General features: G+C 69.1%; 55 protein-coding genes (2 of these 55 running past the window's edge). 33 read left to right on the forward strand and 22 right to left on the reverse strand.

Going from position 1 to position 56,039, the window contains the following annotated elements:
• Both rsgA and aroA read right to left on the reverse strand, forming a co-directional pair.
• Nucleotides 1–1,019 carry the 5' portion of a ribosome small subunit-dependent GTPase A gene (rsgA, locus tag AC1ROC_RS11705; RefSeq protein ID WP_085369961.1) on the reverse strand. 40 nt of this gene lie to the left of the window's left edge, so the window shows 1,019 of its 1,059 coding nt (coding positions 1–1,019); the start codon lies at nt 1,017–1,019; the stop codon falls past the left edge of the window.
• 13 nt (nt 1,020–1,032) lie between these two features.
• Nucleotides 1,033–2,400, reverse strand: a complete 1,368-nt coding sequence (aroA, locus tag AC1ROC_RS11710; protein WP_493000293.1) for a 3-phosphoshikimate 1-carboxyvinyltransferase — start codon at nt 2,398–2,400, stop codon at nt 1,033–1,035.
• 114 nt (nt 2,401–2,514) lie between these two features.
• On the opposite strand from aroA, the gene AC1ROC_RS11715 reads away from it, so the two are divergent.
• Both AC1ROC_RS11715 and AC1ROC_RS11720 read left to right on the forward strand, forming a co-directional pair.
• The gene (locus tag AC1ROC_RS11715) at nt 2,515–3,108 is read left to right on the forward strand and encodes a sigma-70 family RNA polymerase sigma factor (protein ID WP_247597317.1); all 594 of its coding nucleotides are present in this window, start codon (nt 2,515–2,517) and stop codon (nt 3,106–3,108) included.
• On the forward strand, nt 3,105–3,347 hold the full coding sequence (locus tag AC1ROC_RS11720; protein WP_085369963.1) for a zf-HC2 domain-containing protein: 243 nt from the start codon (nt 3,105–3,107) through the stop codon (nt 3,345–3,347). The genes AC1ROC_RS11715 and AC1ROC_RS11720 overlap by 4 nt, the downstream gene beginning before the upstream one ends.
• Nucleotides 3,348–3,383: 36 nt before the next feature.
• Here the strand turns inward: AC1ROC_RS11720 and AC1ROC_RS11725 are convergent, their stop codons facing one another.
• The gene (locus AC1ROC_RS11725; protein WP_493000296.1) at nt 3,384–4,151 is read right to left on the reverse strand and encodes a VOC family protein; all 768 of its coding nucleotides are present in this window, start codon (nt 4,149–4,151) and stop codon (nt 3,384–3,386) included.
• Nucleotides 4,152–4,235: 84 nt separating this feature from the next.
• Nucleotides 4,236–8,075 (reverse strand): multifunctional oxoglutarate decarboxylase/oxoglutarate dehydrogenase thiamine pyrophosphate-binding subunit/dihydrolipoyllysine-residue succinyltransferase subunit, encoded by a 3,840-nt coding sequence (locus AC1ROC_RS11730; protein ID WP_493000298.1) that lies wholly within the window; start codon nt 8,073–8,075, stop codon nt 4,236–4,238.
• A 136-nt stretch (nt 8,076–8,211) separates the two neighbouring features.
• Between AC1ROC_RS11730 and guaB1 the strand changes: the two genes are divergently transcribed.
• On the forward strand, nt 8,212–9,651 hold the full coding sequence (guaB1, locus tag AC1ROC_RS11735) for a GMP reductase (protein WP_085369965.1): 1,440 nt from the start codon (nt 8,212–8,214) through the stop codon (nt 9,649–9,651).
• A gap of 1 nt (nt 9,652) precedes the next feature.
• Here the strand turns inward: guaB1 and AC1ROC_RS11740 are convergent, their stop codons facing one another.
• Entirely contained in the window at nt 9,653–10,018 is a 366-nt protein-coding gene (locus AC1ROC_RS11740; RefSeq protein WP_493000300.1) for a hypothetical protein, read from the reverse strand.
• A 272-nt stretch (nt 10,019–10,290) separates the two neighbouring features.
• On the opposite strand from AC1ROC_RS11740, the gene AC1ROC_RS11745 reads away from it, so the two are divergent.
• From AC1ROC_RS11745 to AC1ROC_RS11765, 5 genes are all read left to right on the forward strand, one after another.
• Nucleotides 10,291–11,601, forward strand: a complete 1,311-nt coding sequence (locus tag AC1ROC_RS11745) for a hemolysin family protein (RefSeq protein ID WP_168690782.1) — start codon at nt 10,291–10,293, stop codon at nt 11,599–11,601.
• Nucleotides 11,594–12,631, forward strand: a complete 1,038-nt coding sequence (locus AC1ROC_RS11750; protein ID WP_085369968.1) for a hemolysin family protein — start codon at nt 11,594–11,596, stop codon at nt 12,629–12,631. The genes AC1ROC_RS11745 and AC1ROC_RS11750 overlap by 8 nt, the downstream gene beginning before the upstream one ends.
• Nucleotides 12,632–12,712: 81 nt before the next feature.
• Entirely contained in the window at nt 12,713–13,090 is a 378-nt protein-coding gene (locus AC1ROC_RS11755; RefSeq protein WP_085369969.1) for a VOC family protein, read from the forward strand.
• A gap of 30 nt (nt 13,091–13,120) precedes the next feature.
• Nucleotides 13,121–13,984, forward strand: a complete 864-nt coding sequence (locus AC1ROC_RS11760) for a hypothetical protein (protein ID WP_493000303.1) — start codon at nt 13,121–13,123, stop codon at nt 13,982–13,984.
• Nucleotides 13,985–14,132: 148 nt separating this feature from the next.
• Entirely contained in the window at nt 14,133–14,900 is a 768-nt protein-coding gene (locus tag AC1ROC_RS11765; protein WP_493000305.1) for a dienelactone hydrolase family protein, read from the forward strand.
• Between the two features lie 65 nt (nt 14,901–14,965).
• On the opposite strand, the gene AC1ROC_RS11770 is transcribed toward AC1ROC_RS11765, so the two are convergent.
• Nucleotides 14,966–16,051: an NADH:flavin oxidoreductase/NADH oxidase gene (locus AC1ROC_RS11770; RefSeq protein WP_493000307.1), complete on the reverse strand. Its 1,086-nt coding sequence runs from the start codon at nt 16,049–16,051 to the stop codon at nt 14,966–14,968.
• A 7-nt stretch (nt 16,052–16,058) separates the two neighbouring features.
• Entirely contained in the window at nt 16,059–16,676 is a 618-nt protein-coding gene (locus AC1ROC_RS11775) for an HAD family hydrolase (protein ID WP_085369973.1), read from the reverse strand.
• Nucleotides 16,677–16,748: 72 nt separating this feature from the next.
• On the opposite strand from AC1ROC_RS11775, the gene AC1ROC_RS11780 reads away from it, so the two are divergent.
• Nucleotides 16,749–17,624 (forward strand): ADP-dependent NAD(P)H-hydrate dehydratase, encoded by an 876-nt coding sequence (locus AC1ROC_RS11780; protein WP_168690784.1) that lies wholly within the window; start codon nt 16,749–16,751, stop codon nt 17,622–17,624.
• Here the strand turns inward: AC1ROC_RS11780 and AC1ROC_RS11785 are convergent.
• Nucleotides 17,605–18,312: a YceI family protein gene (locus tag AC1ROC_RS11785; RefSeq protein WP_085369974.1), complete on the reverse strand. Its 708-nt coding sequence runs from the start codon at nt 18,310–18,312 to the stop codon at nt 17,605–17,607. The two genes, AC1ROC_RS11780 and AC1ROC_RS11785, sit on opposite strands and share 20 nt — an antisense overlap.
• A gap of 101 nt (nt 18,313–18,413) precedes the next feature.
• On the opposite strand from AC1ROC_RS11785, the gene AC1ROC_RS11790 reads away from it, so the two are divergent.
• From AC1ROC_RS11790 to AC1ROC_RS11805, 4 genes are read left to right on the forward strand one after another with little or no spacing between them, the layout of a single operon-like run.
• Nucleotides 18,414–19,763, forward strand: coding sequence for a hypothetical protein (locus tag AC1ROC_RS11790; RefSeq protein ID WP_493000309.1), 1,350 nt, complete (start codon nt 18,414–18,416; stop codon nt 19,761–19,763).
• Nucleotides 19,764–19,800: 37 nt separating this feature from the next.
• A complete protein-coding gene (locus AC1ROC_RS11795) occupies nt 19,801–20,109 on the forward strand; it encodes a thiamine-binding protein (protein WP_493000311.1) in 309 nt (102 codons plus the stop codon).
• A gap of 4 nt (nt 20,110–20,113) precedes the next feature.
• The gene (locus AC1ROC_RS11800; protein ID WP_085369976.1) at nt 20,114–20,377 is read left to right on the forward strand and encodes a hypothetical protein; all 264 of its coding nucleotides are present in this window, start codon (nt 20,114–20,116) and stop codon (nt 20,375–20,377) included.
• Between the two features lie 38 nt (nt 20,378–20,415).
• Nucleotides 20,416–21,705, forward strand: coding sequence for an MFS transporter (locus AC1ROC_RS11805; protein WP_085369977.1), 1,290 nt, complete (start codon nt 20,416–20,418; stop codon nt 21,703–21,705).
• A gap of 37 nt (nt 21,706–21,742) precedes the next feature.
• On the opposite strand, the gene AC1ROC_RS11810 is transcribed toward AC1ROC_RS11805, so the two are convergent.
• The 7 genes from AC1ROC_RS11810 to AC1ROC_RS11840 are packed head-to-tail and all read right to left on the reverse strand — an operon-like array spanning nt 21,743 to nt 28,234.
• Entirely contained in the window at nt 21,743–22,423 is a 681-nt protein-coding gene (locus tag AC1ROC_RS11810; RefSeq protein ID WP_493000314.1) for a DNA alkylation repair protein, read from the reverse strand.
• Nucleotide 22,424: 1 nt separating this feature from the next.
• Complete coding sequence (locus tag AC1ROC_RS11815) at nt 22,425–23,078, reverse strand: response regulator (protein WP_085369978.1); 654 nt, start codon at nt 23,076–23,078, stop codon at nt 22,425–22,427.
• Nucleotides 23,079–23,121: 43 nt separating this feature from the next.
• A complete protein-coding gene (locus tag AC1ROC_RS11820) occupies nt 23,122–24,327 on the reverse strand; it encodes a hypothetical protein (RefSeq protein WP_085369979.1) in 1,206 nt (401 codons plus the stop codon).
• On the reverse strand, nt 24,324–25,490 hold the full coding sequence (locus AC1ROC_RS11825; protein WP_085369980.1) for a sensor histidine kinase: 1,167 nt from the start codon (nt 25,488–25,490) through the stop codon (nt 24,324–24,326). Before AC1ROC_RS11825 ends, AC1ROC_RS11820 begins: the two co-directional genes overlap by 4 nt.
• Before the next feature lie 15 nt (nt 25,491–25,505).
• Complete coding sequence (metX, locus tag AC1ROC_RS11830; protein ID WP_085369981.1) at nt 25,506–26,711, reverse strand: homoserine O-acetyltransferase MetX; 1,206 nt, start codon at nt 26,709–26,711, stop codon at nt 25,506–25,508.
• A gap of 40 nt (nt 26,712–26,751) precedes the next feature.
• Complete coding sequence (locus AC1ROC_RS11835) at nt 26,752–27,453, reverse strand: potassium channel family protein (protein ID WP_493000317.1); 702 nt, start codon at nt 27,451–27,453, stop codon at nt 26,752–26,754.
• Nucleotide 27,454: 1 nt separating this feature from the next.
• The gene (locus AC1ROC_RS11840; protein ID WP_493000319.1) at nt 27,455–28,234 is read right to left on the reverse strand and encodes an SDR family oxidoreductase; all 780 of its coding nucleotides are present in this window, start codon (nt 28,232–28,234) and stop codon (nt 27,455–27,457) included.
• A 123-nt stretch (nt 28,235–28,357) separates the two neighbouring features.
• Here AC1ROC_RS11840 and AC1ROC_RS11845 point away from each other — a divergent pair, with 123 nt between their 5' ends.
• Nucleotides 28,358–29,680 carry a bifunctional o-acetylhomoserine/o-acetylserine sulfhydrylase gene (locus AC1ROC_RS11845; protein ID WP_168688921.1) on the forward strand — a complete coding sequence of 441 codons (1,323 nt, stop codon included), beginning with the start codon at nt 28,358–28,360 and terminating at the stop codon, nt 29,678–29,680.
• A gap of 86 nt (nt 29,681–29,766) precedes the next feature.
• Here the strand turns inward: AC1ROC_RS11845 and AC1ROC_RS11850 are convergent, their stop codons facing one another.
• Nucleotides 29,767–31,254 carry an MFS transporter gene (locus AC1ROC_RS11850; RefSeq protein ID WP_493000321.1) on the reverse strand — a complete coding sequence of 496 codons (1,488 nt, stop codon included), beginning with the start codon at nt 31,252–31,254 and terminating at the stop codon, nt 29,767–29,769.
• A gap of 79 nt (nt 31,255–31,333) precedes the next feature.
• On the opposite strand from AC1ROC_RS11850, the gene AC1ROC_RS11855 reads away from it, so the two are divergent.
• The 5 genes from AC1ROC_RS11855 (at nt 31,334) to AC1ROC_RS11875 (ending at nt 34,973) form a co-directional block, all read left to right on the forward strand.
• Nucleotides 31,334–31,852: a phosphoribosyltransferase gene (locus AC1ROC_RS11855; protein ID WP_085369986.1), complete on the forward strand. Its 519-nt coding sequence runs from the start codon at nt 31,334–31,336 to the stop codon at nt 31,850–31,852.
• Between the two features lie 59 nt (nt 31,853–31,911).
• A complete protein-coding gene (locus AC1ROC_RS11860; protein WP_168690787.1) occupies nt 31,912–32,565 on the forward strand; it encodes a uracil-DNA glycosylase in 654 nt (217 codons plus the stop codon).
• Between the two features lie 59 nt (nt 32,566–32,624).
• Nucleotides 32,625–33,203: a GNAT family N-acetyltransferase gene (locus tag AC1ROC_RS11865; protein WP_085369987.1), complete on the forward strand. Its 579-nt coding sequence runs from the start codon at nt 32,625–32,627 to the stop codon at nt 33,201–33,203.
• 88 nt (nt 33,204–33,291) lie between these two features.
• Complete coding sequence (locus tag AC1ROC_RS11870) at nt 33,292–34,368, forward strand: hypothetical protein (RefSeq protein WP_493000324.1); 1,077 nt, start codon at nt 33,292–33,294, stop codon at nt 34,366–34,368.
• Nucleotides 34,369–34,424: 56 nt separating this feature from the next.
• Complete coding sequence (locus AC1ROC_RS11875; RefSeq protein WP_085369989.1) at nt 34,425–34,973, forward strand: DUF2781 domain-containing protein; 549 nt, start codon at nt 34,425–34,427, stop codon at nt 34,971–34,973.
• On the opposite strand, the gene AC1ROC_RS11880 is transcribed toward AC1ROC_RS11875, so the two are convergent.
• A complete protein-coding gene (locus tag AC1ROC_RS11880) occupies nt 34,957–35,295 on the reverse strand; it encodes a DMT family transporter (protein WP_493000326.1) in 339 nt (112 codons plus the stop codon). The genes AC1ROC_RS11875 and AC1ROC_RS11880 overlap by 17 nt on opposite strands.
• Before the next feature lie 65 nt (nt 35,296–35,360).
• On the opposite strand from AC1ROC_RS11880, the gene AC1ROC_RS11885 reads away from it, so the two are divergent.
• Nucleotides 35,361–35,783, forward strand: coding sequence for a VOC family protein (locus AC1ROC_RS11885; protein ID WP_493000328.1), 423 nt, complete (start codon nt 35,361–35,363; stop codon nt 35,781–35,783).
• Nucleotides 35,784–35,825: 42 nt separating this feature from the next.
• Here AC1ROC_RS11885 and AC1ROC_RS11890 read toward each other — a convergent pair whose 3' ends face one another.
• From AC1ROC_RS11890 to AC1ROC_RS11900, 3 genes are read right to left on the reverse strand one after another with little or no spacing between them, the layout of a single operon-like run.
• Entirely contained in the window at nt 35,826–36,602 is a 777-nt protein-coding gene (locus tag AC1ROC_RS11890; protein WP_493000330.1) for a hypothetical protein, read from the reverse strand.
• Nucleotides 36,599–37,516, reverse strand: coding sequence for an ABC transporter ATP-binding protein (locus AC1ROC_RS11895; protein WP_493000332.1), 918 nt, complete (start codon nt 37,514–37,516; stop codon nt 36,599–36,601). The genes AC1ROC_RS11890 and AC1ROC_RS11895 overlap by 4 nt, the downstream gene beginning before the upstream one ends.
• Complete coding sequence (locus AC1ROC_RS11900; RefSeq protein WP_085369994.1) at nt 37,513–37,875, reverse strand: GntR family transcriptional regulator; 363 nt, start codon at nt 37,873–37,875, stop codon at nt 37,513–37,515. The genes AC1ROC_RS11895 and AC1ROC_RS11900 overlap by 4 nt, the downstream gene beginning before the upstream one ends.
• A 113-nt stretch (nt 37,876–37,988) precedes the next feature.
• On the opposite strand from AC1ROC_RS11900, the gene AC1ROC_RS11905 reads away from it, so the two are divergent.
• From AC1ROC_RS11905 to AC1ROC_RS11915, 3 genes are all read left to right on the forward strand, one after another.
• Nucleotides 37,989–39,416, forward strand: a complete 1,428-nt coding sequence (locus AC1ROC_RS11905; protein ID WP_493000334.1) for an amidase — start codon at nt 37,989–37,991, stop codon at nt 39,414–39,416.
• Nucleotides 39,417–39,672: 256 nt separating this feature from the next.
• A complete protein-coding gene (locus AC1ROC_RS11910; RefSeq protein WP_493000336.1) occupies nt 39,673–42,594 on the forward strand; it encodes a S8 family serine peptidase in 2,922 nt (973 codons plus the stop codon).
• Between the two features lie 367 nt (nt 42,595–42,961).
• Nucleotides 42,962–44,365: a pyridoxal phosphate-dependent decarboxylase family protein gene (locus AC1ROC_RS11915; RefSeq protein ID WP_493000338.1), complete on the forward strand. Its 1,404-nt coding sequence runs from the start codon at nt 42,962–42,964 to the stop codon at nt 44,363–44,365.
• Between the two features lie 7 nt (nt 44,366–44,372).
• Here AC1ROC_RS11915 and AC1ROC_RS11920 read toward each other — a convergent pair whose 3' ends face one another.
• Nucleotides 44,373–44,735, reverse strand: a complete 363-nt coding sequence (locus AC1ROC_RS11920; protein WP_085369998.1) for a DUF1844 domain-containing protein — start codon at nt 44,733–44,735, stop codon at nt 44,373–44,375.
• 268 nt (nt 44,736–45,003) lie between these two features.
• On the opposite strand from AC1ROC_RS11920, the gene infC reads away from it, so the two are divergent.
• From infC to AC1ROC_RS11940, 4 genes are all read left to right on the forward strand, one after another.
• Nucleotides 45,004–45,660: a translation initiation factor IF-3 gene (gene infC, locus AC1ROC_RS11925; protein ID WP_085369999.1), complete on the forward strand. Its 657-nt coding sequence runs from the start codon at nt 45,004–45,006 to the stop codon at nt 45,658–45,660.
• The gene (gene rpmI, locus AC1ROC_RS11930) at nt 45,660–45,854 is read left to right on the forward strand and encodes a 50S ribosomal protein L35 (protein ID WP_055891076.1); all 195 of its coding nucleotides are present in this window, start codon (nt 45,660–45,662) and stop codon (nt 45,852–45,854) included. The genes infC and rpmI overlap by 1 nt, the downstream gene beginning before the upstream one ends.
• A gap of 33 nt (nt 45,855–45,887) precedes the next feature.
• On the forward strand, nt 45,888–46,274 hold the full coding sequence (gene rplT / locus AC1ROC_RS11935) for a 50S ribosomal protein L20 (RefSeq protein WP_055891081.1): 387 nt from the start codon (nt 45,888–45,890) through the stop codon (nt 46,272–46,274).
• An 86-nt stretch (nt 46,275–46,360) separates the two neighbouring features.
• Complete coding sequence (locus AC1ROC_RS11940) at nt 46,361–47,176, forward strand: TrmH family RNA methyltransferase (protein WP_168688930.1); 816 nt, start codon at nt 46,361–46,363, stop codon at nt 47,174–47,176.
• Nucleotides 47,177–47,263: 87 nt separating this feature from the next.
• Here AC1ROC_RS11940 and AC1ROC_RS11945 read toward each other — a convergent pair whose 3' ends face one another.
• Entirely contained in the window at nt 47,264–48,778 is a 1,515-nt protein-coding gene (locus AC1ROC_RS11945) for an MFS transporter (RefSeq protein ID WP_493000342.1), read from the reverse strand.
• Between the two features lie 72 nt (nt 48,779–48,850).
• On the opposite strand from AC1ROC_RS11945, the gene AC1ROC_RS11950 reads away from it, so the two are divergent.
• The 6 genes from AC1ROC_RS11950 to argB form a co-directional block, all read left to right on the forward strand.
• Entirely contained in the window at nt 48,851–49,528 is a 678-nt protein-coding gene (locus AC1ROC_RS11950) for a TetR/AcrR family transcriptional regulator (RefSeq protein ID WP_168688932.1), read from the forward strand.
• 24 nt (nt 49,529–49,552) lie between these two features.
• On the forward strand, nt 49,553–50,593 hold the full coding sequence (gene pheS, locus AC1ROC_RS11955) for a phenylalanine--tRNA ligase subunit alpha (protein ID WP_085370002.1): 1,041 nt from the start codon (nt 49,553–49,555) through the stop codon (nt 50,591–50,593).
• A complete protein-coding gene (gene pheT, locus AC1ROC_RS11960; protein ID WP_493000345.1) occupies nt 50,593–53,136 on the forward strand; it encodes a phenylalanine--tRNA ligase subunit beta in 2,544 nt (847 codons plus the stop codon). The genes pheS and pheT overlap by 1 nt, the downstream gene beginning before the upstream one ends.
• Before the next feature lie 230 nt (nt 53,137–53,366).
• Nucleotides 53,367–54,410: an N-acetyl-gamma-glutamyl-phosphate reductase gene (gene argC, locus AC1ROC_RS11965; RefSeq protein ID WP_493000347.1), complete on the forward strand. Its 1,044-nt coding sequence runs from the start codon at nt 53,367–53,369 to the stop codon at nt 54,408–54,410.
• Nucleotides 54,407–55,579, forward strand: coding sequence for a bifunctional glutamate N-acetyltransferase/amino-acid acetyltransferase ArgJ (gene argJ / locus AC1ROC_RS11970; RefSeq protein WP_493000349.1), 1,173 nt, complete (start codon nt 54,407–54,409; stop codon nt 55,577–55,579). Before argC ends, argJ begins: the two co-directional genes overlap by 4 nt.
• A 1-nt stretch (nt 55,580) precedes the next feature.
• A protein-coding gene (argB, locus tag AC1ROC_RS11975) for an acetylglutamate kinase (protein ID WP_168688937.1) crosses the window boundary here: on the forward strand, nt 55,581–56,039 show its start. 477 nt of this gene lie beyond the right edge of the window; 459 of the gene's 936 nt are visible here — the first part of the coding sequence; its start codon is at nt 55,581–55,583; its stop codon lies beyond the right edge, outside the window.

The following is a 56,039-nucleotide window of genomic DNA, read 5'->3' on the forward strand; positions in this document are numbered from 1 at the left end:
CGCGCGCGCCCCGTCTCGCCGAGCGCTCCGGCTTCGACGGCCTCCACGATCGCGCAGTCCGGCGCATCCGGCAGGTGCGTGCATCCCCGCGGGCAATCCTCGGCGAGTTCGGCGAGGTCGGTGAACGACTTCAGGATGCTGTCGGTGTTGATGTGCCCGAGCCCGAAGGACCGCACGCCAGGGGTGTCGATGACCCAGCCGTGTCCTTCGGCGTTCTCCACCCGCAGCGACACGGTCGACGACGACGTGTGCCTGCCGCGGCCGGTCACCACGTTCACATGGCCCGTCGCGCGCATCGCGCCCGGCACGATCTCGTTGACCAGCGTCGACTTGCCGACGCCCGAGTGCCCGACCACCACCGTGTCGTGCCCCACCAGGGCGGCCTTGATCGCCTCCACCGGGATGTGGTCCTCCCTGCTCGTGAACACGGGCAGGTCGAGCCCGGCGAAGTTCTCCAGGAACGGCGCAGGGTCGGCGAGGTCGATCTTCGTGACGCAGAGCATCGGGGTGATGCCGGCGTCGTACGCGGCGACCAGATAGCGGTCCACCAGTCGGGTTCTCGGCTCAGGATTCGCGGCGGCCACGACGATGAGCATCTGGTCGGCGTTGGCGACGATCACCCGCTCGACCTCGTCCGTGTCGTCCGCGCTCCTCCGCAGCAGGGTGGTGCGCGGCTCGATGCGGACGATCCGGCCGAGCGTGCCGTCCTCGCCGGTCGTGTCCCCGACCACGGCGACGCGGTCGCCGGTCACGATGGCCTGCTTGCGCAGCTCGCTAGCGCGGGCCGCCGTCATCTGCCGTTCGTCCGGGGTGTCCTCGTCGAGGAGCACCGTGTACCTGCCGCGGTCGACGCCGAGCACCCGCGCGATCTGCGCATCCCCGTGCTCCGGCCTCGTCTTGGTGCGCGGCCGGTTGCCCTTCGGGTTGGGGCGGCTCCGGATGCTCGACTCGTCGAACTCGGAGTACGCCTCGTCGTCGTCATCGTCGTCGTCCCACCACGACCCGGTGTTCTCCGTCACGCTGCGTTCTCCGTCACGCTGGGGCGGTGCCTTCCTCGACCAGGCGAGCCCAGAGCTGCGTGAACTGGGGGAGGGTCTTCGCGGTCGTGGCGACGTTCTCGATCTCGACGCCGGGAACCACCAGGCCGATGATCGCGCCTGCCGTGGCCATCCGGTGGTCCTCGTAGCTGCGCCACACGCCGCCGGTCAGCGGACGCGGCTCGATGCGCAGGCCGTCCTCGAGCTCGGTGACCGCACCTCCGAGGCCGTTGATCTCGGCGACCAGCGCCGCCAGCCTGTCCGTCTCGTGGTGCCGGATGTGCCCGATGCCGGTGATCTCGCTCGGTCCGTCCGCTAGTGCGGCGATGGCGACCAGTGCGGGAGCGAGCTCTCCGCCCGTCGTCAGGTCGAGGGTGACACCCGGGATGCGGTCTCCGCCGGTCACCGTGAGACGGTCGCCGTCGCGGGTGACCGTCGCGCCGAACAGCGGGAGGAGGTCGGCCAGGTCTGCGCCGACCTGCGTCGTGTGCTCCGGCCATCCGGTGAACGTCACGGAGCCTCCGGTGACGACCGCCGCGGCCAGGAAGGGCGCCGCGTTGGAGAGGTCCGGCTCGATGTCGACGTCGCGGGCGCCGATCGTGCCAGGCGCGACGACCCAGCGGCCCACCTCGGGCGACTCGACCGTCACGCCGCGCGCCGCGAGCGTCTGAATGGTCATCTCGATGTGCGGAAGGCTCGGGAGGCGCTCGCCGGAGTGGGTGAGGTCGATGCCGTTCTCGAACCGGCTGGCGGAGAGCAGCAGCGCGCTGACGAACTGGCTGGACGACGATGCGTCGATCGTGATGGCGCCACCGGCGACCGTCCCCGTGCCGTGCACGGTGAACGGCAGGGAACCGCGGCCGTCGTCGTTGACGTCGACGCCGAGGTCGCGCAGCGAGGTGATGATCGACGACATCGGCCGGCCACGGGCCGAGTCATCCGCGTCGAACATCGTCGGCCCGAGCGCCAGGCCGGCGATCGGGGGAACGAACCGCATGACGGTGCCCGCCTGGCCGCACTCGATGGTCGTGCTGCCGAGCAGCTCGTCGGCGGGCGTCACCAGGAGGTCGTCGCCGAACTCGCTCGCGCCCTTCTTCGCCTCGATGCCGACGCCGAGGGCGCGCAGCGCCTCGACCATGTTCTCGCTGTCGCGCGAGTGCAGAGGGGCGCGCAGCAGCGACGGCCCGGCCGCGAGAGCGGAGAGCACCAGCTCCCTCGCCGTCAGCGATTTGGAGCCTGGCAGCGACACGGATGCGGTGAGCGGACCGGTCGCGACGGGCGCCGGCCACAGCGTGTTCGGCTCGTCGGCACGGTTGTCGCCGTACGGATCGAACTCTGGCGCGGAATATTTCGAGATCAGCATCGTTGTCAAGGGTATCCGCGTTTTCGACCGAAGGAAGGAAAGTCTGTGACCCTCACGAGCGCCGTCCTGGACTCTCCGCGCGTGGATACACGCGCGGAACTAGACTTGCCCGTGATGACCACCGCAACTGACGACCTCGGTCCGCTCTTCGAAGAGCAGGCGCTGCAGTACATGGACCAGCTGTACGCAGCGGCACTCCGCATGACCAGAAACCCTGCCGACGCGCAAGATCTGGTCCAGGAGACCTTCGTCAAGGCATACGCGGCGTTCAACCAGTTCCAGCAGGGCACGAACCTGAAGGCCTGGCTGTACCGCATCCTCACGAACACCTTCATCAACACCTACCGCAAGAAGCAGCGCGAGCCGTACCAGGGCACGATCGACGAGCTCGAGGACTGGCAGCTCGGCGGCGCGGAGTCGACCACCGCATCCACCAGCCGTTCGGCTGAGGCTGAGGCGATCGACCACCTGCCAGACAGCGCCGTCAAAGACGCGCTGCAGGCCATTCCGGAAGACTTCAGGATGGCCGTGTACTTCGCTGATGTCGAAGGCTTCTCCTATCAGGAGATCGCCGACATCATGAAGACCCCGATCGGCACCGTGATGAGCCGCCTGCACCGCGGCCGCCGGATGCTGAGGGAGCTTCTCACCGACTACGCGCACGAGCGGGGACTTTCCGCCGTGCAAACACCCAGGAGCACGAAATGACCGACTGCGGCTGCGACAAGGCCAAACAGGACCTCGAGGAATACCTGCGCAACGAACTCTGCAGCGAAGATGCTGCCGACATCCGCGAGCACCTCGCCACCTGCAATGGATGCGCTGACGAAGCGCACCTGAGCGTCGTCCTCACCGAGGTGGTGCAGCGGGCGTGCAAGGAGACGGCGCCGGAAACGCTGCGCGAGGAAGTGCTGCTGCGCATCCGGGGCTTCCAGGCCACCCACTGAGCGAGCCGGCACTGACCGGGGCGACGGCAGCTCCCGCTACCGCACCTGGTGCAGGAGGAACAGCCCGCCCAGCGGGTCGGTGACCTGCGCGAACCGTCCGAACTCGCTGTCCCACGGGTCGCGGATGACGGTCCCGCCCAGCTCGACGACGCGGGCGCACGACTCCTCGGCGTTCTGCACGCCGAAGTACACCACCCAGTGCGACGGCACGCCCTCCGGAAGCATCTTGTCCGCATCGTAGACGCCACCCGCGGGCATCCCGTCCGGGCCGAACGTGCAGTAGCGGAAGTCGGCGGTGTCGCCGAGCACCTGCGTCTGCCAGTTGAACACCTTCGTGTAGAAGTCGACCTGCGTCGCGTAGCTGCGCGCGTACAGCTCGTGCCAGGCCGGCCCGCCGATCTCCGCGACCAGCTCGAACCCGCGGTGCGCTCCGGGCTCCCAGAGCCCGACCACGGCGCCGCCCGGGTCGGCGATGACGGCCATCCTGCCCTGGTCGCCGACCGTCATCGCGGGGGAGTAGACCTCCGCCCCGGCGTCGACGGCCGCTCGCTCGGACGCATCCACGTCCTCGACGAGCAGGTAGGTGAGCCAGGAGTTCGGCTGCGCGTCGCCCATCACGGCTCCGAGACCGGCGACGGCGTGCCCGTCGCGGCGGAACATGACGTATCCGCCGTACTCCCCGCCGCCCTCCTCGGCCGTCCAGCCGAACAGGGCGGTGTAGAACTCCGTGGCCCGGGGAACGTCTGAGCTCGCATAGTCGACCCAGCATGGCTCCCCGAGGCGGTGCTTCGTCACGACAGTCATGCCGTCACCATACGCGCGGCCGCCGCAAACGGCGAGGGGCGCCTCGCGCTGACGCGAGACGCCCCTGACAGGACCGGGATGCGGTTACAGCGTGAGCGCGCGCTGGATCAGCACGCTCTGCTCCTGCGCGTGACGCTTGGCCGAACCGGCGGCGGGCGAAGCCGACGCAGCCCGCGAGATGACACCGAGCGGGCGCGGGCCCAGCTTGGAGGTCTCGAGGATCATGTACGGCCAGGCGCCCTGGTTCTCCGGCTCGTCCTGCACCCACACCAGTTCGGCGTTCGGGTACGAGTCGACGACGGCCTTCAGCTCGGTGGCGGGGAGCGGGTAGTACTGCTCGACGCGCACGAGGGCGATCTCCGGGTTCGGGTTCTTCTGCAGCTCGTTGGCGAGGTCGTAGTAGAGCTTGCCCGCCATCAGCAGCACGCGCTTGACGGCGCCCTTGTCGCTGATCCTGGCGTCGTCGATGACCGGCTCGAACTTGCCCTGCGTGAAGTCGCCGACCTCACTGGATGCTCCGCGCAGTCGCAGCATCGCCTTCGGGGTGAAGACGACGAGCGGGCGGCGGGGGCGGGCGTACGCCTGACGGCGCAGCAGGTGGAAGTACGACGCGGGCGTCGACGGACGCGCGACGGTCATGTTGTTCTCCGCACACAGCTGCAGGTAGCGCTCGATGCGCGCACTGGAGTGGTCAGGTCCCTGACCCTCGTAGCCGTGCGGGAGCAGCAGGACGAGCGACGAGCGCTGGCCCCACTTCTGCTCGGCCGACGACACGAACTCGTCGATGATCGTCTGGGCGCCGTTGGCGAAGTCGCCGAACTGCGCCTCCCACAGGACGAGGGCATCCGGTCGCTCGACCGAGTATCCATACTCGAAGCCCATCGCCGCGTACTCGCTCAGCAGCGAGTCGTAGATCCAGAACTTGGCCTGGTTGTCGCTGAGGTTCGCCAGCGGCAGCCACTCCTGGCCGTTCGAGCGGTCGTGGAACACGGCGTGACGCTGCACGAAGGTGCCGCGCCGGGTGTCCTGGCCGGCCATGCGGACCGGGGTGCCCTCGAGCAGCAGCGAACCGAGGGCGAGCAGCTCGCCGAAGCCCCAGTCGATGCCTCCGTTGCGGCTCATCTCTCCGCGCTTGGCGAGGAGCTGCTGCAGCTTCGGGTGCACGGTGAAGCCGGCAGGCGGGTTGTTGAACGCGTCGCCGATGAGGTGGATGACCTGCTCGCTGACGGCCGTGGTCTCCGGCTCCCCGACGTTGTCCTCCTGCTGGGCGGCGGGCAGTTCGAGGTCGGCGACCGCTCCGTCGCCGGTGACCACCGGCGTCGAGTTGGTCTGCGCGGCGTGCGTCTCCATGAAGGCGCGCTCCAGGCGCTCCTGGAAGTCGCGGTGCGCCTGCTCGTACTCTTCCTCGGTGATGTCGCCGCGGCCGACGAGGGCCTCGGTGTACAGGCGGCGCACGGAGCGCTTGGCCTCGATGAGGTTGTACATGAGCGGCTGCGTCATCGAGGGGTCGTCTCCCTCGTTGTGGCCGCGGCGGCGGTAGCAGATGAGGTCGATGACCACGTCGCGCTTGAACTCCTGGCGGTACTCGAACGCCAGCTGGGCGACGCGGACGACGGCCTCCGGGTCGTCGCCGTTCACGTGGAAGATCGGCGCCTGGATGGTCTTGGCCACGTCGGTCGAGTACACCGATGAGCGGGACTCGGTGGGCGGCGTGGTGAAGCCGACCTGGTTGTTGATGTTGACGTGGATCGTGCCGCCGGTGCGGTATGCCCGCAGCTGCGACATCTGCAGCGTCTCGACGACGATGCCCTGGCCGGCCATCGCGGCGTCACCGTGGATGAGCACGGGCAGCGTGAGGAAGGTGTTCGGCGGGCGGCGGTCCTGCTTGGCGCGGACGATGCCTTCCAGCACGCCGTCGACGGCTTCGAGGTGCGACGGGTTCGCGGCCAGGTAGACCGGGATCTCCTCGCCGTCGGCCCCGCGGAAGGTGCCCTCGGTGCCGAGGTGGTACTTGACGTCGCCGGAGCCCTGCACCGTGCGGGGGTCCTGCGTGCCCTCGAACTCGCGGAAGATCTGACCGTACGTCTTGCCGGCGATGTTGGTGAGGACGTTGAGGCGGCCGCGGTGGGCCATCGCGATCGCGACCTCGTCGAGCTTCTCGGTCGCCGCACCCTCGAGGATCGCATCCAGGAGGGCGATGGTGGACTCTCCGCCTTCGAGGCTGAACCGCTTCTGGCCGACGTACTTGGTCTGCAGGAAGGTCTCGAACGCCTCGGCCTCGTTCAGCTTGCCGAGGATGCGGAGCTGCTCGTCGTGCGACGGCTTCTCGTAGCCGCGCTCGACCTTGTCCTGGATCCACTTGCGCTGGGCGGGGTCCTGGATGTGCATGTACTCGATGCCGACCGTGCGGCAGTACGAGTCGCGCAGCACGCCGAGGATGTCGCGGAGCAGCATCTTGCGCTTGTCCCCGCCGAACTGGCCGGTGACGAACTCGCGGTCGAGGTCCCAGAAGGTGAGGCCGTGGCTCGCGATGTCGAGGTCGGGGTGCGAACGCTGGACGTACTCGAGCGGGTCGATGTCGGCCATCAGGTGGCCGCGCACGCGGAACGCGTTGATCAGCTCCTGCACGCGGGCGGTCTTGTCGACGGCGCTCGCGAGGTCGACGCTGATGTCCGGCGCCCAGCGGATCGGCTCGTACGGGATGCGCAGCGCGGCGAAGATGTCCTCGTAGAAGCTGCGCTTGCCGATCAGCATCTCGTGCACGATCTTCAGGAACTCGCCGGAGCCTGCACCCTGGATGACGCGGTGGTCGTACGTGCTGGTGAGCGTGATGGTCTTGCCGATGGCGAGCCCGGCGAGCGTCTTCTCGCTCGACCCCTGGAACTCGGCAGGGTATTCGAGGGCGCCGGCGCCGATGATGGCGCCCTGGCCCTTCATCAGGCGGGGCACGGAGTGCACGGTGCCGATGCCGCCCGGGTTGGTGAGCGAGATGGTGGTTCCCGCGAAGTCGCCTGCGCCCAGCTTGTTGTTGCGGGCGCGGCTGACCAGGTCCTCGTATGCGGCGAGGTACTCGCCGAAGCCCATCGTGTCCGCACGCTTGATGCTCGGGACGAGGAGGGCGCGGGTGCCGTCCGGCTTGGGGAGGTCGATCGCGATGCCGAGGTTGACGTGCGCAGGCGCGACGAGCGACGGCTTGCCGTCGATCACGTCGTAGTACACGTTCTGGCTCGGGAACTCCTTGAGCGCCTGGATCAGCGCCCAGCCGATCAGGTGCGTGAACGAGACCTTGCCGCCGCGGGCGCGCTTCAGGTGGTTGTTGATGACGATGCGGTTGTCGATCATCAGCTTGGCCGGGATGGTGCGGACGCTGGTGGCGGTCGGCACGGTGAGCGACGCATCCATGTTGGTGGCGAGCGTCTTGGACATGCCGCGGAGCGGGGTGATCTTGTCCTGCGTCTCCGGCGCGCCGTCCTCGCCGGAGACGACGGTCTGCGGGGCGGTGACGGGGGCGTCGGCCGGCACGGGCTGCGGCTTCGGCGCGATCGACGTGGTGCGTGCGACGGGCTGGGCGCCGATGACCGGGATGGGCGCGGTGACGGGATGTGCGTCGCCTGCCGGCGTCGACGGCTCGGCAGGGGTGGGTGCTGTCGGCTCCGCCGGCGTGGGGGCCAGGGGCTCCGTCGGGGACGGCGCTGTCGGCTCTGCCGGGGTGGGGGCCGGGGTCTCGCTGGGGGAGGGGGTGGATGCCTGACCGTCGTCCTTCACGGTCGGCTGGTAGCTCTCGAGGATCGGCCACCAGGACTTGTCGACCGAATTCTTGTCGACGACGAACTGCTCGTACAGTTCGTCGACGAGCCATTCATTGGCTCCGAATTCGCCCGACGATCCGTCGTCGGTTCCCACTCCGGTCAGTTGGCTCGACACAGCCGCTCGCCCACTCTCTCCATTGATTCTTTGTTGCCAGGCAGCACGGTCACCACCCGTTTCCATCCAGTCATCAAGCCTAATCCCTTCCGGCGCCTGGTGCGGGCGCTCGCCCGTGAGGGATACCGTTATTCCCATGCAGTTCTATGGAACGACCCCGCGCCACGATCTCACATACTCCGACGTGTTCCTCGTGCCGTCGAGATCCAACGTGACGAGCCGCCTCGACGTGTCGCTCGCGCCCAACGACGGCACAGGGGCGACCATCCCGATCGTGTCCGCCAACATGAACTCGGTGACCGGCAAACGCCTTGCCGCGACCCTCGCCCGCCGCGGCGGTCTCGGGGTGCTGCCGCAGGACATGCACCTGCAGGACCTCGACGACGCGATCCGCTGGGTCAAGGCGCAGCCCGTCGCGTTTGACACCCCGTACTCCGCGTCTCCGGAGGAGACGGTCGCCGACGCGCTCCGCCGCGTGCCGGCTGTCGAGGGCCACGGCATCGTCATCCACGACACCGACGGGAAGTACCTCGGCTGCCTCGCCGCGACGCAGCTCGGCTCAGCCCTCCCGGATGCGCGCCTCGGCGACCTCCTGCACGGAGCCCTCACCGCCCTCGACGCAGAAGACCTGCCGGACGGCCGCGCCGCCTTCGACGTGATGAGCGCCGCCGGACTCGAGTTCGCCCCCGTGCTCGACCACGGCCGCGTCGTCGGCACCCTCAGCCAGAAGAGCGCGATGCGCTCCACCATCTATCAGCCGGCTCTCGATGCGCACGGCCGCCTCCGCGTCGCGGCCGCCGTCGGCATCAACGGCGACGTCGCGAGCAAGGCGAAGGCGCTCGCGGCCGCCGGAGTGGACGTGCTGGTCATCGACACGGCGCACGGCGACCAGGACGGGATGCGTCGCGCCATCCACACGGTCAAGGGCCTCGGGCTCGGCCTGCCGATCGTGGCGGGGAATGTGGTCACCGAGCAGGCCGTCCGCGACCTCGTCTCCGCCGGCGCCGACATCCTCAAGGTCGGCGTCGGACCCGGCGCGATGTGCACCACCCGCATGATGACCGCCGTCGGCCGTCCGCAGTTCTCCGCGGTGCTGGAGACCTCGGAGGCCGCCCGCGAGCTCGGCGCCCACGTCTGGGCGGACGGCGGAGTGCGCTACCCGCGCGACGTCGCCCTCGCGCTCGCCGCCGGAGGGGCGTCCGTGATGATCGGCTCCTGGTTCGCCGGGACCATCGAGGCGCCGGGCCTCCTCGACCGGGATGCGAACGGCCAGCTCTTCAAGGAGAGCTGGGGCATGGCGAGCACCAAGGCGGTCAAGGGCCGCTTCGAGCGACTCGACGCGTACGAGCTGGCCAGGAAGACCCTCTTCGCGGAGGGCATCTCCAGCTCGCGCATCTACCTCGACCCGCAGCGCCCGTCCGTCGAAGACCTGCTCGACATGATCACGACGGGCGTGCGCAGCTCGTTCACGTACGCGGGCGCGCGCTCGGTGCCGGAGTTCCACGAGCGCGCGCTGGTGGGCATCCAGTCGGCCGCCGGCTACGAGGAGGGCAAGGCGCTGCCGGTCTCCTGGTAGGTCATCCGCCGTTCTGGGTCTGGCCGCCGTTCTGCGACGGTCCGCCGTTCTGTGACGGTCCGCCGTTCTGGCCGAACCCGTTGCCGAACTGGCGCGGCTGGAACTCCTGCCGGTTCCCGATGCCCGGGTGACCGCCGTCCGTCGCGTGCGCGGTGAAGAACCCCGCGAAGAACACGACGACCAGCACGGCGACCGCTCCGACGATCACCGCGGTGTTCTGAGCCCAGCGCGGCCAGCGATGCAGCACGTATCCACCGGATGCGGGTGTCGCCGCGACCGGCGGATACGGCGGCTGCTGGGGCTGAGCCGGGGCTGCAGGCTGCCACGGCTGCCCGGTGGGTGGTGCGTACTCGGGGCTGGTGGTCATCGTCGCGTCCTTCCGCCATCGTGCTCGGCTGTCTGTGCGAGTGTGCCGCCGGACGTTCTCGGTTCGCTATGAACCGATTACGGATGCGCTGGGAGCGGCCACGAATCCGCTGCGGCACACACCCTTTTCCCGGAAACCGCGCCGGTATACTGAGCGGGAAATGGACGACCCTCCTTCTGATAGCCCATTCGCCCCGGCGAGTTCCACGATCTCGCCGCCCACCCGCGGCCTGAGGCCCGAGCGGGGTGACCGCCGTGCTCTATGAGTGGATCATGCTCGGCGTCGGTCTGCTGCTGACCGTCGGCACCGGTCTCTTCGTCGCGAGCGAGTTCGCGCTGGTCAACCTCGACCGCGGCGACCTCGAAGCGCGGCGTGAGCGTGGGGAGTCCCGGCTCACGATGACCATCGCCGCGTTGAAGATCACGTCGACGCACCTGTCGAGTGCACAGCTCGGCATCACCCTGACGACGCTGCTCACCGGTTACACGATGGAACCGGCCATCAGCTCGCTGCTGAACGGGCCGCTGACGTCCGTGGGCATCCCGGAGGGGGCGGTCGGGCCGATCGCGACCACCGTTGCGATCGTCGTGGCGACCCTGCTGTCGATGATCCTCGGCGAGCTCGTCCCCAAGAACTTCGCCCTCGCGCTCCCGCTCGCGACGGCCAAGCTCGTCATCCCGTTCCAGACGGTGTTCACCGCGATCTTCCGGCCGTTCATCGTCGTCCTCAACGGCACGGCCAACGGCATACTCCGGATGCTCGGCATCGAGCCGAAGGAGGAGCTGTCCGGCGCGCGCACGGCCGAGGAACTGTCGTCGCTCGTGCGCAGGTCGGCCAGCGCCGGTGTGCTCGAAGAGGACACCGCCACGCTGCTCAGCCGCACGCTGGCGTTCTCGAACCACACGGCGTCCGACGTGATGACCCCGCGGCCGCGCATCGCGACCGTGCAGCGCAGCGAGCCGGCGCAGGCCGTGCTCGATCTCGCGCGGTCGACCGGGTACTCGCGGTTCCCCGTCGTCGACGACGACATCGACGACGTGGTCGGGTTCGTGCACGTGAAGCAGGCCGTCGCCGTCCCGCGGCCGCGGCGAGCCCGCGTGCCGGTGTCTGCGCTGCAGACGGACGCGCTGCGCGTGCCGGAGACGATGAACCTCGACACGCTGCTCGGCGAGCTGCGCGGACGGGGATACCAGATGGCGGTCGTCGTGGACGAGTACGGGGGAACCTCCGGCATCGCGACGCTCGAAGACCTGGTGGAGGAGATCGTCGGCGAGGTGGCGGACGAGCACGACCGCACCAGGGCGGGCGTCGTCCGCGGCCGCGACTCCCTGACCTTCCCCGGCATCCTTCGGCCGGACGAGCTGCTCGAACGGGCAGGCGTCACCGTGCCGGAGGACGGTCCGTACGAGACGGTCGCCGGATTCGTGATGAACGAGCTCGGCCGGCTGCCGAAGGTGGGCGACGAGGTGCAGATCGACGGAGGCACCCTGCGGGTCGAGCGACTCGAAGGGCGCAGGGTGGACCGCATCCGGTACACCCCGGATCCCGTGCTTCCCGGCGAGGAGGTGAACGGCCATGAGTGATTGGGCCGGAATCGCCTGGCTGGTGGTGCTGCTGGTGGTCAACGCCTTCTTCGTCGCCGCCGAGTTCGCCGTCATCTCCGCACGGCGGTCGCAGATCGAGCCGCTGGCCGAACGGGGCAAGCGGAGCGCGAAGACGGCGCTGTACGCGATGGAGCACGCGACGCTCATGCTCGCGACCACGCAGCTCGGCATCACCGTGTGCTCGCTGCTCATCCTGAACGTCTCGGAGCCGGCGATCCACCACCTGCTCGAGGTGCCGTTGCACGCGACAGGATGGTCGGACGACGTCATCGGCACCGTCGCGTTCATCGTGACGCTCGTGCTCGTGTCGTTCCTGCACGTGGTGTTCGGCGAGATGGTGCCGAAGAACATCTCGTTCTCGATGCCGGACAAGGCCGCGCTGCTGCTCGCACCGCCGCTGGTCGCCGTCGGACGCGTGGTGCGGCCGATCATCGTGGCGCTGAACGCCACGGCGAACAGCGTGCTGCGCCTGTTCGGGGTGGAGCCGAAGGACGAGGCGGCGAGCACGTTCACGCTCGAAGAGGTGGCGAGCATCGTCAACCGCTCGACCAGGGAGGGCGTGCTCACCGACAGGACAGGGGCGCTCACCGCGGCGTTCGAGTTCACGGAGAAGAAGGTCAACGAGGTCGCGCTCGGCCTCGACAAGCTGGTCTCGCTCCCGGCGCAGCCGACCCCAGCCGACGTGGAGAAGGCCGTGTCGAAGAACGGCTTCTCTCGCTACGTCGTGCTCGACGAGTCCGGAGAGCCGACGGGCTACCTGCATCTCAAGGATGTGCTGGACCTGGAGGAGACCGGGTTCGAGCTCCCCGTGCCGGCCAAGCGCATCCGGAGACTGGTGACGGTGTTCGCGGAGAGCGACCTCGAGGACGCCCTGGCGACCATGCGTCGCTCCGGCAGCCACCTGGCGCGCGTGGTCGACGCGGAGGGCCGGACGGTCGGCGTGCTGTTCCTGGAGGACATCATCGAGGAGCTGGTCGGCGAGGTGCAGGATGCGACCCGCCGGTCCTGACGCCTAGAACCGCTGTTCCAGTTCCTTCCCGGTGAGTCGGGCGAGTAGCGTGACGCTCGGGAGCGGAAGAGAGGAACACTCATGTTGGAGTCGTCGGTGACGTACTCCGTCCTTCCAGCTTCGAACCTGCAGCGAGCCGTGGACTGGTACCGCGACAAGCTCGAGCTCGAACCGGAACGGACGGGCGAAGGAAGTGCCGTCTACGGCACGGGGACGGATGCCAAGATCCAGGTCTACGAGACCGAGAACGCCGGAACAGCGCAGAACACCGCGATGGGCTGGATGGTCGACGACATCGACGCGGCGGTCGAGCACCTGCGCGGGCGCGGCGTGGTCTTCGAGGACTACGATTTCCCCGGATTGAAGACGGAGAACGGGATCGCGACGAACGCGGAAGAGCGGGCGGCGTGGTTCACGGACAGCGAAGGGAACATCCTCTGCATCTCGCAGCGCTCCTGAGCTACCCGGGTACGACGGCAGACCGCGCGCGTGCATCCCGCTGAGGTGCACGCGTCGGCGGACGACGCCGTCGGGCAGCCGCACCGGGTGGATGCGGCGCTCCCGCCTGCCCGGGAGGTGCTGCGCGCGTTCGGCGCGTCGGGCGCGCCCGTGCTGCTCCCCGGCGGCCGCGGCCTGACCTGGCGTGCCGACGAGGTCGTGCTGCGCCCTGCGGAGGCGCGCGAGGAGACGACGTGGAAGTCGGAGGTGCTGTCGCGCCTGCCGGAGTCGTCGGCATTCACCGCGCCCACCCCGCTCCGCGACGACGCAGGCGAGTGGATCCGCGACGGCTGGGAGGCGCTGCGGTGGGTGCCCGGCGCGGCGGACCCGACGAGGGTGGGGGACGTCGTGCGCGCCGGCCTGGCGTTCCAGGAGGCGCTGGCGGGGCATCCGGAGCCGGGTTTCATCGCGCGGGCGGAGCATGCTTGGGCGCGCGCAGACCGGCTGGCGTGGGGCGAGCCGGACCGCGACGCGGCGCTGCTGGCTGCCGACCCGCTGCTGGCGGCGCTCGCCGCCGAGTACCGCGGCGTGGATGCACCGAGCCAGGTCATCCACGCCGACTTGCTGGGCAACGTGCTGTTCGCGCCGGGGCGCCCTCCCGCGGTGATCGACTGGGCGCCGTACTGGCGGCCGGCGGGGTTCTCCGCCGCGGTGGCCGTGGCCGACGCCGTGTGCTGGCATGCGCATCCGGTGGAGCGGCTGGCGGAGGACTTCGGCATCGGCCGGTGGCGGCAGCTGCTGCTGCGCGCGCTGGTGTTCCGGATGGCGACGCTGCACCTGCTCGGCCGATGGGACGACGCAGACGCCCGGCGCCACGCACCCGTCGTGCACGCGGTCATCGCGCTCGACGGCTAGCCACTGCTAGGGTGTGCGAGGACCGGACGACGGACAGAGGAGGTGGTACCCGTGAACGAATCGACGTGGGTGCTCCTTCCTGGGGTCACGGTCGGGCGGTAGGTCGCCCGGGAGCGCCATCAGCTGAGCACTCCCGAAAGGCACGACCATGAACCTCCCCTTCACAACACATCACCGCACAACACACCACCGTCTTGACGACGGCACCGCGGACGAGATCCTCGAACGCGAATTCACCATCGGCGACATTCCCGGCATCCTCTGGACGCCGCCGTCCGCCGACGCATCCACACCGGCACCGCTGATCCTGCTCGGGCATCCCGGCGGGCTCGGGATGATGTACCAGCGGCTGCTCGGACGGGCCAGGAGCGCCGCCGCGAGCGGCATCGCAACGGCCACCATCGAGCTGCCGGGCAGCGGGGACCGCCCGCGCACGGCGGAGGCCGAGCAGGCCAGGGCCGACCTGCACGCGGCACTGGCGGCGGGGGAGCCTGTCGACGGGATCGTCGACAGGCTGGTCCTCCCGCTGGCGGAGGCTGCCGTCCCCGAATGGCAGACGACACTGGATGCGCTTCTCGCGCTCCCGGAGATCGGCGGCCCCGTCGCGATCTCCGGCGGCGTGATCGCCATCGCCATGCGGCTGGCTCTCGTCGAACCGCGCATCGCGGCTGCCGGGTTCTTCGCCGGCAGCTACGTGCCGTTATCGATGTTCGACGAGGCCCGTCGCATCACGATCCCGCTGCACGTGCTGCTGCAGTGGGACGACGAAGGCAACGACCGGCAGCTCGCCCTCGACCTGTTCGACGCGTTCGGCTCCGCCGAGAAGACGCTGCAGGCCAACCTGGGCGGACACCGGGGCGTCCCGGCGCACGCCGGCGAGGACGCTGCCCGGTTCTTCGTCCGGCACCTGAAGTGAGCTGACGCGGCGGCGGCGCACCCCGGGTGGGATGCGCCGCCGCCGTGCTCAGTCGTGCGCCAGAGCTACCGGCGCCAGCGGGCGCGCAGGTACTGCGGCGGCCAGAAGTCCACCTCGTAGCCCAGCTCGTGCGCGGCGCGGAGCGGGAAGTGCGGGTCTCGGAGCAGTTCGCGCGCCAGCATGACGGCGTCCGCCCTGCCGCTCTCCACGATCTCGGCCGCCTGCTCCGGTGTGGTGATGAGGCCGACGGCACTCACCTCCACCTCTGCGGACGACCGCACGTGCTCGGCGAACGGCACCTGGTAGCCGGGCTCCAGAGGGATGCGGATGCCGCTCTGGATGCCGCCGCTCGAGATGTCGAAGAAGTCGGCTCCCGCATCCTGGGCCCAGCCGGCGACCGTCGCGGTCTGCTGCTCGTCCCAGCCGCCGGGGGTCCAGTCGCTGCCGGAGAACCGGACGAACAGGGGAACGCCGTCGCCGACCTCGGCGCGCACGGCCTCGACGATGCGCAGGAGCAACCGCGCGCGGTTCTCCAGGCTTCCGCCGTATTCGTCTGTGCGCTTGTTGGCGATGGGGGAGAGGAACTGGTGCAGCAGGTAGCCGTGGGCAGCGTGCACTTCGAGCACTTCGAATCCGGCGTCGACGGCGCGGCGGGCCGCTGAGCGGAAGTCGTCGACGATCTTGTCGATGCCGGAGGGGAGGAGCTCGGCCGGGGTGTCCATGTCCCCGAACGCGACGGGGGACGGGGCGACGGTGCGCCAGCCGCCCTCGGACGTCGGGACGCTGCCGGTGCGATCTTCGTAGCCCCACGCGGGCCAGCTCGACGCCTTGCGGCCGGCGTGAGCGAGCTGCATGCCCGGCACGGCGCCCTGCGAGGCGATGAACGCGGCGATCGGCTTCCACGCGTCGCGCTGCTCGTCGGTCCAGATGCCGGTGTCGCGCGGCGAGATGCGTCCCTCGGCGTTCACCGCGGTGGCCTCGGTGAAGACGAGCCCGCTTCCTCCGGTGGCGAAGGAGCCGAGGTGCACGAGGTGCCAGGTCTGCGGGATGCCCGATTCGTCGAGCACAGAGTACTGACACATCGGCGAGGTCCAGATGCGGTTGCGGACCGTGACGTCGCGCAGGGTCAATGGGTCGAAAAGTGTTGCCATGCTGGTTCTAAGCCGCCAGCGCTTCGAGATATGCCCGCAGGTCGGAACCCGTTGTGAACACATGACCGGCGATGCCGAGGTCTTCCGCACCGCGCACGTTGACCTCTTTGTTGTCGATGAAGACCATCTCGGCCGGGGTGATGCCCAGTTCGCGCATGACGTGCTCGAAGATCTCCGCACTCGGCTTGATGGTGCCGAGCTCACCGCTGACGAACACCTGCTCGAACAGGTCGCCGAGGGTGCCGTGCCGGAAGTACGAGCCGAAGTCCCTGCCCGCGTTCGACAGCAGCGCCATCCGCGTGCCGCCCTCGTGCAGGTCGACCAGCACGTCCAGGGTGTCGTGGTCGATGCTCAGCCAGCTGCGGAAGTCGGCCAGCCACAGCCGGTGGATCTTTGCATCCCCCCACTGCTCGCCCAGCTCCCTCTCGATGCCGCGCCAGTATTGCTGGATGCTCAGCGTGCCCTGGTCGAGCGCGTCACGATGCCGCCAGTACGCCGGCCAGAACACCTCGGAGTCCCCGCCGGCCAGACCGGCCAGCTGCTCCCTGTCCGCCTCGGACGGCGATGTGGAGATGACCTCGCCGTAGTCGAACACGATGACCTTGCCCGGGATGCTGATACCCATAGAACCGACCTCTTTCCTTCCTCTTGAACCTATCGTGGAGTGAGCGAACGGTCGGCGGCGAACGGAGGAACGGTGGACAACTGGCAGAACTGGGGAGCTGTGGAGAGCGAGCCCTGGATCGCGGTGCCCGGCGAGGCCAGCGACAAGTACACGCGCGGCGTGCTCGGCGTCGTCACCGGTTCCGACCTGTACCCCGGAGCAGCCGTCCTCGGCGTCGAGGCCGCAGCGCGCACCGGGCTCGGGATGATCCGCTACCTCGGCGCGAAGGGCGCTGCCGCCGAGGTGCTGCGCAGGCGGCCGGAGGCTGTCACGGCTCCCGGCAGGGTGCAGGCCTGGCTGATCGGTTCGGGGATGGATGCGTCCCAGCGCCCGGCCGACGACGCCCACCGCCTCGAGGCGGCGCTCGCCGACGGCGCTCCCGTCGTGATCGACGCCGGTGCGCTCGACCTCGTCCACCGCGCCACCGGCCCCGTCGTCATCACCCCGCACTACCGCGAACTCGCCGGGGTGCTCGCCGGCGCGGCCGACGACGACTCCGATGCCGTCACGGCGGACGACATCGCAGCCGACCCGGCCGGCTGGGCCGTGCGGGCGAGTGAGAGCCTCGGTGTCACCGTGCTGCTGAAAGGCCACACCACCTACGTCGCCGGGCCGGACGGCGCGCGCTACGCCGTCACCGCCGGACCGGCGTGGCTCGCAACGGCCGGCAGCGGCGACGTGCTGGGCGGGGTGCTCGGCGCCCTCGTGGCGACGCACGCCGACGAGATCGCCCAGGCGCCCGCATCCACGGTGGCCGCCCTGGCGGCGACCGCCGCATACCTGCACGGCAGAGCTGGCACGGCTGCGTCGAGGGGTGGCCCGATCGTCGCGCTCGACATCGCCGAGGCGCTCCCGGATGCGGTCAGGGAGCTCCTGGACGACGGAGGCGTCAGCCCTTCTTCACGGTGAGCAGGAACTCGACGGAACCGGTCTTCTCCACCGTCACGAAGCCGAGGCTCGGCGCATCCACCCCGTAGTCGGAGAACGTGACGGGGATGCTGCCCGTCAGCGTGCCGCCGTTGCCGTTCAGGGCCACCTGGAGGTCCGCCGTCACCGTCTTGGTCACGCCGTGCATGGTGAGGTCGCCCGTCGCCTTCAGCGTCTGGACGGCACCGGCTTTCGGTGCGCCGTCTGCGGTCACCGGCTGGGTGAGCGTGAAGGTGGCGGTCGGATACCTGTCCGTCTGCAGCGCCGTCGAGCGGAAGTAGCTGTCGCGGGCCGGCTCGTCGGTGGCGATGCTCGCCACATCCACGGTCACGGTCGCCGCGGTCAGCGTGAGGCCGTCGACCGTGAGGTCGCCCGTGACCTTCTCCGTGCGCCCGGTGACGGTGACGTCGACGCCGTTGAGCACCTCCTTCACGCGGTACCCGGCGAACGACCCGTCGCCAACCGTCCACGCGCCGCTCAGGTCGGAGGTGTCGATGGTGGTCTTCGCATCCGGGTCCGGCGTGAGCGAGATGGTCGGGACGGCGGCGGGAGGCGCGGAGATCAGGTCGCGGTAGACGTACGGGCCGGCGATGGCCGCTGCCACCCCGAGCACGAGCACTCCGGCTGCGACGCCGATCCAGACTTTCGACGAGGTCCGTAAAGGTGACATGTCATCGAGCGTATGGAACGGGCATGTCGACTTCCTGAGAGTGTCCGATGGAGTGCCTGGATCGTCGGCCGCGCATCCCGTCGGAGCGGCAGGAGGGGGGAGTGGGCCGCTACGATGACCGCATGGGGATCGAGGCGACACGGGTTCCTGCTCCGGCGTCCCCGAGCACGCTGCGGCGCGTCGCCGCCAGCCCGCTCAGCCTGTGGATCGCCTTCCTCTCCGTGCACCTGCTGCTCGGCGGGCTCGCACTGCACGGCAACGGGATGGGCCTCGGCGACGTCTACCTCGTCTACAAGCCGTGGGCGCAGCTGGCCGCGCAGGGCACCTCCATCGTCGGCGTGAGCACGGACTGGGTCTACCCGTTCGCCGCCCTCGTCCCGATCATGCTGCCGCTGCTGGCCGGGGCGGACAACTATGTCGGCGGCTGGCTCACCCTGGTGCTGCTGGTGGATGCGGCTGCGTTCGCCGTGCTGATCGGCGGCAGGGAGCGCAGGCGGCTGGCCGCAGGCTGGTGGTGGCTCGCCTTCCTCCTGCTGCTCGGTCCGATCGCCGTCGGACGCCTCGACGCCGTCTCCGTCGCGCTCGCCATCGTCGGGCTGCTCTGGCTGACGCTGCACGAGCGCGCCGCCGTCGTCACGCTCACCATCGCCACCTGGATCAAGGTCTGGCCAGCCGCACTCATCGTCGCCGCCGTGATCGCGCTGCGCAGCCGGTGGCGCATCGTCGTCACCGCCGCGGTGACCAGCCTGGTGATCGTGATCGTCCCGCTCATCTTCGGGGCCGGGATGCACGTGCTCAGCTTCATCACGGCGCAGACCGGCCGCGGGCTGCAGATCGAGGCGCCGGTCAGCACCATCTGGATGTGGCAGGCCGCCTTCCACGTGCCGGATGCTGTCGTGTACTACGACAGGGACATCCTCACCTTCCAGGTCACCGGCGCAGGCAGCGTCACGGCGGCATCGCTGATGAACCCGCTGCTCGCCGTCTGCTCGGTGGTCGTGGCGCTGATCGGGATCCGGGCGGTGCGGAGGGGCACGCCGGTCACGCGCATCCTGCCGGAGCTGACTCTGGCGCTGGTGAGCGCCTTCATCGCGTTCAACAAGGTCGGCTCGCCGCAGTACGTCGCCTGGCTGGCGGTGCCGGTGGTGCTCGGGCTGGTGTACCAGGGGCGCGGGTTCCGCATCCCGGCCATCCTGGTGACCGTCACGGCGGCGCTCACGCAGCTCATCTACCCGTACCTCTACGACTGGCTGCTCAGCGTGCATCCCGCGATGGTCGCGGTGCTCACCGTGCGCAACCTGATGTATTTCGTGGTGCTCGGCTGGGCGATCACGGCGCTCTGGCGCGGGCCGCGCGGCACGGAGGCCGATGCGGACTCGCTGCCGCAGCACGCGTGGCCGTTCCGCGCTCCGAAGCAGGAGCCATCGGCCGACCCGGTGGCTAGGCTGTAGTCGCGGCCGGAGTGCAGCGGCTGCGCGAGGAGGAATCATGCTGGTCGCGTTCTCTGTCGCACCGAGTGGGGGAGAGGGGCCGGACGCCTCCGTGCACGATGCGGTCGCCGCAGCGGTGCGGATCGTGCGCGAGTCCGGGCTGCCGAACCACACCGACGCGATGTTCACCACCGTCGAGGGCGAGTGGGATGAGGTGTTCGACGTCGTCAAACGGGCGACGGAGGCCGTCGCCGCGTTCGGCACACGGGTGTCGCTCGTGCTGAAGGCGGACATCAGGCCGGGCTACACCGGGGAGCTCTCCGGCAAGGTCGAGCGGCTCGAAACGGCGCTCGACCGCGAGGCGTGACGCCGTGACCGTGTCGGACTGGGTGCTTCCCATCGTCGTGGCGTTCTACCTGTATTGGCCGGTGGTCGCCGTCGTCGCGATCCTGGTGCTCGGCCCACTGCTCGGGTTCGTGATCGTCGCCGTGGTCGGAGCGATCCGCGCGGGCGTCGCCGGCCGGGAGGAGGACGACCAGGAGGCGACCGACGAGCTGTTCAGCGAGCTGGAGGGGTTGGGCGCGCATCCGGAGGAGCGCGTCACTGGTGTCACCGCTCGAAACGATTCGATATAGGATTTTCGGGTGACCCCGACGCTTTCCGGGCCGAGCGCGTGAGCGCCGCCCCGACCACCCAGACTTCCACACCCCGACTCACTCCTGCGCGCACCAGGCTGGCGCTGCTCGCGCTCGCCCTCGGCGGCTTCGGCATCGGCTCGACCGAGTTCGTCGCGATGGGGCTGCTGCCGAACATCGCCCACGACCTGCTGCCCGCCGTCTACGCGGCCTCCCCGTCCGACGCGAACGCGCAGGCGGGCTGGGCGATCTCGGCATACGCGCTCGGCGTCGTGGTCGGCGCCCCGACCATCGCTGCGTTCGCCGCTCGGCTGCCGCGCAAGCAGCTGCTGCTCTGGCTGCTCGTCGCGTTCACCCTCGGCACGGTCGCGTCCGCGCTCGCGCCGACCTTCCAGCTGGTGCTGGTGGCCCGGTTCATCAGCGCGCTGCCGCACGGCGCGTACTTCGGGATCGCCTCCCTCGTGGCCGCGTCGCTGATGGGGCCGGGCAAGCGCGGGCAGGGCGTCGCGTTCGTGCTCTCCGGGCTGACGATCGCGAACGTGATCGGCGTCCCTCTGATCACCTGGCTGGGGCAGACGCACGGCTGGCGTGCCGCATACCTCGTCGTCGCCGGGATCTTCGCGCTCACGTTCGTCGCGGTGGCCACGCTCGTGCCCTGGCAGGCCGGCAACCCAAAGGCGACGATGGCGAACGAGCTGAAGGCCTTCAGCCGCCTGCAGGTCTGGCTGGCGCTCCTCATCGGCGCCATCGGGTTTGGCGGCTTCTTCGCGGTGTACACGTATGTCGCGCCGATGGTGACGACCATCACCGGGCTGAAAGAGTCGGCGGTGCCGCTGGTGCTCATCCTGATCGGCCTCGGGATGACGGTCGGCAACCTGATCGGCGGACGCGTCGCCGACCGCGCCCTCAAACCCGGGATGCTCGCCTTCTTCGTCATCCTGCTGCTCGGCCTCGGCGCGCTCTACTTCACCGCCTCCACGGTGGTGGGGCTGCTCGTGTCGCTGTTCGTGATCTCGGCCGCCTGCTGCGCGATGTCCCCGACCATCCAGACCAGGCTGATGGATGTGGCGCACGAGAGCCAGTCGATCGCGGCAGCCCTCAACCATTCCGCCCTCAACATCGCGAACGCGGCGGGAGCGTACCTCGGCGGCCTGACGATCGCGGCGGGCTTCGGCTACCTGTCGCCGGTGGTGGTCGGCGCGATCCTCTGCGTCGCCGGGATCGCGCTCGCGGTCGTGTCGTTCTCGATCGACCGCTCGCGCGAGCGCCGCGGCGTCGACACCGGCGTGGTGCACGCGCAGCGTCCGGACCCGCTGCCGGTGGACTGAGCGGCGGAGGCCGCGGAGGCCGAAGCCGCCGGGGCCGCTACGCCTGCTCGCGGCGCCGGACGAGCTCCGCGATCCACAGCGGGGCGTACGGCGAGGTGCAGCCGGGCGGCGTCGGGTAGTCCTTGAGCACTCCGAGGCGTTCGCCGATGGCCATCGCTCTGGCGCGCAACGCGCCGTCGTGGATGCCGATGGTCGCCAGGCACTCGTTCATCGACCACTGCAGGCGGTCGGGGGCGTCCTTCAGTTCGGCCTCGATGGTGTCGAGCAGGCCGGGGAGGTCGAGGCCGTCCGGGTTCTTCGCGACGCGGTCGCTGGTCAGCGCCCAGCCGGCGCTCGCCACCACGGGATCGTCGTCGGCCAGCCACGAAACGCGCAGCTCCTCGGCGTGCCTGCTCTTCTTCACCACGTAAGAGATCAGCCAGTCGTGCACTTTGGGCACGCGCGCATCCCGGATCATCGCATCCAGGTCGGCGACGGTGTATTCCCGAGGACGGCCGATCAGGATGGCGACCAGGCGCGCCGCCGTGCCGCCGGTGTCCCACAGCTCCGCGGCGAGGGCAGGGTCCGTTCCCACGTTCTTCGCGACAGCGCGCAGCTTCGTGAGGTTGACGCCGTGGTCGTCCCCGTGCCGTTCGTTGACGGCGCGGACGCGGGGGTCTTCGAGAGCCGCGAGCTCGGCGAGCACGTCGCCGAGCACCGCGCCGCTCCTCACGGACACGTCAGTCGTTCTGCAGCAGGATGCCGTCTTGGATGGCGCGCTTGCGGAGGGCCACCTTCGTGCCGACGTCGTAGCCGGCCACGCGGTACTTCTCGCGGATGCGCTTGAGGTAGCTCTTGGCGGTCTCGTCGGAGATGCCGAGCTGGAAGGCGACGGCCTTCACCGGCTCGCCTGCGCCGTACAGCGCCATCACGCGGCGCTCCTGCGCGCTCAGCTTGGGCGCGCCGCCGACCTCTCCCGAATTCAGCGCGAGGTCGAGCTCGGCCGAGATGAACGACTCGCCCTTGCGGGCGGCGCGGATCGCCTCGACGATCATCTCCGCGTCCTCGCTCTTCACCAGGTAGCCGAGCGCGCCGGCCGCGATGGCCTCGCGCACCACGGCGGGCTCGGAGTACGTGCTCATCAGGACGGTGCGGACGCCGGTGGTCTTCAGGGTCGACAGCTTCAGCGAGACGGGGATGTTGTCTTTGAGGTCGAGATCGAGCAGGACGACGTCGACGGGGAACTCGGGGTGTGTGAGGAGTTCGGGCCAGCTGGCTACGGCTGCGACCATCCGGATGTCGTCCGCGGCGTTGCGGATCCACTCGGTCAGTGCCCCGAGCAGCATCTTGTGATCGTCGACGATCGCGATTCTGATGGGAGGTGCCTCGGTCACGGGCTGCCTTTCTTGACGGTAGAGGGAGCCGACGGTGCTGCTGTCAGGCGAGATCGGCCGAGCTGTCGCTCACACTGGTGATCTCGATGCGCAGCGTCGAACCCGCGAAGGTCTCGACGTACCGGCCCACCTTACGGATAGCTTGCCATGCGGCGGGGTCCACCCCGTTTCGCGGCACACCGGTGGTCGAAATCACGATCGATATTCTGGCACCCGGATTGGGGTCGCCGTGCTCTGGCGCGCTGGGACGGCTGAGGTCGAGCGTCAGACTGCGCGGCTGGGACGCTCCCTGCCGCACCGGATCGCTGATCAGCAGCCATACCGCGGTCAGCAGCCCGTCGCGCTGATCGCGGGTGAGCGCAGCGGCGAGCCCCTCGCTGTCGGTCAGCGCCACCGCCGGTCCGAGCAGCGCGGACTCCGTCACGGCGTGGTACAGCCAGGTCTCCTTGCGGCCCTGGATGAGGTGCAAGCGCAGCTCGGTGGCGATGCTCGACGCCGCAGACGCCGTCTCCTCGTTCAGCGGCAGGGTGGTGCGTCCGCTCGCGACGCCGTCGAGCAGGCGCTCTGCGGCGAGGTCGAGCCTGGCCAGCTCCTCGGAGGCGAGCATCCCGACCGCGTATCCGGGGGAGGAGACCGTGCTCTGCACCTGCACGAGGTCGAGCTCCAACTGGATGAGCGTGCGCAGCGACCGCACGATCTGCACGCCGAGCAGCGGGGGAGCGACGCTCAGCGCGATGGTGACGAACGCCGGCCCGAGCGCGGAGAGGTCGTGCTGGCCGCGGAGGGCGAACTCGCCCGCTAGCACGACGCCCAGGCCGATGGATGCGATGACGATGTCCGACGGGGGACGCGCGGCCACGCAGAGCAGCAGCGCGGACCCGACGGCGACGGCGGCGGTCGGCTGCGCGCCGGTGTCGCCGGGAGCCCAGGTCCCCACCACGTCGAGGGCGACGACCGCCGCCCAGATCGCGATGGCCGTGTAGAACATCCCGTTGGGCAGTTCGTCCGGCAGGCGCGGCCGCACGATCACGGCGGCGACGAGGGTGACGAGCAGCCCCGCCCACGCCGCCAGCGAGAGCGGCAGGGCGGTGTAGCTGCCCAGGTTGATCAGCATCACGGCCAGCTGGAACGCGATGAGGGCGAAGGCGGCCACATTGAAGCCGATGTCGAGCCTGGCGCGGCCGAGCGCATCCCGTTCGCTGTCGCTGCCGACGCGCCTGGACAGGGTCTCCTCCGTCGTGCGGGTCATTTCGGCACCTCGAGGACGACGGTCGTGCCGCTGCCCGGCGAGGAGAACAGGCGGGCGTTGCCGCCCACCTCCCTCAGCCGGGCGACGATCGACTCGGTGAAGCCGAGCCTCCCCTGTTCGATCGTGCTCACGTCGAAGCCTTTGCCGGAGTCGGTGACCATCGCGCGCACCGTCGTCTCGTCGTCGGTGATCGTGACGTGCGCCTCGTTGACGCCGGAGTGCCTGCGCACGTTCTCCAGGCACTCGCCGAGCGCCAGCAGGAACGCATCCAGGATGTCGCTCGGCAGCAGCACCTGACCCGTGCCGTGCCAGTTCACTTCGAGGCCCATCCTGCGGAAGCGTTGCTTGACGGACTCGAGCGTGTTGCCGAGCGTCGACTCCTCGACCGGCTTGAGCTTGTAGTCGCCGGAGCGGGTGGGGTCCGGGGTGAAGCCGAGCCGCAGCTGGCGGAGCAGTGCAGCATCCTCGCCGGCCTGCTCGCGGAGCGCGCCCGCGCTGACGCCGACGCCGGAGTGCGCGAGCAGCGTCAGGGTCGCCAGCACCGTGTCGTGCAGCAGCCGCGCCCCCTGGCGGCGACGCGCCTCCGTCTCGCTCGCCTGGCGCTCGACCCGGTATGCGCGGCTCATCGTCGAGATGCGCGTCAGCGTGCGGGGAACGGTGCGCGACAGCCACACGCCGGTGGCGGTGAGGGCGACCCATCCTGCGACCGTGAAGATCAGCGGCTCGCCCCGCTGGGAGTCGGTGAGCACGAGCGTTGCGGACTCGGCCGCGAGGGTGACGACGGAGGCGCCGACCAGCAGCCCGACCCTCCCGCGCGAGGTCACGGTCGGGATGGCGACGCTCGCGACGGCCGCTCCCGCGATCATCCCGACAGCGCTGAGCGCCGCGGGGCCGAGGGGCACATCCGGGAGCAGGTTGAGCAGGACGATCGCCGCGCCAGCGACGACGATCACCACCACCCACACCTCGGTGTGCGCCAGCGACGCCAGCTGGAACTGCGCGTACGCGAGACAGGCGAGCAGCACGACGGCCGCCAGATACAGCGGAAGTGGGAGGGTGCCCGGGATGCTCAGGCAGAGCAGGGAGGTCGCAGTCGCAGTGAGGCCGATGTTCCTCGCCGTCATCGCGAGGAGACGATCACGCTCCTTCTGGATGCGCGACATGCTCCTCCGTTCCGCTCAGGCGGCGAACAGCCTGCGCAGCTGATCGCTCACGGCATCGTCCTCGATGAGGAATCCGTCATGCCCGAAGTCCGACTCTATTACGACCGGCTCCGTTCCGTCGATGGTGGCGGGGAGGTGCGCGGCGATCTGCTGCTGTCCCTCGACGGGGAACAGCCGGTCGCTGTCGATGCCGACCACCAGGGTGCGCGCGGTGACGCGTGCCAGGGCGGCGGCCAGCCCGCCCCTGTCGCGGCCGATGTCGTGCGAGTTCATCGCCTGCACCAGGGTGATGTAGCTGTTCGCGTCGAAGCGCCTGGTGAACTTGTTCCCGTGGAAGTCGAGGTACGACTCCACGGCGAAGCGCCCGTTGTCGCCGAGCGGGCTGATCTCGCTCTGCCATGTGCGCTCGAACCGTCCGTTCAGCTCGGAGGAGCTGCGGTAGCTGATCAGCGCCATGCGGCGGGCGAGCGCGAGACCCTGGTGCGGCCCGTTGCCGTCTCCGGCGTCGTAGTAGAGGCCGCCGCGGAACAGCGGGTCGGTGCGCACCGCCTCGATCTGCACGGAGTTGAGTGCGATCTGGTCGGCCGTGGAGAACGGGGGAGCGGCGATGACGGCGAGCCGTTCGACGCGCTCCGGGTAGCTGACCGCCCACTCGAGCGCCTGCATCCCGCCCATCGAACCGCCGACCACGGCCGCCCAGCGGTCGATGCCGATCGCGTCTGCGAACGCGGCCTGCGCGTTCACCTGGTCCCGGATGCTCGTGAACGGGAACCGCGGACCCCACTCCGTGCCGTCCGGGGCGATGGAGGCGGGCCCGGTCGTCCCCTGGCAGCCGCCGAGCATGTTCGGCACGACCACGAAGAACCGGTCGGTGTCGATCGCCTTGCCCGGCCCGATGATGCCCTGCCACCACCCGGCGGTCGGGTGTCCAGGGCCGGCGCTGCCGACCGCGTGGCTGTCGCCGGTGAGGGCGTGCAGCACGAGCACGGCGTTGTCGCGTTCAGCGGACAGCGTGCCCCAGGTCTCGTACGCGACGCGCACATACGGGATGCGCTGCCCGCTCTCGAAGGCGAACTCGCCGATGCCGACGAACGAGCGGGAGCCCTCGGGGTCCGACTCCTTCCAGGCGCCACTCGCCGGAGGCTTGCCGAGGAGCGACCTCGCTTGGGCGTCCGTGATGAAACTCGACGGGGCCGTATCGGCGGATGTCTGCCACTCCATGTCTCCATACTGGCTCAGTGCGGGAGGGAGGGCGTGCGTGTTACGCGGGCTCGTCCGGCTGGCGCTCCGGCTCGTGCTCGTCGTGCTGCTCGTGGTCCTTCGGCGGACGCAGGCGCTGCGACTGCTCGTTGATGTACGACACGATCGTCGCGCTCGCCGTACCGACGATGGCGATGCCGCCGATCATCAGCACGACAGCCAGGATGCGCCCGGCGACGGTCACCGGCACGAAGTCGCCGTAGCCGACCGTCGCCATCGTGACGCACGCCCACCACACCGCGTCGCCGAAGCTCACGATCGTGGCGTGCGGCGCATACCGCTCCGCCTGGTAGACCGCCAGCGCGATGACGTAGACGAACATCACCACCGTCGTCGCGGCCACGATCAGCACCCGCCTGCGCACGTGCGACGGCGACCGGCCGCGCAGCAACGGGATGCGGTGCAGTTCGCGCAGCAGCCGGAACGGCCGGGCGACGGGGAACAGCACGGAGGCCAGGTCGATGGGGTTCTTCCTGACGAACAGCCACTTCTGGCGGCTCAGCACCAGCCGCACGACGTAGTCGACGAGGAACGCAACCCACACGACGAACAGCACACCGTTGAGCAGGGCGCCCAGCCATACCGGGCGGGACGGCTGCAGGATCGACCACGAGTACGCGACGAGGAACAGCACGCTGGCGACGAGCAGCGGCCACGCCGTCCGGTCCTCCCAGACGGTCCTCCTGCTCTCGTCGCCCGCCATCTCAGTCGCCGTCGACCCGCAGCTCGCCCTTGTGGAACCGGTACGGCGCGGCCTGTGCCACCGGTTTGATCACGATCAGGTCGAGATCGACATGGCGTGGCCGCTCCAGCGCATCCACGATGGTCGCCGCCACGTCGTCGGCCGACAGCGGCTCCGGCACGTCCTCGTAGACCGCATCCCGCTTCTGCTTGTCTCCACCGAACCGGACCAGAGAGAACTCCTCGGTCGCCACCATGCCCGGCGCGACCTCGATCACCCGGATGGGCTCGCCGTTCAGTTCCAGCCGCAGCACCTCGGTGAGCGCGTGCTCGGCGAACTTCGCCGCGTTGTACCCTCCGCCTCCCACGTACGCCGTGTGCCCGGCGATCGACGTGAGGTTCAGGATGTCGGCGTGGCCGGTCTGCCGCGCGCCCTCCCGCAGCAGGGGGAGCAGCGCGGTGATGACGCGCTTGGTCGCGATGACGTTGATCTCGTACATCCACACCCAGTCGTCCACGTCCGACTTCTCGACGGAGTCGAGGCCGCGCGCGCCTCCCGCGTTGTTGACGAGCGCGTGGATGGGGCCGGTCGCCTCGAGGTGGGAGCGCAGCGCATCCACGTCCTCCTGCCTGGTGAGGTCGGCGACGAAGACGTCGGCGCCGGTCTCCTCGGCCAGTGCGGAGAGCCGGTCCGCCCTGCGGGCCACCCCGACCACATCCCACCCGTGCGACCGGAACAGCCGGACGGCCGCCTCCCCGATCCCGGAACTGGCACCCGTCACAACGACCCGTCTCACGCTCATGCGCCTATTCTTCACGGATTACGGCATGTTGCGCGCGCATTGCCCGCACCTGCCCGCGCGTCTAGCCTGCTGTTGAGGCGGTGGCAGACCGCTCGACACGCATCCCACCCGAAGGAGTGAGCCATGACCGACGCCGCCGACTGGCAGTTCGAGACCAAGCAGATCCACACCGGTGCAGCACCCGACCCGGTGACGAACGCTCGCGCCACGCCGATCTACCAGACCACCTCGTACGTGTTCAACAACGCAGAGCACGCCAAGAACCTGTTCGCGCTCGCCGAGTTCGGCAACATCTACACGCGCATCCAGAACCCGACGCAGGCCGTCGTCGAGGAGCGCGTCGCCGCGCTCGAAGGGGGCACCGGCGCCCTCCTCGTCGCCTCCGGCCAGGCCGCGGAGACCTTCGCCGTGCTGAACATCGCGCAGGCCGGCGACCACATCGTGTCGTCCAGCTCGATCTACGGCGGGACGTACAACCTCTTCAAGTACACCCTCGCCAAGCTCGGCATCGAGACCACGTTCGTGGAGAACCAGGACGACGCCGACGAGTGGCGCCGCGCCGTCCGCCCGAACACCAAGCTGTTCTTCGCGGAGACCATCGGCAACCCGAAGATCAACATCCTCGACATCGCGCTGGTCGCGGACGTCGCCCACGAGTCCGGCGTCCCGCTGATCGTGGACAACACCATCGCGACCCCGTACCTCATCCGCCCGTTCGAGCACGGCGCGGACATCGTCGTGCACTCCGCCACCAAGTTCCTCGGCGGACACGGGACGGTCATCGGCGGCGTGATCGTCGACGGAGGAAAGTTCGCCTGGACCGAGAACGCGGAGAAGTTCCCGGGCCTCACCCAGCCGGACCCGTCGTACCACGGCGCGGTGTACACGGCAGCGGTCGGCGACGGCCTTGCATACATCATCAAGGCGCGCGTCCAGCTGCTCCGCGACCTCGGAGCGGCCATCGCCCCGGCCAGCGCGTGGCAGCTCATCCAGGGCATCGAGACCCTGTCGCTGCGCGTCGAGCGCCACGTGCAGAACGCCCAGGAGATCGCCGAGTTCCTCGAGAACCACCCGGATGTCGCAAGCGTCAACTACTCGGGGCTGCCCACCAGCCCCTGGTACGCGGCGGCCAACAAGTACGCCCCCAAGGGCGTCGGCGCCGTGCTCTCGTTCGAGCTCAAGGGCGGGGTGGATGCGGGCCGCGCGCTCGTCGACAACCTCAGCCTGTTCAGCCACCTCGCCAACATCGGCGACGTGCGCAGCCTGGTCATCCACCCGGCGTCGACCACGCACTCGCAGCTGACCCCCGAGCAGCAGCTCACCGCCGGCGTCACGCCCGGCCTGGTGCGCCTCTCGGTCGGCCTCGAGAACATCGACGACCTGAAGACCGACCTGCAGGCCGGCCTGACGGCCGCCCGCTCCGTCGTGGAGGCAGCGCGCGCCTAGCCGCACCGCATCGACGAGATGCCAGTAACTGTGCCGAATCCCGGGCGATTCGCGACAGTTGCTGGCATCTCGTGTTTGCGGCGTGGTCAGAGCACCGGAGACTCCGCCGCGACGGCGTCCGGCTCGGGCTCCGCGCCCGCATCCGCGTCGGCGAAGGCGAGCTTCGGGACGAAGAAGAGCAGCACGGCGGCGACGATGGCGCCGAGCCCGCAGATGGTCCACACGAGCATGTACCCGAACAGGCTCGCGGCCGTTGCCGTGACGGTCGCGGCCCCGGTCAGCAGGACGACGCCGAAGACGGCGGAGGCGAAAGAGCCGCCGATGGTCTTGGTCGTGTTGGTGAGGGCCGTGGCGATCCCGGTCTGGCCGCGCGGAGCAGCCGCGGCAGCCGCCGCGGGGAGCGCGCCGACCAGCGCCCCGGAGCCGATGCCCGCGATCGCCATGTTGGTGAACACCTGCCACGTCTCCGCGTGGAACGGCAGGAACAGCAGATAGCCGATTCCCACCAGGAACGCGGCGACGATCAGGGTCACCCGGGGACTCAGCCACGACGACACCACGGGGAACAGCACGGCGCCGACGATCATCGAGATCAGGTATGCGCCGATCAGGATGCTGCGCTGACCGGCGGACAGGCCGAGCCCGTAGCCGTTCACCGGGTTTGTGCCCGCGAAGGTGCTGAGCGGGGCCTGCGCGCCCAGCAGGCTGATGCCGATGAGACCGGCCGTGAGCTGCACGGGCCACATGTTCGGGCGGCGCAGCACCCGCAGGTCGATCGCCGGGTCGTCCTGCTTCAGCTCCCAGCGGCCGAACGGGATGAACGTGAGCACGCCGACCGCGATCAGCACCCAGACCCACCAGGTGCCGACGCCGTTGATGCGCAGGAACGTGAGGCCTGAGGTGATCAGCAGGAGGCCGAGCGTCAGGATCGTGAAGCCCACCGCATCCAGTCGTCTGCCCGGCACAGGCTCGGACTCCGGCACGCCGAACAGGATGGCGAAGAAGACGAGCGTGACGGCGACGGCGGGCACGATCAGCGTGAGGGTCACGTTCTTGCCCAGCGCCTCGAACAGCAGTCCGGCCCCGACGGCGCCGACGATCGCGCCGCCCTCCAGCGCGACCACCAGGAGCCCGGCCGCCTTGCGCGTCTGCGACGCCGCGGTGCCGGTGCGGCGGCCACGGTCGAAGATCAGCGCCACCTCGAGCGGCAGCCACACCACGTAGAAGCCCTGCAGGGCGAAGGCGATGAGGAACGTCGTGAAGTTGCTGGAGAACGCCAGCGCCCACGTCGCCAGGGCGGTGAGCACGGTGGCGACCAGCAGGATGCGCTTGTGCCCGAACATGTCTCCGAGCTTGGCGAGCACGGGAACCACCAGGGCGGACAGCAGCAGCTGAGCGGCCTCGAACCAGTTGTAGTCGGCGTCGTGGATGCCCAGATGCTGCACGATGTCGGAGATCAGCGGAACGTAGTATCCCTGCAGAATCCCGCTCGTGACCTCGACGAAGGCGAGCCACCCGATCAGTCCGGCGGTCACGCCGAGCGCGACCCTGGACCCTGTCCTCCCTGACACCATTTCTGGATGCTAACAGCAGCGCGACCGCGACCGGTATCCGTGTCTCGCGGGGAGGTGTGCTGGCCGGTACGGTAGGAGGATGGCAGGCGAACTCGACGACTCAGGATCAGCCGTTCTCCAGGAGACCGAGCGAGAGGTCCTGGGCTGGCTCGAGTTCGGTGAGGCCGCCAGGCACCTGGCCGGCGAGGTCGTCGAATCCGGCTTCGAACCGGATCTGGTGGTCGCCATCGCGCGCGGCGGTCTGCTGCTGGCCGGAGCGATGTCGTACGCGCTCGGCATCAAGTCGTGCGGCGCCCTCAACGTCGAGTTCTACACCGGCGTCGACGAGCGCCTGCCCGAGCCGGTGGTGCTGCCGCCGATGCTCGACCAGAGCGCCCTCCAGTCCAAGCGCGTCCTGCTCGTCGACGACGTGTCCGACTCGGGCAGGACGCTGGCGATGGTCGTCGACCTGATCGCCGCATCCGGTGCGGACGTGCGCACGGTCTGCCTGTACTCGAAGCCGCGCACGGTGCTCGACCCCGACTTCGTCTGGCGCCGCACCGACCGCTGGATCACCTTCCCCTGGTCTGCGCTCCCTCCGGTCACCGCCGGAGCCTGAGCAGGGCATCCTGAATCGTGGTCCCGAAGTCTCTCGACGACCTGGCCGCCGACGGGTCGATGGATCCCGGCTGGGCGTCCGCGCTCGCTCCCGTCGCCGACCGCATCGCGGGGATGGGCGACTTCCTCCGCGCGGAGGTCGCAGCAGGCCGTCCGTACCTCCCGGCGGGCGAGAACGTGCTGCGCGCCTTCCGTGCCCCGCTGGCCGATGTGCGCGTGCTCATCGTCGGCCAGGACCCGTACCCGACGCCCGGGCATCCGATCGGCCTGTCCTTCGCGGTCGAGCGGCACGTGCGCCCTGTTCCGCGCAGCTTGCAGAACATCTACCGCGAACTGCGCGACGACCTCGGTGTCACCCCTCCGCCGCACGGCGACCTGAGCGCGTGGTCGCGGCACGGCGTCATGCTCCTGAACCGCGTGCTCACCGTGCGCCCCGGTGAGCCGGCCTCGCACCGGGGCAAGGGCTGGGAGCCGGTGACCGAGCACGCGATCCGCTGCCTGGTCGAGCGGGGGACGCCGTTCGTCTCCATCCTGTGGGGCAGGGATGCTGCGACGCTGAAACCGATGCTCGGCGGCAACCCGTCGATCGAGTCACCGCATCCCAGCCCGCTGTCCGCGTCGCGCGGGTTCTTCGGGTCCCGGCCGTTCTCCCGCGCCAACGAGGCGTTGCGGCTGCGCGGCGTCGACCCGGTCGACTGGTCGCTCGAACCGTGAGTCGTGGGCCTGCCCGACTCGTAACCTCCCCGAAACCGCCGCGCGCGTAGGCTTGTGCCGTGCTTGAAGAGGAATACCAGCCGCGCAGGGAGCTGCCGCGTCACCTGAGGAAGTCGGAACCGGCCGAGGCGCCGTTCGACTACACGATCCGGGATGCGGTCCCCGCCGACCTGCCGTGGGTCCGCGAGATCTACAACCACTACGTCGCCAACAGCACGGTCACCTTCGACGAGGACGCGATGACGCTGCGCGAGTGGAAGAGCAAGTACGCCTACCTGCACAAACTGAACATGCCGTTCATCGTCGCCGTCTCGCCGAGCGGCCAGATCCTCGGCTACGCGCTCGTCTCGCCGTGGAAGCAGAAGCGCGCATACCGGTTCACGGTGGAGAACTCGATCTACCTGGGCGCCGCATCCACCGGCAAGGGCCTCGGCCCCGTGCTGATGCAGGAACTCATCGACCGCTCCAAGGCGGCGGGCCTCAAAGAGATGATCGCCGTGATCGCCGACAAGGGCGCAGAGGCGTCGATCAAGATGCACGAGAACTTCGGCTTCACCGAGATCGGCCGGATGGGCAGGGTCGGCTACAAGTTCGACCGCTGGCTCGGCACCGTGCTGATGCAGCGCTCCCTCAAATAACGGTTCGGCATCGCGACGACCAGGATGCGGCCGGTCGCAGTACGCTGACGGCGGGCGCTGAAATGCGCACATACTCTGGGGGGAATATATGAAGCGTTCAGCCGTATCCGTTCTCGGCGCCGTCGCCGTCGCGGTGGTCCTCACACTCTCGGGATGCGCGCAGGGAGCGCCGGCCGCACCGGTCGCCACCACCGCGAAACCGACGCCCACGCCCACGCCCACCGCGACGCAGGCAGCGGCACCGACGGTCCGCGTGGCGACCACCTGCGACGCCCTCGCGACGCAGGCACTCGTCGACCAGGCGGGCGGCGCGCACCTCGTGACGTCGACACCCGAGCGCACCGCGACCCCGACCGGATACGCGGACGAGCGGATGGGGGTGCTTACCTGCCAATGGTCGACCACCGACCCGGCCAGCCCGACGGCACCCGCCGTGTGGATCGCCGTCGTCCCCGGCGCATCCAGGGCCGGATTCGAGGCGTACCGGACGGGAGAGGCGGTCGCGTCGCAGGACACGCCGTCGCCCGTCGGACCGGACGCGTACACGTACTGCTTCGGCACCCCCGTGACCCAGTGCGGCTTCCACGCCTTGCTGCCCGGCTACGGGATCGTCGGCACGGTGTTCGGCAGCGAAGCGTCGCCGGATGCGGCCACCTCGGCGGTCGCCGCACTGCTCGCGCAGAGCTACGGCGTGGTGTCGGCTCTCGATGCCCCTGCTCCGGTCTGGCAGCCCGCTGCGCCTGCGCTCACAGGGGCGACCACCTGCGACGGCCTCGCCACGACAGCCCAGCTCACGCAGACCATCGGCTTCGGCCCGTCCCGCGAGGTGAAGTCGGACGACGGCGAGTACTCGAACTCGAAACTCGATGTCGGCCACCAGGTCGGCGCGTACTGGTGCGTCTGGGTGGAAGACGACGGCACGGCCAGCGTCTCCGTCGGCGTGCTTCCGGGAGGAGCCACGTATCTGGAGCACCTGCGCGGCAGCGACGCGGTCGAGCAGCCGGGCGTCGGCCAGGCCGCATACTGGGCGCCGAACGGCTACCTCAACATCGTGGTGGACTCCGGCTGGCTGCAGGTGCACGCGGTGCCGGACGGGAAGGACATCTCGCACGAGCAGCTGGTGGCCCTCGCGAAGCAGGTCATCGCCAACCTCGGCACGACGTGACACGCGGGCGGCCGCCCAGCGCTCGGGCGGCCGCTCCCGTGACTAAGGTGTCGAAGGTGACCACCGTGACTCCGGACAACGGCCGCGTCGCCTCCGCCGCTCCCGCGACGCCCGCGAACCTGCCGCTGCGCAAACGCCCCGTCGACATCTTCTTCATCGTGATGTTCTCGCTATTCATCGTGACCTGCATCATCAGCGACGCCATCCCGACGCTCGGCATCCCGCAGACCTCGACCACCACGAACCTGTTCGCGCAGTGGAACTACACGTACTCCTCGCAGTACGACCCGCTCTACCAGAACCCGCCGATCTGGCTGCGCTTCATCACCGGCACCTCGGCGTTCATCTACCTGCCGTTCTACGTGCTGCTCGTCATCTGCCTGTCCAAGGGATACAACTGGATCCAGCTGTACGCGGTGATCTACGCGACCATGATCATCAGCCTCACGGGCATCCCGATCTTCGGCGTCGAGTTCTTCGGCGACGCGGCGCAGCGCACCCCGCAGCCGTTCATCTTCCTGCTCTACAACGGGCCGTACGTGCTCGTGCCGTTGCTGCTGCTGATCCGGATGCGGAAACCGCTGCCGTTCACGCGGAAGTTCTAGCCCCGCCCAGCTCCAGCAGGCCCACCCCGCCGATCACGAGCACGATGCCCGCGAGCTGCACCCAGGTGAGGCTCTCTTTGAAGAAGATCCACGAGATGAGCACGATCGCGACAACGCCGATCGCCGACCAGATCGCATAGGCGATGCCGAGCGGCACGCCGCGGCCGAGTGACAGCGAGAGGGCGAAGAACGACGCCATGTAGCCGACCACCACGATGACGTACGCCCACCACCGGGGGTTGTCTCCCGAGGTGAACTTCAGGAAAGTGGTGGCTATGACCTCGGTCGCGATGGCGATGCCGAGGTAGAGGTAACCGAGCACAGCTGGTCGCTCCCGTCAGCCGGCGGGGCGCCGGGCAGTACACACGCTAGCGGGAGGACGACACGATGGACCAGGGCGAGAAGCGCGCGAGGGTGAGGCAGCTGAGGATCGTCGTCGAGGCGGAGGACTACGACGAGGCTCTGGCGTTCTTCCGGGATGCGCTCGGGCTCGAGGAGCAGGAGTCGTACGCGGGCGACGGGGGAGCGCTGGTGTCGATCCTGGATGCCGGGCGAGCGACCTTGGAGATCGCGAACCCGGCGCAGAAGGCCATGATCGACCAGGTGGAGGTGGGCAGGCCCGTCGCCCCGCGCATCCGGCTGGCGTTCGAGGTGGAGGACAGCGAGGCCGTCACCTCCGACCTGGTGGATGCGGGGGCCGAGCTGATTGCGCCGCCCACCCGCACCCCGTGGAACTCCCTGAACGCACGGCTCGCGGCCCCCGCCGGGCTGCAGCTCACCGTGTTCCAGGAACTCGGCGAGCAACCCTGACAGGGGCCGCGATGCGACTGGGGCCGCGAATGGATGCCCGGCTCAGTTCTTCGGCGTCGCCCTGCTGATCACGAAGTAGCCGGCGACCGCCGCCACCGCCGTGGGGAGGAGCAGCCAGGCCGCGACACCGGTCGGGCCCATCGTGGCGAACCAGTCGCCGACCGCCGGCCAGCTCGACGTGAAGGTGATCAGCGCGATCGCACCCACGATGATCAGGGCGAGGATCGCTCCGGCCACGAGCACACCGTTCATCCGCCAGCGCATGTAGAGGGTTCCGCTGATCGAGCCGGTGAAGAAGAAGAACGACATCAGCGCGAACACGATGAACAGGCGCGAGAAGAACCCGCCATCGCCGAAGTAGATCGACGTGTACAGGTGGCCTCCGAGACCCCAGCCCCCTGTCGCCTCCTCGATCGCGGACAGCACGGTGAAGCCGATCGAGTATCCGGCGGCGAGCAGGAGGAACGTGAGGGCTGCTCCCAGGTAGAAGTCGCGCCGCGTGACGCTGTATCCGAGCGCGAACGGGAAGGTCATCGAGATCACCTGGATACCGATCACCAGCATGTAGACGAAGATGTACGACGCCCCGCCGCTCCACTGCGTCCCCTCGAACGCGTGCGCCCGGTCCGCCGGGGCGGTGGCCAGCCAGATGATCCACCAGATCAGATAGTTGATCAGCCAGATGAACGCCATGATCATCATGGGCACCCAGATGGTCGACCACTTGTTGACCAGGTTGAGCCTCACCACCCTCCAGATGCGGTGGGCGGACGCGGGCGTTGTGCGGAGGTTCACCGACTCCGGTGTGACGGCGGTCATGCGCTCTGCTCGAATTCTGTCGCTCGGACGTTGGTCTTGCGGACGATGAGTTGCTGGAGGGAGACGGGGCTGAGTTCCAGCCCTGCGGTGGCCGCCTGGGCGCGGTCGGCCGGCGTGAGGTCGGCGACGGTGACGGACGCGAGCCCGCCGATGCCGTCGCGGTGGATCACGTCGCGCCCGGCGACGAACTGGTCGACGGCGCTGCGCTGGCCGACCACGGTGGTGGCCGATCCGCGCATCTCCTCCGCATCCTGATCGATCAGGATGCGCCCCTGGTCGATCACGATGACGTGCTCGAGCAGGTTGGCGACCTCGTCGATGAGGTGCGTCGACAGGATGATCGTGCGGGGATGCTCCGCGTAGTCCTCGAGGAGGCGGTCGTAGAAGATCTGCCTGGCCACCGCATCCAGTCCGAGGTACGGCTCGTCGAAGAACGTGAGCGGGGCACGGGATGCGAGCCCGACGATCACGCCGACGGCGGAGAGCTGACCGCGGGACAGCTTCTTGATGCGGCGGTTCACCGGCAGGCGGAAGTCGGCGATCAGCTGTTCGGCGAGCTCCGCATCCCAGTTCTCGAAGAACCAGGGGGCGCTGCGGAAGACGTGCTTCGGCTGGAAGTCGTCCGGATACCGCTGGCTCTCCTTGATGAAGCAGAGGTTCTGCAGCACCCGGGCGTTCTCGACCGGGCTCTCCCCGAACACCCTGACCTCGCCCGCCGAGGCGAAGACCTGGCCGGTGAGCAGCTGCATGATGGTGGTCTTGCCCGCGCCGTTGCGGCCGAGGAGCCCGTAGATCTTGTTGGGCTTGACGGTGAAGCTGACGTCGTCGATGGCGGTGAACGATCCGAACCGCTTGGTGAGGCCGTCGACGTGCACGGCCGGCGCGATCGAGGTGGGTGTCGCTGTGGCACTCATGCGCTGATTCCTTCCGTGGTGATCATCTCGGTGAGTTGCTGGGGTCCGATCCCGAGCTTCGCCGCCTCGGCGAGCAGGGGGCGGAGGTATTCGTCGCGGAACGCGTCGCGCCGCTTGGCGATGAGGCGCTCGCGGGCGCCTTCGGCAACGAACATGCCGATTCCTCTCTTCTTGTAGAGAATCCCGTCGTCCACCAGGATGTTGACGCCTTTGCCTGCTGTTGCGGGATTGATGCGGTAGAAGGCCGCGAACTCGTTGGTCGACGGCACCTGGGTCTCCGGGGGGTATACGCCGTCGATGATGTCGTTCTCGATCTGTTCGGCGATCTGAACGAAGATCGGCTTTCCCTCTTCGATCATCGGTACCTCCGGCTCTGCACCCTCATGTGTTAGTTACTGATGTAACTAACCAACCAGGCTTGGCCACCGGTGTCAAGAGATTTCTTCGTGCGGATCGGGGATAGCCTCGGAGCATGGCCGAACTCCACGAGCTCACCGCCCTCGCCCTCTGGCAGGAACTGCAGACCGGCCGGGTCTCACCCCGAGAACTCGCCGCCCACTACCTCGACCGCATCGAGAGGCTCAACCCGCAACTCGGCGCGTTCGTCACCGTCACCCGCGATCTCGCCCTGCAGCGCGCAGATCACGTCGCCGACGCGGTGCCGAAGACCGCCCCGCTCTGGGGTCTCCCCTCCGGAGACAAAGACCTGTGGATGCGCGCGGGCGTCCGCACCGGCTTCGGCTCCCGCCTGATGGCCGACTTCGTGCCGGACGCCTCCGACGAGATCGTCGAGACCCTGGATGCGGCGGGCGCCGTCAGCCTCGGAAAGACCAACGCCCCGGAGTTCGGGCTCCCTGCATACACCGAGTCGCTCGCGGCGCCTCCCGCCCGCAACCCGTGGGACCTGTCACTCGGCTCCGGCGGGTCGAGCGGGGGAGCGGCGGTGGCCGTGGCCAGCGGGATGCTCCCCTTCGCGCCCGGCTCGGACGGGGGAGGCTCCGTGCGCATCCCCGCTGCGGCGTGCGGCCTGGTCGGGCTGAAGCCGAGCCGGGGCCTCGTGCCGGCAGGCAGCGGCATCGACTCGCTCGCCGGCCTCGTGGTGGACGGACCGCTCGCGCGCACCACGGCGGACGCCGCCCTCCTGCTCGACGGGATGATCGCGCGCCGCGACGGCCGCATCGACCACCACTACACGCTCCGCGCCCCGTACGACGACGACGACCCCTTCCTCGGCACCGCCGTCCGCGGAGAGGGCCGCTTCCAGCTCGGCGTGATGACGACCTCCGCCTGGGACGACGCGTACGACATCGTGATCGCCCCGGAGGCGCTGGCTGCGCTGGACGCGGCCGTGCAGGCGTTCAGCGACCTAGGGCACGGCATGGAGGAGACGGCGCTGGTCTCCGACCCGACGTACGCGCCCGCGTTCCGCACGATCTGGCAGGCGGGTGCTGCGCGCATCCCGGCGGAGGGCGACGCGGAGAACCTGCTCGAACCGCTCACCGCCTGGCTGCTGCGCCGGGGCAGGGCGCTCAGCGCCAGGGAGCTGAGCGAGGCCCTGTCGGCGCTCACGGCATACGAGCGCTCCCTCATCCGGCAACTGTCGAGCTTCGACGCCGTGCTCACCCCCGCGATGGCGATGACCCCGCGCCCGGTCGGCTGGTACGACCAGGAGGACGGAGAACGCAACTTCGAGCAGCAAGTGCAGTACACGCCGTTCACGTCGATGCTCAACGTGTCCGGCCTCCCGGCCATCGTGCTTCCGATCGCCCAGACCGACGACGGCCTGCCGATGGGCGTGCAGCTGATCGGGAGGCCGGGAGGGGAGCGCACGCTGCTGTCCTTGGCCGCCCAGCTCGAACGGAAGGTGCGCTGGCAGCTCCGCTACCCGCCGCTCTGGTGACCGTCCCCTCATGAGCGCCTGCGTCTGTGGAACGTAAAATGCCTGCCGGTCCCGACGCTCGCTAACCACTGCGACGAAACGTCCAGTATTTTTATATTAATTCGAGATTAGAAATCTTGGATGTTATGCTTGCTCACTCGATGCTGGCATGAGACCCGATTCGCTCTGCCGCGTTTTGCCGTGGCGCGGCTCGAGTGTGCGCGTGTATCCAGCATCGGCGCACTGTTTCACTCGACTCGCAAGGAACTCATAACACATGGATCTCGTTCACAAAGCCGTCTTCGACGGTGACCCTGGTGCCTCGAAACGCCGTCGGCGACAGCGACGCTGGGCGGCGACGCTCGCTGCGATCGCGATCGCCGCTGCCGGGCTGGTGTCAACTCCCGCAGTCGCGTCGACGTCGGCCCCGGAAAACGTGGGTGGTATCGCCGGTGCCGGATTCTCATCGGATGGCGTTGCCTACGACGGCTCCGGCCAGACCGTCGTCGTCATCGACGGGGCATTCCATCCGGAGCATCCGATGCTGAAGGACCGCGTCGTCGAAGAGGCGTGCTTCGGCAGCTACGCAGTGCCGTCGGACTTCACCGACAGTCTCTGCTCCCCGGATGCGGTCAAGCAGCCCGGCACCAATATCGTTTTCGAATCGGGAGCCGGTTCGTCCACATACAACGCGGCGTGCTTCGAGAAGGTGCCAGAGGACAACAACGTCGAACACGTGTGCCACGAGAGCCATGGGACCAAAGTCGCCGGGCTCGTTGCAGGAACCCCGTGGACGATCGACCTTGGCGGCCAGGAAGGAGTTGCGACGCTTTCAGGGGTCGCTCCGGGCGCAGATCTCGTCCTGATCAAGGTCGGTGTGCAAGGGGCCTGGAATCTTGACGCCCTCGGTGCGGCTCTTCAGTACGTTCAGGACGATCTGCGACCGAAGTACAAGGACAAGGGGAAACCGATTGCGGCGATCAATATCTCCGCGTCATTCGCGTGGAAGGACGCGAATAAGAACCTGCACGAGTTCGTCCACGACAGCGACGAGAGACCGGAGCCCTACTTTCCCGTGATGGCGGACCTCAAGCGGGATGGCGTCGCTGTTGTCGTCGCAGCCGGTAACACAGAGGCAGCAGACGGCGTCGGCCTGCTGGCCGCATCGGAGGCGGCTATTGCCGTGGGAAGCACCAATGTCAACGACATGTCTACGCTGACGGTCGGCGAGAACACGGGGACGAATGCGTCGACGCGGGTGGCGCTGTTGGCCCCCGTGGGCGACGGAACCGTCGGAAATAGGCTGTGGACTTCTCATGCGAACTTCCCACGGGACGCGGCGCCGTCGAGCCGGGCGATTTGGGCTCTGGGAACCTCGTTTGCCGCCCCGCAGGTGGCGGGTGCTTTCGCGGTGCTCCGCCAGCGCTTCGGCTACGAGAACGTCAGCGTCGACAAGCTCACGAAGCTCCTTCAGGAGACGGGCGTCGGCGTGCAGGACACGCGCGAGGGCAGGCGGGGCGTGGTGAGCCAGCGCATGTCGCTCGTCGACGCTGCCAACGTGCGGGACGAGAGCCGAAGCGTTTGGGACTTCACCGGCGACGGATCGGCGGACATCCCGGTGATCGGAAAGGATCGCACCACGGTGTCCCTCCACTCCGTCGGTGACACCGGCCTGATCGATCCCACCAACGGGGTCGCCATCGGCAAGGTCGGCGCATTGGCGGCTGCCGTGTACGACTACAGGGTGCGGGGAACCAACGGACTGCTCGCGAGCAAGGGCGACGATCTCTACTACTACGAGTACGTGCGCGAGAAGGAGGCGCTGGACGATGGCACTCTCGTAGCGCCCGGCGTCGCAAACGACATCTCCGGTATCGCATACACACGTCACCAGACGAAGGAGACAGTGGGTACTGGGACTGCGATCATCATTCAGAAGACGAACGGCCAGATCGTGGCACACGAGAAAGACCCGTATACGGTCGCGCTGGGTGCTGAACGCGAAGTCATGCCCGCGGGGACGACGGTGAAGCTGGTCGGAGTCGCCGACGTGAGTGGCGACACGATCCCGGATCTGGTTGTTCGCCAGCCTGACAGCGGTGCCGTTCAGTCGTACCGCGGACTGGAAGCTGGATCGACCATCGCATTCGCGTCGACCCCCGACAATCTGGCCACGGCGGCGGGAGTCGACGACGTGTTCGTTCTGGACGACTGGGTGAATCACGAGGCTAGGTACGGCTATCGCGACGCGTCATACCTCCTCAATGTGAGCCCGGTGAAGAACGGCAAGCCCAGCAAGGCTGTCTCGTCCGGCCGGTGGGTTGCACCCATCCACGTGATCCCGGCTCCCCGGAACCTCAAACTCGACTCGGGGCCGAATGTCTGGGACGCTACGGGCGATGGATTTGCGGATGTTCCGGTGATCGACACCGAGAAGAAGACGCTCTCCTATCACTCGGTCACGATCAACGGAGTGATCGACACCAGACCGAACCTCACGATCGCTGAAGACTGGACGAGTCCGATCGCGACCCCGACGTATGGACTTTCGGATGCCTTCAACGGGGTGCTCTGGATCAAAGGCGACAACCTGGTTTACAGCACCTATCAGTCAGGCAGTAAGACGCTGGCGGCTCCGATGAGTGTTCTGAACGGGGTCGGCAAAGACATTGCCAGCGTTGCGTATACCGGAAATCTGCCGAGTGGCTATGCGGGCGGCGGCTTCCGCGGCAGCGGAGTCGTCATTCAGAAGAACAACGGACAGATCAGCATCCACCGCCAGAAGGCCAATAGCATCTATCTCGGCACAGAGACTGTGCTCGTGCCTGCAGGCACAGGGGTGAAACTCCTGGGGATCGCCGACGTGAACGGCGACAATGTGCCCGACCTGATCGTCGGTGATGCGACAACGAAGAAGCCTGTGGCCTATCTCGGGGTGTACAACGAGTCTGTTCCAGAATTCGCCGCGGAAGCTGTCTCGATGGCCCCGGCCGATCGGTGGGGAGCGAACTGGACGAAGGTGAAAACCTTCGCGATCGAGGGGCTAGTGAACAACGAGACCCGTATTGGATATCACACAACTCCGTGGTCTACGGAGCTGTGGCTCGCATCCACCGTCGGTGACGGCTCACTCGGCGCGACGAAGTCCTCGGGAACGTGGCCGGAGGCTCAGCGCCTCGGGATGGTGCCGCGGGGGTGACGGATGCGGCATGAAGACACTCGAGAAGCACACCCGGCGACGGGCTCGTCGCCCGATGGCGGGCGCCCCGGCATCATGGTCTGCACGGCGGGCTTCGCTGCGACGGACATCGCTGACCCAGCGGCCGCTCGCGCGGCGAAACCCGCCGCGCGGGCGTGTCGAGTTCGCTGTGCACGGTGGCACTGGTCTCGCACGCTCGGGCCTATGAGGTTCGCGCTGCGCTGACCTTGGCAGGGGCGCGGGACGATGCGGTGAACACTACGTTCTTCGTCACCGCGAGCTGAGCGCTTGGCTGCCGTCGCGTCGGAGCGCGATGGCAGCCGGCTCCGCTACCCGCCGCTCTGGTGACCGGCGTACGATAACCGGCGTGAGCGCGGACCACCCGTTCGATGCAGCGCTCGGCGAAGCGTCGCAGCTCGCCGGGCGATGGCTCGACGGCGTCCGCGAGGGCAGCATCCCGGCGACCGCGAGCATCGAGCAGGTCAAGGATGCGCTCGGCAGGAGCCTCCCCGACCGCGGGGGGCCAGTCACCGCTGTGCTGCGCCGGATGGGCGACGCCATCGAGCCCGGGCTGCTCAGGATGCACTCCCCGCGGTTCCACGGCTGGGTGATCGGGGGAGCGGAGCCGGTGGCGCTCGCCGCGGACTGGCTGGTCTCCGCGTGGGACCAGAACGCCACCCTGCGCACGGTGACGCCCGGCGTCGTCGCTGCGGAGGAGCTGGCCGGCGAGTGGATCGTCGATCTGCTCGGGCTGCCGTCGACCGCGGAGGCCGGGTTCGTCACAGGCGCGACGATGGCGAACTTCGTCGGTCTCGTCACCGGCAGGGACCAGGTGCTGCGTGACGCCGGCTGGGACGTCGCCTCCGACGGTCTGTCCGGCGGTCCCCGCGTGCGCTTCATCGCGGGCGCGGAATGCCACGGCTCCCTCGAGGAGGCCGGACGGTTCGCCGGGCTGGGGAGGCCGCAGCTCGTCGACGCCGACGACGAGGGCCGGATGCGCGTGGACGCACTGCGCGAGATGCTCGCGAGCGGCACGAGCTCTGGCACCGGCCCCGCCATCGTCTGCCTGCAGGCGGGCAATGTGCACTCCGGAGCGTTCGACCCCATTGCCGACGCCATCGAGATCGCGCACGTGGCGGGAGCCTGGGTGCACATCGACGGCGCGTTCGGGCTGTGGGCGGCTGCATCGCCGCGCCTGAGGCACCTGACCGCCGGGATGGCGGCGGCCGACTCCTGGGCGACGGATGCGCACAAGACCCTCAACGTGCCGTACGACTGCGGCATCGCCATCGTGGCGAGACCGGAGGCGCTGCACGCGTCGTTCGCGCAGCAGGCCGCCTACCTGCCGGCGTCGGTGGACGGCTCCGACCCGAACGACAGGGTGCCGGAGCTCTCCAGGAGGGCGCGCGGCGTTCCCGCGTACGCGGTGCTCGCGCAACTGGGCCGCGACGGCGTCGCCGAGCTCGTGGAGCGGCTGGCGGATGCGGCGGCCGAACTGCGGGAGCGGCTGTCCGCGCTGCCGGGGGTGCGCATCCTGAACGACGTGGTGTTCACCCAGGTCTGTGCGACCTTCGGCAGCGACGAGCGCACGCGGGCGGTGACCGACGCGCTGAACGGTGCGGGGGTCGCCTTCGGCTCACCGTCGCGCTGGCGCGGGCAGGCCGTGCTGCGTTTCTCGGTGAGCAACTTCCAGACCGACCGCGCCGAGGCGGCGCGGACGGCCGCTGCCGTCGCGGACGCGCTCGCGAGAGTGCCGGCCGACGCGAGCTAGACGCGAGCTAGTTGACCGGGCCGGTGTACTTCTCGCCCGGCCCCTTGCCCAATTCGTCCGGGATGGGGGAGGCCTCGCGGAACGCGAGCTGCAGGGAGCGCAGGCCGTCGCGGAGGCTGCGGGCGTGCTGGTCGCCGAGGTGCGCCGCGCTCGCGGTGACCAGGCCGGCGAGGGCGTCGATGAGCTTGCGGGCCTCGTCGAGGTCGGTCTGCGCATCCGGGTCGTCTGCCAGACCGCACTTGACCGCCGCGGCGCTCATCAGGTGCACGGCGGTGGTCGTGATGACCTCCACGGCGGGCACTTCGGAGATGTCGCGGGTGGCCGCGCTGACGTCATCGGTGTCGTCGAAGACGTGGGGTGTGTCGCTCACTGCTTTCCTCTGTTAGAATCGTTCGGGCTCCGGGACATCTGTCTCGGTACGAAAGTGGAGATTCCTCCCACCCGCGCTTGACCGCTTTATTAGGTTACCGGGTTGTTGCACTCCGCCAACGCGCGCAAGCGCGGGGGTAGTCAGGGTGCTGTACCAGGCCTGCGAGAAATCGCGGGAATGCGTTGGTGCGTGGAAAATCCTCTTTCGCCGGTGTCGTCACCCGACGAGATCGCGGCCGCGAAGTATCGCTTGATCAGAGGAGAAAAGCATCAGCGATCCCCGTACCAATGACCGTATCCGCGTCCCCGAAGTTCGACTTGTCGGCCCCAGCGGTGAGCAGGTCGGCGTCGTCAAAATCGAGGTCGCCCTCCGACTCGCGCAGGAAGCAGACCTGGATCTGGTTGAGGTTGCTCCCAACTCCAAGCCGCCTGTCGCGAAGATCATGGACTACGGCAAGTTCAAGTACGAGGCTGCGCAGAAGGCCAAGGAGGCCCGGCGCAACCAGGCGAACACCATCCTCAAAGAGGTGCGTTTCCGCCTCAAGATCGACAAGCACGACTACGAGACGAAGCGCAAGCGCGCCGAAGGCTTCCTGAAGGCCGGCGACAAGGTGAAGGCGATGATCCTGTTCCGGGGTCGCGAGCAGTCGCGCCCAGACCAGGGTGTTCGTCTTCTCCAGCGTTTCGCAGAAGATGTGGCCGAGTTCGGCTCGGTCGAATCCAACCCGACCATCGACGGTCGAAACATGGTCATGGTCATCGGCCCTCTGAAGAACAAGTCAGAGGCCAAGGCCGAGGCCAACGCACAACGTGCCGCCACGAAAGCGCGGGCCCAGGGCCGCGACACCGAGGCGGTTGCTGACGCAGACGACTCTGCTCAGTCCGAAGAGAGTTCGCCCGCCGAGGCGACGAACGAGGAGAAATAATGCCCAAGCAGAAGACCCACTCCGGGGCCAAGAAGCGTTTCAAGATCACCGGAAGCGGCAAGGTCATGAAGCAGCAGGCCGGGATGCGCCACAACCTGGAGGTCAAGTCCAGCGACCGCAAGCGTCGCCTCAACCAGGAGCAGGTCGTTCCCGAGGTGGATGCCAAGGTCATCCGCCGCATGCTCGGCAAGTAACCCCACCCGACTTTTTAAGGAAGTAAAGAAGACATGGCAAGAGTAAAAAGGGCGGTCAACGCTCACAAGAAGCGTCGGGTCATCCTCGAGCGTGCCGAGGGCTACCGCGGACAGCGTTCGCGCCTCTACCGCAAGGCCAAGGAGCAGGTCACTCACTCGCTGGTCTACAGCTACCGTGACCGCCGTGCGCGCAAGGGCGACTTCCGCCGCCTGTGGATCCAGCGCATCAACGCCGCGAGCCGCGCGAACGGTCTCACGTACAACCGTCTGATCCAGGGCCTGGGTCTCGCGGGTGTCGAGGTCGACCGTCGCATCCTCGCCGAGCTGGCCGTCAACGAGCCCGCCACCTTCGCGGCTCTCGTGCAGACCGCCAAGAAGGCTCTCCCCGCCGACACCTCGGCGCCGAAGGCTGCTGCGTAACTCGCACCCACCACGTCAGAACCCGGTCGACCATCGTGTCGGCCGGGTTCTCTCGTTGTGCGGGCGCATCCCTCTAAGCTGGGGACATGCTTGACAACCCGCGCTCACCGCGCGTTCGGGCCGTCGCCAAACTAGCGAAGCGTGCCGCCAGGGCTGAGACCGGCCTGTTCCTCCTCGAAGGGCCGCAGGCCGTCGCCGAGGCTCTGTCGTTCCGTCCGGAGCTCGTGGTCGAGCTGTACGCGACGCCGACGGCGCTCGAACGGTACAGCGACATCGGCCAGACCGCCGTGGACGCGGGTGTCGACGTCGAGTTCGTCACCGAACAGGTGCTGGATGCGATGGCCGACACGGTCACCCCGCAGGGCTTCGTGGCGGTGTGCCGCCAGTTCCCCACCTCGGTGAAGGACATCTTCCGGGACGAGCCGCGCCTGGTCGCGGTCCTGGAGGAAGTCCGCGACCCCGGCAACGCCGGCACGATCATCCGCGCCGCCGACTCCGCCGGAGCAGACGCTGTCGTGCTCACCGGCCGCACCGTCGACCTCTACAACCCGAAGGTGGTCCGCTCGACCACCGGCTCGCTCTTCCACGTCCCCGTCGCCGTCGGCGCCACTCTGGACGATGTGGTTCAGCGCGCCCACAGCGCCGGACTGCAGGTGCTCGCCGCCGACATCAAGGGCGAAGACCTTCTCGCCGCGCGCACGGACGGGCAGCTCGCCCGCCCGACTGCGTGGGTGTTCGGCAACGAGGCGCACGGCCTCGCCGACGAGCTGCTTCCCCTGGTCGACCGCGTCGTCACCGTGCCGATCTACGGCAAGGCGGAGTCGATGAACCTGGCGACCGCCGCGAGCGTGTGCCTCTACGAGTCCGCGTTCGCGCAGCGCTCGGCCGCTGTGACGGACTGAGCGTCGTCCCGGCCAGGGACGCACGAACGCCCTGCGTGGATATCCACGCAGGGCGTTCGTGCGTCAGTGCGTCAGTGAGTCAGAACCTCAGTGCGCGACGACCGGCTCGGTCGGCTCCGGTGCGTCCGCCGCTGCCGCCCCCGCCGTGCCGCCCGGGTTGCCGAGCGATGCCCCGTCTCCGCGGCGGCGGTAGAGCAGAGCGGACAGGATCGCGCCGAACACGAAGAACGCTGCGCCCCACCAGTACGCGGTCGCGTAGCTGTGCACGGCGGCCTCCGCCGCCACCGACGGGGTGGGAGGCAGGTGCGAGGCGATGTAGTCGGTCGCCGCGGTTGCCGCGAGCGTGTTGAGCAGTGCAGTGCCGATGGATCCGCCGACCTGCTGGCTGGTGTTCACCATCGCGGAGGCGACCCCGGCGAAGTGCCGGTCGACGCCGAGGGTCGCGGTCTGGATCGCCGCGGGCATGATCGAGCCCATGCCGGTTCCGAGGATCATCAGGGCGGGCAGCACGTCGGTCGCGTAGTTGGCCGTGACGCCGAGGTGGGTCAGGTAGACCATGCCGATCGCGGCGATGGTCATGCCGATCGGCACCATCACCTTCGGCCCGAACCTGGGCACGAAGATGTTGGTCGACAGCTGGGCGGCGATCACCAGCATCACGATCATCGGCAGGAAGCCGAGGCCGGTCTGGATGGGGCTGAACTTCAGCGTGGTCTGCAGGTAGTAGGTGACGAACAGGAAGATGCCGAACATCCCCGCCCCAGCGATCAGGATGGACGAGTACGAGGCTCCGCGGTTGCGGTCGAGCACGATCGACAGCGGAAGCAAGGGATGCGCCGCCCTGCGCTGCCAGAGCACGAACGCGATCAGCAGCACACCGGATGCGGCGAGCAGCCCCCAGCTCTGCGGGGAGTCCCAGCCGTCCGTCTCCGCGTTGGAGAACCCGTAGACGAGGCTGAACAGCGCGCCGGAGACGAGGATCGTGCCCGGCACGTCGAGCTTCGGCCGCGGGCCGGAGCGGGCGACGCTGCTGACGAAGATGGTCGCGCCGACGATCGCCACGATGGCGATGACGACGTTGATGTAGAGGTTCCAGCGCCAGTCGAACTGCTCGGTGAGGAAGCCGCCGAGCAGCAGGCCGACCGCGCCGCCTGCTCCGGCGATGGCTCCGAAGATGCCGAACGCGCGGGCACGCTCCTTGGGGATGGTGAACGTGGTGGTGAGCACGGCGAGGGCGGTGGGGGCGAGCAGTGCGCCGAACGCGCCCTGCAGTGCCCTGGCGCCCACGAGCATCCCGAAGCTGCCGGCGGCCCCGCCGAGGGCGGATGCCCCCGCGAAGCCGATGAGGCCGATGATGAAGGCGCGTTTGCGGCCGATGAGGTCGGAGAGCCTTCCGCCGAACAGCAGCAGGCTGCCGAAGGCGAGGGAGTATGCGGTGACGATCCACTGGCGGTCGGCGTTGCTGAAACCGAGGTCGGCCTGTGCCGACGGGAGGGCGATGTTCACGACCGTGGAGTCGAGGACGACCATGAGTTGCGCGAGGGCGACGGTGACGAGCGTCCACCAGCGGCGGGTCGAAACGGGAGGGGGATTCTGCGACATGGAGGTCACTATATACGAAACTAAGCAGTTCCGGATCTACCAAGTTCTAAAATTAACCTTACAATGGTCTGGATGGACAGCCACAACACGAAGGAAGCCGCAATGACGCAGCTCGACACCGTTGACGAAACGCGGACGGCGCCCGCGAAGCTGGGTCGCAAACGCGACCACACGCGCGACCCCGAAATCCTCGCCGCCGCCCTCGACGTCCTGGCCGAGACCGGGTACGAACGCATGACGATGGACATGGTCGCCTCCCGCGCCAAGGCGGGGAAGGCCACGGTCTACCGGCGCTGGGGGTCCAAGGCCGAACTGGTGATCGAGGCCGTCGCGTGCATGAAGAAGATCGACGTCGACCAGGATGCGCTGCCGGACACCGGGACGCTCCGCGGCGACATGATCGCGATGATCAAGCCGCACAGCCTCGAAGACGCGGAGAGGAAGCTGCGCGTGATGGCCGGGCTCATCTCGATGCTCGCGCAGGACCCCGACCTGGCGGAGGCGGTCAACGCGGCGATCGTCGAGCCCCGCGCGTCCGTCAACCGGTTCTTCATGCGCAGGGCGATCGAGCGCGGCGAGATCTCCGCGGACTGCGACATCGAGACGCTCGCGCTCGTGACGCCGTCGATGGCCTCGTACCGCACCCTCATCCTGCACAAGCCGGTGGACAGGGAGTTCCTCATCTCGCTGATCGACGGCGTGCTGCTGCCGGCGGTCGGCCTGGGCGCGCACCAGGGGAGTGCCGGCTAGCGCTGCCCACTAAACTTGGGTCTCGTGTCTGAATCCTCCGAAATCTCCGAAGCCGCCGTCGAGGCGGCGGTCGCGTCGGCCATCGCGGCGATCGACGCCGCGGCCGACTCGGCTGCACTCAAGGTCGTGCGCGCAGAGCACACGGCCGAGGGCTCGCCGCTCGCGCGCCTGAACGCCGCCATCCGCTCCGTGCCCAACGACCAGAAGGCCTCCGCCGGCAAGCTGGTCGGCCAGGCGAGGGGAACGGTCAACCAGGCGTTCGCGGCCAAGGAGGCCCAGATCGAGCGCGAGGAGAACGAGGCTCGTCTCGCGGCGGAGGCGCTCGACGTCACCGCCCTCCCCTCGCGCTGGACCCCGGGCGCCCGTCACCCGCTCTCGCTGCTGCAGGAGCGCATCGCCGACGTCTTCGTCGGCATGGGCTGGGAGGTCGCGGAAGGCCCGGAGCTGGAGAGCGAGTGGTACAACTTCGACGCCCTCAACTTCGATGAGGACCACCCGGCGCGTGCGATGCAGGACACCTTCTTCGTCGAGCCGACGAACGCGCACCTCGTGATGCGCACCCACACGTCGCCGGTGCAGCTGCGTGCCCTCCTCGGCAACGAGCTGCCCGTCTACCGCATCGCACCCGGCCGGGTGTTCCGCACGGACGAGTTCGACGCGACCCACCTTCCGGTGTTCCACCAGACGGAGGGCATCGCGGTCGACAAGGGCCTCACGATGGCGCACCTGCGCGGCACCCTCGACCACTTCGTCAAGACGCTGTTCGGCGACGAGGCGAAGGTGCGGCTGCGCCCCAACTACTTCCCGTTCACCGAGCCGAGCGCCGAGCTCGACCTCTGGCACCCCACCTTCAAGGGCGGGGCGCGCTGGATCGAGTGGGGCGGCTGCGGCATGGTCAACCCCAACGTGCTCCGCTCGGCGGGGATCGACCCGGAGGTGTACTCGGGCTTCGCGTTCGGGATGGGCGTCGAGCGGGCGCTGATGTTCCGCAACGACGTCAAAGACATGCGTGACATGGCCGAGGGCGATGTCCGGTTCTCTCAGCAGTTCGGAATGGTGGTCTGATGCGCGTCCCCCTGAGTTGGCTCGGCGAGTACGTCGACCTCGAGCCGGGTACGACCCCCGAGGAGGTCCACGCGGCTCTCGTCTCCGTCGGTCTCGAAGAGGAGGAGATCCACTCGTTCGAGATCTCCGGACCCGTCGTGGTCGGCGAGGTGCTCGACTTCGTCGAGGAGCCGCAGAGCAACGGCAAGACCATCCGGTGGTGCCAGGTGCGCGTCGCGCCGGAGGGTGAGAAGGCCGCGGACGGCGGAGACGCCGTGCACGGCATCGTCTGCGGCGCCGGCAACTTCTTCCCCGGCGACAAGGTCGTGGTGACCCTGCCGGGCTCCGTCCTGCCCGGGCCGTTCCCGATCGCCGCCCGCAAGACGTACGGCCATGTCTCCGACGGCATGATCGCCTCCGCCCGCGAGCTGGGCCTCGGCGACGAGCACGACGGCATCCTGCGCCTCTCCACCCTCGGGCTCGACCCCGAGGTGGGAGCGGACGCGATCGCCCTGCTCGGCCTGGACGACACCGCCGTCGAGGTCAACGTGACCCCCGACCGCGGATACGCGTTCTCGATCCGCGGCATCGCCCGCGAGTACTCGCACGCCACCGGTGCGGCGTTCCGCGACCCCGCCGACGCGGCGGGCATCCTGCCGGCCGGTGCGCACGCGCACGGCTTCAGCGTCGCGATCGACGACAGGGCGCCGATCCGCGGCCGCTCGGGGGCGACGGTGTTCGTCACCCGCGTCGTCCGCGACGTCGACGGCTCCCGTCCGACGCCCGCGTGGATGATCGCCAGGCTCAAGCTGGCCGGCATCCGCTCCATCTCGCTCGTGGTCGACATCACCAACTACGTGATGCTCGAGCTCGGCCAGCCCATCCACGGCTACGACCTGGACAAGCTGCGCGGAGGCATCGTCGTGCGCCGGGCGCACCAGGGGGAGACCCTGGTGACCCTGGACGACCAGACCAGGACGCTGGATGCGGAAGACCTCGTCATCACGGACGACTCCGGTCCCATCGGCCTCGCCGGTGTGATGGGCGGCGCATCCACCGAGATCGGCGCAGAGACCTCGAACGTCCTGATCGAGGCCGCGAACTTCGACCCGGTGTCGATCGCGCGCACCGCCCGCAGGCACAAGCTGCCGAGCGAGGCGTCCAAGCGCTTCGAGCGCGGCGTCGACCCGCGCGTCGCCGTCGCTGCCGCCGGACGTGTCGTTCAGCTGCTCGAGCAGCTCGCCGGCGGCCACGCCGACGCGCTCGGCTCCGTGCTGGATGCGGCGGAGGCTCCGGAGGCGATCCGCCTTCCCCGCACATACATCGCCTCCCTCATCGGCGTCGAGTTCACCGACGACGAGGTGCGCGGCGCGCTCGCCGAGATCGGCGGAGCGGTCTCCGAGTCTGACGGCGACCTCGTGGTCGTCCCTCCGACCTGGCGTCCGGACCTGCGCGACAAGTCCGACCTCGCGGAGGAGGTGGCGCGCATCGTCGGCTACGACCGCATCCCGTCGGAGCTGCCCGTCGCGCCTCCCGGCCGCGGCCTCACCCGCGAGCAGAAGCTGCGCCGCGCGGTCGCGCAGACCCTCGCGGACAACGGCGCCACCGAGATCCTGGCGTTCCCGTTCGTGAGCGAGAAGGCGAACGACCTCTTCGGCTCGCCGGAGGCGGGCGGCGTCCCTGCCGTCAAGCTGGCGAACGCCCTGGACGCGACGGCGCCGTACCTGCGAACGGCCCTGCTCCCCGGCCTGGTCGACGCGGCCAAGCGCAACCTCGCCCGCGGCCTGGTCGACCTGAGCATCTACGAGCTGGGCACCGTCTTCCGTCCGTCCGGCGACGGCCTCGGGAGCGAGACGCTTCCGCTCGGCGCCGCTCTGCCGTCCGACGACGTGCTCGCCGGGCTCAACGCCGGCATCCCGGCGCAGCCGAGGCACCTCGCCGGGCTGGTGCTCGGGCATCCCGTGCAGAAGCAGCCAGGTCAGGAGGCGATCGCCGCCGGTGTCGCCGACGCGCTCACGATGGTGGCGCAGACCGCTGCGGCGCTCGGCATCGAGGTGGACCCCGTGCAGAGCACGCACCAGGCGATGCACCCCGGCCGCACGGCGCAGCTGATCGCCCGGGGAGCAGACGGCGTCGAGGTGCCCGTCGGCTACGCGGGCGAACTGCTGCCGGCGCTGGCGGAGGAGCTCGACCTGCCGCGCGTCGTCGCGGTGTTCGAGCTCGACCTGGATGCGCTGATCGCGGTCGCGCCCGCCGACATCGTCGCCGGGACGATCTCCGGTTTCCCCGCCGCCACCCAGGACCTCTCGCTCGTCGTGCGCCAGGAGGTTCCGGCCGGCGACGTCAAGCGTGCGGTGCAGGAGGGTGCTGGGGCGCTGCTGGAGCACATCCGGTTGGTGGACGACTACCGCGGCCACGGCCTGCCCGCCGGGCACAAGAGCCTGACGTTCGCGCTGCGGTTCCGCGCGGACGACCGCACGCTCACCGCGGCGGAGGCCAGCGAGGCCAAGCTCGCGGGAGCGGCGCGCGCCGAGGAGCTGTTCGGAGCGCACATCCGCGACTGATCGACCATCCCCGTGCCCGATTTGGTGCGGGGGTGGGGCGTGACGATAGGGTTGGCGCATGCTTTTCGTTCGGTGCATCGAGGACACGCGCTCGGCTTCCGCCGCCCGCGCCATGCGCCGACGCCTGCGCGACCGCCGAATCTAGGCGGCGCTGGCGCGACCCTTTCCGAGGGACTCGTGGGTGCCGCCTTCGTCGAGGCCCCCTGTCGTCCACTCAATAAGGTAGAAGCATGACTTTCTCGGTAGCCGTCGCCGGAGCATCCGGTTACGCGGGCGGAGAGCTCCTGCGGATCCTCGCCGGTCATCCAGACTTCGAGGTCCGCACCGTCACGGCGCATCAGAACGCCGGGCAGCCGCTCGTCTCGCACCAGCCCCACCTCCGTTCCCTCAGCCACCTGACCCTGGTCGAGTCGACCGTGGAGAACCTCTCCGGTCATGACGTGGTCTTCCTCGCCCTTCCGCACGGCAAGTCCGGCGAGATCGCCTCGCTGCTGCCGGAGGAGACGCTCGTCGTCGACTGCGGCGCCGACCACCGGCTGGAGAGCCCGGAGTCGTGGGCCGCGTTCTACGGCGGCGAGTACTTCGGCTCCTGGGCGTACGGTGTGCCCGAGCTGCCCGTCGGCGACGGCAAGCAGCGGGATGCGCTGGCCGGAGCCAAGCGCATCGCGGCACCCGGGTGCAACGCCAGCGCCGTCTCCCTCGCGCTCGCCCCCGGCATCGCCGCCGGGCTGATCGAGGAGGAGGACATCGTCGCCGTCCTCGCCGTCGGCCCGTCCGGCGCAGGCAAGAGCCTCAAGACGATGTACCTGGCCAGCGAGATCCTGGGCTCGGCCAACCCGTACGCTGTCGGCGGGACCCACCGCCACATCCCGGAGATCCAGCAGAACCTCCGCAAGGCGGGGGCCGCTAACCCCACGGTCTCGTTCACCCCGGTGCTCGTTCCGATGTCGCGGGGCATCCTGGCCACCTCCACCGCCCGGCTGAAGCCCGGCGTGACGGCCGATCAGGTGCAGAGCGCGTGGGAGTCCGCCTATGCGGGCGAGACGTTCGTGCAGGTGCTCCCGGCCGGCACGGTGCCGCGCACCGCCGACGTGCTCGGCGCGAACACCGCTCTGATCGCCGTGGCCGTCGACGAGGCGGCGGGCCGCGTCGTCACGGTCCTCGCTCTCGACAATCTCTACAAGGGGACGGCCGGCGCCGCCATCCAGTCCGCCAATATCGCCCTCGGTCTCGACGAGACCGCCGGCCTGACCGTGAACGGAGTGGCACCGTGAGCGTCACAGCAGCATCCGGATTCGCAGCGGCGGGGGTCGCAGCCGGCCTCAAGGCCAGCGGCAAGCGCGACCTCGCGATCGTGCAGAACCTCGGCCCGCTCAGCGCGGCGGCCACGGTGTTCACGACCAACAGGTGTCAGGCCAACCCGGTCATCTGGAGCAGGCAGGTCATCGCGGACGGCGTGGTCTCCGCCATCGTCCTCAACTCGGGCGGAGCCAACTGCTACACCGGTGCCCAGGGCTTCCAGACCACCCACGCCACCGCTGAGGCGGTCGGCGAACGGCTCGGCGTCTCCGCCGGAGACGTGCTCGTCTGCTCGACCGGCCTGATCGGCGACCAGCTCGACCTCGGCAAGCTCACGGCGGGCGTCACAGACGCCGCGGCAGCCCTCGCCGAGGGAACGGGCCTGGGCGCGGATGCCGGACTCGCCGCCGCCGAGGCGATCATGACGACGGACACCAAGCCCAAACAGGCGGAGCACCGCTCCCCGGCGGGCTGGACGGTCGGCGGCATGGCCAAGGGAGCGGGGATGCTCGCGCCCGGCCTCGCGACCATGCTCGTCGTCATCACCACCGACGCCGTCCTCGACTCCGCCCAGCTGGATGCGGCGCTCCGGGCCGCGACCAGGGTCACCTTCGACCGGCTCGACTCCGACGGCTGCATGTCCACCAACGACACCGTCGCCCTGCTCGGCTCCGGCGCGAGCGGCGTCGCAGCGGACGAGGCGCAGTTCGCCGCGGCGCTCACTGCGGTGTGCCGCGATCTGGCCGAGCAGCTGCAGGCCGACGCGGAGGGCGCATCCCACGACATCGCCATCGAGGTCGTCAACGCGGCGAGCGAGGACGACGCCGTGACCGTCGGCCGCGCCGTCTCCCGCAGCAACCTGTTCAAGGCGGCCATCTTCGGCAACGATCCCAACTGGGGCAGGGTGCTCGCAGCGGTCGGCACGACCGATGCGGTGTTCGATCCGTACGGCATCGACGTCGCGATCAATGGCATCCAGATCTGCACGGCGGGGGAGCCGGACCAGCCGCGCGAGCTGGTCGACCTGACGCCGCGCGCCGTGCACATCCTGATCGACCTGCACGCCGGGGGCGAGACGGCGACCATCCTGACCAACGATCTCACGCACGACTACGTGCACGAGAACAGTGCGTACGCGAGCTGAGATGACAGACGACAGCACGCTCGACACGAGAGCAGAGACCGACGCGGCAGAGGCGGAGGAGCGCAGGAGCGCCTCGGCCAAGGCCGAGACGCTGATCGAGTCGCTTCCCTGGCTGAAGCGGTTCCACGACCAGATCATCGTGGTCAAGTTCGGTGGCAACGCGATGGTCAGCGAGGAGCTGCAGCAGGCGTTCGCCGAGGACATGGTCTACCTGCGCTACGCGGGCATCCGGCCGGTCGTGGTGCACGGTGGCGGCCCGCAGATCTCCGCGATGCTGGACAGGCTCGGCATCGAGTCCGAGTTCCGCGGCGGGTACCGGGTGACGACACCGGAGGCGATGGATGTGGTGCGCATGGTCCTCACCGGCCAGATCAACCGCGACCTCGTCAGCAACATCAACAAGCACGGTCCGCTCGCCGCCGGCATCTCCGGTGAGGACGCCGGGCTGTTCCAGGGGCGC

The sequence above is a fragment of the Leifsonia sp. GW821-FHT13C05 genome (assembly GCF_058806515.1).

Coding starts and splice junctions, on each gene's coding strand:
- AC1ROC_RS11845 (WP_168688921.1), top strand. CDS start 28,358: ATGACCGACGCCGCCGACTGGCAGTTCGAGACCAAGCAGATCCACACC.
- AC1ROC_RS11775 (WP_085369973.1), bottom strand. CDS start 16,676: ATGGGTATCAGCATCCCGGGCAAGGTCATCGTGTTCGACTACGGCGAG.
- argC (WP_493000347.1), top strand. CDS start 53,367: ATGACTTTCTCGGTAGCCGTCGCCGGAGCATCCGGTTACGCGGGCGGA.
- AC1ROC_RS11860 (WP_168690787.1), top strand. CDS start 31,912: ATGGATCCCGGCTGGGCGTCCGCGCTCGCTCCCGTCGCCGACCGCATC.
- AC1ROC_RS11785 (WP_085369974.1), bottom strand. CDS start 18,312: ATGTCACCTTTACGGACCTCGTCGAAAGTCTGGATCGGCGTCGCAGCC.
- AC1ROC_RS11945 (WP_493000342.1), bottom strand. CDS start 48,778: ATGTCGCAGAATCCCCCTCCCGTTTCGACCCGCCGCTGGTGGACGCTC.
- AC1ROC_RS11745 (WP_168690782.1), top strand. CDS start 10,291: ATGCTCGGCGTCGGTCTGCTGCTGACCGTCGGCACCGGTCTCTTCGTC.
- AC1ROC_RS11715 (WP_247597317.1), top strand. CDS start 2,515: ATGACCACCGCAACTGACGACCTCGGTCCGCTCTTCGAAGAGCAGGCG.
- AC1ROC_RS11765 (WP_493000305.1), top strand. CDS start 14,133: ATGAACCTCCCCTTCACAACACATCACCGCACAACACACCACCGTCTT.
- AC1ROC_RS11870 (WP_493000324.1), top strand. CDS start 33,292: ATGAAGCGTTCAGCCGTATCCGTTCTCGGCGCCGTCGCCGTCGCGGTG.
- guaB1 (WP_085369965.1), top strand. CDS start 8,212: ATGCAGTTCTATGGAACGACCCCGCGCCACGATCTCACATACTCCGAC.
- AC1ROC_RS11910 (WP_493000336.1), top strand. CDS start 39,673: ATGGATCTCGTTCACAAAGCCGTCTTCGACGGTGACCCTGGTGCCTCG.
- AC1ROC_RS11820 (WP_085369979.1), bottom strand. CDS start 24,327: ATGACCCGCACGACGGAGGAGACCCTGTCCAGGCGCGTCGGCAGCGAC.
- rpmI (WP_055891076.1), top strand. CDS start 45,660: ATGCCCAAGCAGAAGACCCACTCCGGGGCCAAGAAGCGTTTCAAGATC.
- AC1ROC_RS11725 (WP_493000296.1), bottom strand. CDS start 4,151: ATGACTGTCGTGACGAAGCACCGCCTCGGGGAGCCATGCTGGGTCGAC.
- AC1ROC_RS11895 (WP_493000332.1), bottom strand. CDS start 37,516: ATGAGTGCCACAGCGACACCCACCTCGATCGCGCCGGCCGTGCACGTC.
- AC1ROC_RS11890 (WP_493000330.1), bottom strand. CDS start 36,602: ATGACCGCCGTCACACCGGAGTCGGTGAACCTCCGCACAACGCCCGCG.
- pheT (WP_493000345.1), top strand. CDS start 50,593: ATGCGCGTCCCCCTGAGTTGGCTCGGCGAGTACGTCGACCTCGAGCCG.
- AC1ROC_RS11950 (WP_168688932.1), top strand. CDS start 48,851: ATGGACAGCCACAACACGAAGGAAGCCGCAATGACGCAGCTCGACACC.
- aroA (WP_493000293.1), bottom strand. CDS start 2,400: ATGCTGATCTCGAAATATTCCGCGCCAGAGTTCGATCCGTACGGCGAC.
- metX (WP_085369981.1), bottom strand. CDS start 26,711: ATGGAGTGGCAGACATCCGCCGATACGGCCCCGTCGAGTTTCATCACG.
- AC1ROC_RS11795 (WP_493000311.1), top strand. CDS start 19,801: ATGCTGGTCGCGTTCTCTGTCGCACCGAGTGGGGGAGAGGGGCCGGAC.
- AC1ROC_RS11940 (WP_168688930.1), top strand. CDS start 46,361: ATGCTTGACAACCCGCGCTCACCGCGCGTTCGGGCCGTCGCCAAACTA.
- AC1ROC_RS11840 (WP_493000319.1), bottom strand. CDS start 28,234: ATGAGCGTGAGACGGGTCGTTGTGACGGGTGCCAGTTCCGGGATCGGG.
- AC1ROC_RS11850 (WP_493000321.1), bottom strand. CDS start 31,254: ATGGTGTCAGGGAGGACAGGGTCCAGGGTCGCGCTCGGCGTGACCGCC.
- AC1ROC_RS11855 (WP_085369986.1), top strand. CDS start 31,334: ATGGCAGGCGAACTCGACGACTCAGGATCAGCCGTTCTCCAGGAGACC.
- AC1ROC_RS11770 (WP_493000307.1), bottom strand. CDS start 16,051: ATGGCAACACTTTTCGACCCATTGACCCTGCGCGACGTCACGGTCCGC.
- AC1ROC_RS11905 (WP_493000334.1), top strand. CDS start 37,989: ATGGCCGAACTCCACGAGCTCACCGCCCTCGCCCTCTGGCAGGAACTG.
- AC1ROC_RS11740 (WP_493000300.1), bottom strand. CDS start 10,018: ATGACCACCAGCCCCGAGTACGCACCACCCACCGGGCAGCCGTGGCAG.
- AC1ROC_RS11835 (WP_493000317.1), bottom strand. CDS start 27,453: ATGGCGGGCGACGAGAGCAGGAGGACCGTCTGGGAGGACCGGACGGCG.
- AC1ROC_RS11755 (WP_085369969.1), top strand. CDS start 12,713: ATGTTGGAGTCGTCGGTGACGTACTCCGTCCTTCCAGCTTCGAACCTG.
- AC1ROC_RS11750 (WP_085369968.1), top strand. CDS start 11,594: ATGAGTGATTGGGCCGGAATCGCCTGGCTGGTGGTGCTGCTGGTGGTC.
- AC1ROC_RS11825 (WP_085369980.1), bottom strand. CDS start 25,490: ATGTCGCGCATCCAGAAGGAGCGTGATCGTCTCCTCGCGATGACGGCG.
- AC1ROC_RS11900 (WP_085369994.1), bottom strand. CDS start 37,875: ATGATCGAAGAGGGAAAGCCGATCTTCGTTCAGATCGCCGAACAGATC.
- AC1ROC_RS11720 (WP_085369963.1), top strand. CDS start 3,105: ATGACCGACTGCGGCTGCGACAAGGCCAAACAGGACCTCGAGGAATAC.
- rplT (WP_055891081.1), top strand. CDS start 45,888: ATGGCAAGAGTAAAAAGGGCGGTCAACGCTCACAAGAAGCGTCGGGTC.
- AC1ROC_RS11885 (WP_493000328.1), top strand. CDS start 35,361: ATGGACCAGGGCGAGAAGCGCGCGAGGGTGAGGCAGCTGAGGATCGTC.